The sequence below is a fragment of the Shewanella vaxholmensis genome (assembly GCF_031932135.1).
GTDB lineage: Bacteria > Pseudomonadota > Gammaproteobacteria > Enterobacterales > Shewanellaceae > Shewanella > Shewanella hafniensis.
The window spans coordinates 403,701-461,371 of sequence record NZ_JAUOEV010000001.1 but is presented as its reverse complement, the minus strand read 5'-3'; the positions used below and the strand labels follow the sequence as shown (position 1 = coordinate 461,371).

At 45.7% G+C, this 57,671-nt stretch carries 48 protein-coding genes and 1 tRNA gene (2 of these 49 cut by a window edge); 28 read left to right on the top strand and 21 right to left on the bottom strand.

From position 1 onward, the window contains the following. The 4 genes from Q4Q46_RS01855 to aptA all read right to left on the bottom strand — a co-directional run. Window positions 1–43, bottom strand: the 5' portion of a protein-coding gene (locus tag Q4Q46_RS01855; protein ID WP_012588307.1) for a TorF family putative porin. 680 nt of this gene lie to the left of the window's left edge; only the first 43 of its 723 coding nucleotides appear in the window; it begins with the start codon at window positions 41–43; its stop codon lies off the left edge, out of view. Window positions 44–226: 183 nt separating this feature from the next. Then, a complete protein-coding gene (locus Q4Q46_RS01850) occupies window positions 227–592 on the bottom strand; it encodes a cupin domain-containing protein (RefSeq protein WP_115335277.1) in 366 nt (121 codons plus the stop codon). Window positions 593–622: 30 nt separating this feature from the next. Continuing rightward, window positions 623–2,113, bottom strand: coding sequence for a CoA-acylating methylmalonate-semialdehyde dehydrogenase (locus tag Q4Q46_RS01845; RefSeq protein WP_220592274.1), 1,491 nt, complete (start codon window positions 2,111–2,113; stop codon window positions 623–625). A 69-nt stretch (window positions 2,114–2,182) separates the two neighbouring features. Continuing rightward, on the bottom strand, window positions 2,183–3,547 hold the full coding sequence (gene aptA / locus Q4Q46_RS01840; RefSeq protein WP_311905070.1) for an omega-aminotransferase AptA: 1,365 nt from the start codon (window positions 3,545–3,547) through the stop codon (window positions 2,183–2,185). A 279-nt stretch (window positions 3,548–3,826) separates the two neighbouring features. On the opposite strand from aptA, the gene Q4Q46_RS01835 reads away from it, so the two are divergent. The 3 genes from Q4Q46_RS01835 (at window position 3,827) to Q4Q46_RS01825 (ending at window position 8,283) form a co-directional block, all read left to right on the top strand. Beyond that, window positions 3,827–5,323 (top strand): aldehyde dehydrogenase, encoded by a 1,497-nt coding sequence (locus Q4Q46_RS01835; RefSeq protein WP_006085008.1) that lies wholly within the window; start codon window positions 3,827–3,829, stop codon window positions 5,321–5,323. 746 nt (window positions 5,324–6,069) lie between these two features. Further along, window positions 6,070–6,708, top strand: a complete 639-nt coding sequence (locus Q4Q46_RS01830; RefSeq protein WP_311905069.1) for a hypothetical protein — start codon at window positions 6,070–6,072, stop codon at window positions 6,706–6,708. A 330-nt stretch (window positions 6,709–7,038) separates the two neighbouring features. Continuing rightward, the gene (locus Q4Q46_RS01825) at window positions 7,039–8,283 is read left to right on the top strand and encodes an AAA family ATPase (protein ID WP_311905068.1); all 1,245 of its coding nucleotides are present in this window, start codon (window positions 7,039–7,041) and stop codon (window positions 8,281–8,283) included. A gap of 388 nt (window positions 8,284–8,671) precedes the next feature. Here the strand turns inward: Q4Q46_RS01825 and Q4Q46_RS01820 are convergent, their stop codons facing one another. Together Q4Q46_RS01820 and Q4Q46_RS01815 are read right to left on the bottom strand one after the other, a co-directional pair. Beyond that, window positions 8,672–8,929 (bottom strand): hypothetical protein, encoded by a 258-nt coding sequence (locus Q4Q46_RS01820; RefSeq protein WP_063883636.1) that lies wholly within the window; start codon window positions 8,927–8,929, stop codon window positions 8,672–8,674. Between the two features lie 297 nt (window positions 8,930–9,226). After that, window positions 9,227–9,856, bottom strand: coding sequence for a recombinase family protein (locus Q4Q46_RS01815; RefSeq protein ID WP_063883637.1), 630 nt, complete (start codon window positions 9,854–9,856; stop codon window positions 9,227–9,229). A gap of 972 nt (window positions 9,857–10,828) precedes the next feature. Between Q4Q46_RS01815 and Q4Q46_RS01810 the strand changes: the two genes are divergently transcribed. From Q4Q46_RS01810 to Q4Q46_RS01795, 4 genes are all read left to right on the top strand, one after another. Continuing rightward, window positions 10,829–11,503 (top strand): hypothetical protein, encoded by a 675-nt coding sequence (locus Q4Q46_RS01810; RefSeq protein ID WP_311905067.1) that lies wholly within the window; start codon window positions 10,829–10,831, stop codon window positions 11,501–11,503. An 861-nt stretch (window positions 11,504–12,364) separates the two neighbouring features. Next, window positions 12,365–12,778 carry a septal ring lytic transglycosylase RlpA family protein gene (locus Q4Q46_RS01805; RefSeq protein ID WP_311905066.1) on the top strand — a complete coding sequence of 138 codons (414 nt, stop codon included), beginning with the start codon at window positions 12,365–12,367 and terminating at the stop codon, window positions 12,776–12,778. A gap of 213 nt (window positions 12,779–12,991) precedes the next feature. Beyond that, the gene (locus Q4Q46_RS01800; RefSeq protein ID WP_311905065.1) at window positions 12,992–13,849 is read left to right on the top strand and encodes a sulfurtransferase; all 858 of its coding nucleotides are present in this window, start codon (window positions 12,992–12,994) and stop codon (window positions 13,847–13,849) included. Between the two features lie 99 nt (window positions 13,850–13,948). Beyond that, window positions 13,949–14,461: a DUF2937 family protein gene (locus Q4Q46_RS01795; protein ID WP_311905064.1), complete on the top strand. Its 513-nt coding sequence runs from the start codon at window positions 13,949–13,951 to the stop codon at window positions 14,459–14,461. Between the two features lie 242 nt (window positions 14,462–14,703). Here Q4Q46_RS01795 and Q4Q46_RS01790 read toward each other — a convergent pair whose 3' ends face one another. Continuing rightward, complete coding sequence (locus tag Q4Q46_RS01790; protein ID WP_311905063.1) at window positions 14,704–16,011, bottom strand: NAD(P)/FAD-dependent oxidoreductase; 1,308 nt, start codon at window positions 16,009–16,011, stop codon at window positions 14,704–14,706. Window positions 16,012–16,247: 236 nt separating this feature from the next. Here Q4Q46_RS01790 and Q4Q46_RS01785 point away from each other — a divergent pair, with 236 nt between their 5' ends. From Q4Q46_RS01785 to gabT, 11 genes are all read left to right on the top strand, one after another. Beyond that, a complete protein-coding gene (locus Q4Q46_RS01785; RefSeq protein ID WP_006080693.1) occupies window positions 16,248–16,796 on the top strand; it encodes a cupin domain-containing protein in 549 nt (182 codons plus the stop codon). Window positions 16,797–16,996: 200 nt separating this feature from the next. Further along, window positions 16,997–17,209: a hypothetical protein gene (locus Q4Q46_RS01780; protein ID WP_261273659.1), complete on the top strand. Its 213-nt coding sequence runs from the start codon at window positions 16,997–16,999 to the stop codon at window positions 17,207–17,209. A gap of 286 nt (window positions 17,210–17,495) precedes the next feature. Beyond that, window positions 17,496–18,257, top strand: coding sequence for a gamma-glutamyl-gamma-aminobutyrate hydrolase family protein (locus Q4Q46_RS01775; RefSeq protein WP_006085017.1), 762 nt, complete (start codon window positions 17,496–17,498; stop codon window positions 18,255–18,257). A 2-nt stretch (window positions 18,258–18,259) separates the two neighbouring features. Beyond that, complete coding sequence (locus Q4Q46_RS01770; protein WP_063884501.1) at window positions 18,260–19,615, top strand: glutamine synthetase family protein; 1,356 nt, start codon at window positions 18,260–18,262, stop codon at window positions 19,613–19,615. Window positions 19,616–20,216: 601 nt separating this feature from the next. Next, window positions 20,217–21,317, top strand: coding sequence for a polyamine ABC transporter substrate-binding protein (locus tag Q4Q46_RS01765; RefSeq protein ID WP_311891675.1), 1,101 nt, complete (start codon window positions 20,217–20,219; stop codon window positions 21,315–21,317). 189 nt (window positions 21,318–21,506) lie between these two features. Continuing rightward, entirely contained in the window at window positions 21,507–22,643 is a 1,137-nt protein-coding gene (gene potA, locus Q4Q46_RS01760) for a polyamine ABC transporter ATP-binding protein (protein WP_006080699.1), read from the top strand. Next, window positions 22,640–23,545 carry an ABC transporter permease subunit gene (locus Q4Q46_RS01755; RefSeq protein ID WP_006080701.1) on the top strand — a complete coding sequence of 302 codons (906 nt, stop codon included), beginning with the start codon at window positions 22,640–22,642 and terminating at the stop codon, window positions 23,543–23,545. Before potA ends, Q4Q46_RS01755 begins: the two co-directional genes overlap by 4 nt. Beyond that, window positions 23,542–24,357, top strand: a complete 816-nt coding sequence (locus Q4Q46_RS01750) for an ABC transporter permease subunit (RefSeq protein WP_006080702.1) — start codon at window positions 23,542–23,544, stop codon at window positions 24,355–24,357. Before Q4Q46_RS01755 ends, Q4Q46_RS01750 begins: the two co-directional genes overlap by 4 nt. 286 nt (window positions 24,358–24,643) lie before the next feature. Continuing rightward, window positions 24,644–25,930 carry an NAD(P)/FAD-dependent oxidoreductase gene (locus tag Q4Q46_RS01745; RefSeq protein ID WP_311905062.1) on the top strand — a complete coding sequence of 429 codons (1,287 nt, stop codon included), beginning with the start codon at window positions 24,644–24,646 and terminating at the stop codon, window positions 25,928–25,930. Window positions 25,931–25,990: 60 nt separating this feature from the next. Further along, a complete protein-coding gene (gene gabD, locus Q4Q46_RS01740) occupies window positions 25,991–27,439 on the top strand; it encodes an NADP-dependent succinate-semialdehyde dehydrogenase (RefSeq protein WP_261273645.1) in 1,449 nt (482 codons plus the stop codon). Window positions 27,440–27,471: 32 nt separating this feature from the next. Beyond that, window positions 27,472–28,749, top strand: a complete 1,278-nt coding sequence (gabT, locus tag Q4Q46_RS01735) for a 4-aminobutyrate--2-oxoglutarate transaminase (protein WP_311905061.1) — start codon at window positions 27,472–27,474, stop codon at window positions 28,747–28,749. A 149-nt stretch (window positions 28,750–28,898) separates the two neighbouring features. Here gabT and Q4Q46_RS01730 read toward each other — a convergent pair whose 3' ends face one another. Together Q4Q46_RS01730 and Q4Q46_RS01725 are read right to left on the bottom strand one after the other, a co-directional pair. Continuing rightward, window positions 28,899–29,906, bottom strand: coding sequence for an LLM class flavin-dependent oxidoreductase (locus Q4Q46_RS01730; RefSeq protein WP_311905060.1), 1,008 nt, complete (start codon window positions 29,904–29,906; stop codon window positions 28,899–28,901). 533 nt (window positions 29,907–30,439) lie between these two features. Continuing rightward, complete coding sequence (locus Q4Q46_RS01725; RefSeq protein ID WP_006085023.1) at window positions 30,440–31,993, bottom strand: peptide MFS transporter; 1,554 nt, start codon at window positions 31,991–31,993, stop codon at window positions 30,440–30,442. Window positions 31,994–32,742: 749 nt separating this feature from the next. Here Q4Q46_RS01725 and mak point away from each other — a divergent pair. Together mak and Q4Q46_RS01715 are read left to right on the top strand one after the other, a co-directional pair. Continuing rightward, the gene (mak, locus tag Q4Q46_RS01720) at window positions 32,743–33,639 is read left to right on the top strand and encodes a fructokinase (protein WP_106649788.1); all 897 of its coding nucleotides are present in this window, start codon (window positions 32,743–32,745) and stop codon (window positions 33,637–33,639) included. 229 nt (window positions 33,640–33,868) lie between these two features. Then, window positions 33,869–35,989 carry a methyl-accepting chemotaxis protein gene (locus tag Q4Q46_RS01715; RefSeq protein WP_106649789.1) on the top strand — a complete coding sequence of 707 codons (2,121 nt, stop codon included), beginning with the start codon at window positions 33,869–33,871 and terminating at the stop codon, window positions 35,987–35,989. 241 nt (window positions 35,990–36,230) lie between these two features. Here Q4Q46_RS01715 and Q4Q46_RS01710 read toward each other — a convergent pair. The 5 genes from Q4Q46_RS01710 to rpsU all read right to left on the bottom strand — a co-directional run bounded on the left by Q4Q46_RS01710 (window position 36,231) and on the right by rpsU (window position 41,010). Beyond that, window positions 36,231–36,307: transfer RNA gene (locus tag Q4Q46_RS01710), tRNA-Ile, on the bottom strand. A 255-nt stretch (window positions 36,308–36,562) separates the two neighbouring features. Continuing rightward, window positions 36,563–38,401 carry an RNA polymerase sigma factor RpoD gene (rpoD, locus tag Q4Q46_RS01705; protein ID WP_106649811.1) on the bottom strand — a complete coding sequence of 613 codons (1,839 nt, stop codon included), beginning with the start codon at window positions 38,399–38,401 and terminating at the stop codon, window positions 36,563–36,565. A 135-nt stretch (window positions 38,402–38,536) separates the two neighbouring features. Beyond that, on the bottom strand, window positions 38,537–40,261 hold the full coding sequence (gene dnaG, locus Q4Q46_RS01700) for a DNA primase (RefSeq protein WP_311905059.1): 1,725 nt from the start codon (window positions 40,259–40,261) through the stop codon (window positions 38,537–38,539). 83 nt (window positions 40,262–40,344) lie between these two features. Continuing rightward, on the bottom strand, window positions 40,345–40,788 hold the full coding sequence (locus Q4Q46_RS01695) for a GatB/YqeY domain-containing protein (protein ID WP_006080724.1): 444 nt from the start codon (window positions 40,786–40,788) through the stop codon (window positions 40,345–40,347). 6 nt (window positions 40,789–40,794) lie between these two features. After that, complete coding sequence (gene rpsU, locus Q4Q46_RS01690) at window positions 40,795–41,010, bottom strand: 30S ribosomal protein S21 (protein ID WP_006080725.1); 216 nt, start codon at window positions 41,008–41,010, stop codon at window positions 40,795–40,797. Between the two features lie 216 nt (window positions 41,011–41,226). Here rpsU and tsaD point away from each other — a divergent pair, with 216 nt between their 5' ends. Continuing rightward, entirely contained in the window at window positions 41,227–42,243 is a 1,017-nt protein-coding gene (tsaD, locus tag Q4Q46_RS01685; RefSeq protein ID WP_311905058.1) for a tRNA (adenosine(37)-N6)-threonylcarbamoyltransferase complex transferase subunit TsaD, read from the top strand. A gap of 95 nt (window positions 42,244–42,338) precedes the next feature. On the opposite strand, the gene plsY is transcribed toward tsaD, so the two are convergent. After that, a complete protein-coding gene (plsY, locus tag Q4Q46_RS01680; protein ID WP_006080727.1) occupies window positions 42,339–42,950 on the bottom strand; it encodes a glycerol-3-phosphate 1-O-acyltransferase PlsY in 612 nt (203 codons plus the stop codon). Between the two features lie 264 nt (window positions 42,951–43,214). Between plsY and folB the strand changes: the two genes are divergently transcribed. From folB to Q4Q46_RS01660, 4 genes are all read left to right on the top strand, one after another. Further along, complete coding sequence (gene folB, locus Q4Q46_RS01675) at window positions 43,215–43,565, top strand: dihydroneopterin aldolase (RefSeq protein ID WP_006080728.1); 351 nt, start codon at window positions 43,215–43,217, stop codon at window positions 43,563–43,565. A 69-nt stretch (window positions 43,566–43,634) separates the two neighbouring features. Further along, a complete protein-coding gene (folK, locus tag Q4Q46_RS01670; protein ID WP_006085038.1) occupies window positions 43,635–44,138 on the top strand; it encodes a 2-amino-4-hydroxy-6-hydroxymethyldihydropteridine diphosphokinase in 504 nt (167 codons plus the stop codon). An 18-nt stretch (window positions 44,139–44,156) separates the two neighbouring features. Further along, window positions 44,157–44,957 carry an undecaprenyl-diphosphate phosphatase gene (locus Q4Q46_RS01665; protein ID WP_311905057.1) on the top strand — a complete coding sequence of 267 codons (801 nt, stop codon included), beginning with the start codon at window positions 44,157–44,159 and terminating at the stop codon, window positions 44,955–44,957. Window positions 44,958–45,074: 117 nt separating this feature from the next. Next, window positions 45,075–45,917, top strand: coding sequence for a putative RNA methyltransferase (locus Q4Q46_RS01660; RefSeq protein WP_311905056.1), 843 nt, complete (start codon window positions 45,075–45,077; stop codon window positions 45,915–45,917). Window positions 45,918–46,538: 621 nt separating this feature from the next. On the opposite strand, the gene Q4Q46_RS01655 is transcribed toward Q4Q46_RS01660, so the two are convergent. Continuing rightward, window positions 46,539–46,805 carry an Lpp/OprI family alanine-zipper lipoprotein gene (locus Q4Q46_RS01655; RefSeq protein ID WP_006080732.1) on the bottom strand — a complete coding sequence of 89 codons (267 nt, stop codon included), beginning with the start codon at window positions 46,803–46,805 and terminating at the stop codon, window positions 46,539–46,541. Window positions 46,806–47,038: 233 nt separating this feature from the next. Next, window positions 47,039–48,289, bottom strand: coding sequence for a multifunctional CCA addition/repair protein (locus Q4Q46_RS01650; RefSeq protein WP_311905055.1), 1,251 nt, complete (start codon window positions 48,287–48,289; stop codon window positions 47,039–47,041). A gap of 178 nt (window positions 48,290–48,467) precedes the next feature. Between Q4Q46_RS01650 and Q4Q46_RS01645 the strand changes: the two genes are divergently transcribed. Beyond that, window positions 48,468–50,141, top strand: coding sequence for an ExeA family protein (locus Q4Q46_RS01645; RefSeq protein ID WP_311905054.1), 1,674 nt, complete (start codon window positions 48,468–48,470; stop codon window positions 50,139–50,141). Then, complete coding sequence (locus Q4Q46_RS01640; RefSeq protein WP_311905053.1) at window positions 50,141–51,259, top strand: general secretion pathway protein GspB; 1,119 nt, start codon at window positions 50,141–50,143, stop codon at window positions 51,257–51,259. Before Q4Q46_RS01645 ends, Q4Q46_RS01640 begins: the two co-directional genes overlap by 1 nt. A gap of 147 nt (window positions 51,260–51,406) precedes the next feature. Here Q4Q46_RS01640 and nhaD read toward each other — a convergent pair whose 3' ends face one another. After that, window positions 51,407–52,654 (bottom strand): sodium:proton antiporter NhaD, encoded by a 1,248-nt coding sequence (gene nhaD, locus Q4Q46_RS01635; RefSeq protein WP_311905052.1) that lies wholly within the window; start codon window positions 52,652–52,654, stop codon window positions 51,407–51,409. Window positions 52,655–53,205: 551 nt separating this feature from the next. Here nhaD and Q4Q46_RS01630 point away from each other — a divergent pair. Further along, a complete protein-coding gene (locus Q4Q46_RS01630) occupies window positions 53,206–53,403 on the top strand; it encodes a hypothetical protein (RefSeq protein ID WP_006080737.1) in 198 nt (65 codons plus the stop codon). A gap of 112 nt (window positions 53,404–53,515) precedes the next feature. On the opposite strand, the gene hemL is transcribed toward Q4Q46_RS01630, so the two are convergent. The 3 genes from hemL to Q4Q46_RS01615 form a co-directional block, all read right to left on the bottom strand. Further along, window positions 53,516–54,808: a glutamate-1-semialdehyde 2,1-aminomutase gene (hemL, locus tag Q4Q46_RS01625; protein ID WP_311905051.1), complete on the bottom strand. Its 1,293-nt coding sequence runs from the start codon at window positions 54,806–54,808 to the stop codon at window positions 53,516–53,518. Window positions 54,809–54,834: 26 nt separating this feature from the next. Beyond that, window positions 54,835–55,854, bottom strand: a complete 1,020-nt coding sequence (locus Q4Q46_RS01620) for an aspartate carbamoyltransferase (RefSeq protein ID WP_006080739.1) — start codon at window positions 55,852–55,854, stop codon at window positions 54,835–54,837. 276 nt (window positions 55,855–56,130) lie between these two features. Then, window positions 56,131–57,671 carry the 3' portion of a chloride channel protein gene (locus Q4Q46_RS01615; protein ID WP_006080740.1) on the bottom strand. It continues 184 nt past the right edge of the window, so 1,541 of the gene's 1,725 nt are visible here — the last part of the coding sequence; its start codon lies beyond the right edge, outside the window; its stop codon occupies window positions 56,131–56,133.

The following is a 57,671-nucleotide window of genomic DNA, read 5'->3' as shown; positions in this document are numbered from 1 at the left end:
CGACAAGCTGTACCAGCCGTTTTTTATTCAGATTGTTATACACGGTATTTCTCCCATTTTCTTTGTTGACTCGGACGTGTTACTGGCGGGCATGATTATTCAATTGCGCCAGTGCATCCGTTGGTTTGCCAAACAACAGCCTAGGAAAACCCGTTGCTGTGACCTCATGGCGAGTTATTGCTAAGATAACTTAGCTTTTTTGAGGCTAACATCAGCCTCGTTGATCTCACTTTTGTTCGAAAATGACGTAAACCTTGCGGCAGGGTTCCACGACTTCCCAAGTGCCTTGAAAACCCGCGGGTATAATAAACCTGTCGCCCACAGTGAACGTCTGCGATTGACCTTGAAGATCGGTAATAACACTTATTCCTTCGAGGATTTCGCAGTACTCGTATTCAGTGTAGTTTATTTTCCAAGCGCCTGATTCACTTTGCCAAATTCCACTGTGAAATTGATCACAAGGACTAGAATAATGATTCTCTAGCCCTTGAGTTGGATTGCCTGCTAACAACTTTTCCGTCGGTAACTGATAGGTCTCGACGGGTGTTTGCGCCGTAGCAAAGCGAATAATGGCGTTGATACTCACAGTCATTTGCGATTTCCTTATTGAGCTGACATTCGGCTATTTCATCGTAGGCATTACAAACTCGGCTTGAGTCTGTTTACCCACGGGCCAGCGGGCAGTAATTGCCTTACGTTTGGTATAAAAACGCACGCCATCTGGACCATGCATGTGCAGCGGCCCAAAGAGTGATCGCTTCCAACCGCCAAAACTGTGGAACGCCATCGGCACCGGGATCGGCACGTTCACCCCAACCATACCCACTTGTACGTGGTGGCAAAAATGCCTTGCCGCTTCACCACTTTGGGTGAAAATCGCCGTGCCATTGCCAAATTCGTGTTGGTTAATCAGCTCAAGCGCCGTTGGGTAATCTTTCACGCGCACAATCGCCAGCACTGGCCCAAAGATTTCTTCGCGGTAGATGCTCATTTCAGGCGTGACGTGGTCGAACAAACAGGCGCCGAGGAAATAGCCCTGTGGATTTTCTTCAACACTCAATTTACGGCCATCGACCAGCAGCGCTGCGCCTTCTTGCACACCGGCTTCAACATATTGGGTGACCTTGGCAAGGTGCTGTTTGGAGATCAGCGGACCCATTTCCATCTCTGGCGTTAGGCCGTTGCCGACTTTTAAGCTTTGGATTTGCGGTAGCAGTTTTTCCACTAACGCATCGCCCACATCGCCTACCGCGAGTACGACAGAAATCGCCATACAACGCTCACCAGCACTGCCGTAGGCTGCGCCCATTAAGGCGCTAACGGCTTGATCTAAATCCGCATCTGGCATAAGTAACATATGGTTTTTCGCGCCGCCTAAGGCTTGCACGCGTTTGCCATGTTTAGAGGCTGTGCTATAGATGTATTCGGCAATCGGCGTCGAGCCCACAAAGCTCACCGCTTGCACATCTTTATGGGTGAGTAAGGTATCGACGGCTTCTTTGTCGCCGTTAATCACGTTAAACACGCCATCGGGAAGACCCGCTTCTTTAAGCAGCTCGGCAATACGCATCACCGAGCTTGGGTCTTTTTCCGAGGGTTTCATAATAAAGGTGTTACCGCAGGCAATCGCGATTGGGAACATCCACATGGGAACCATCACGGGGAAGTTAAAGGGCGCTATGCCTGCGACAACACCTAATGCTTGATTCACTGACCAAGAGTCGACCCCGCCACCGACTTGCTGGGTGTGTTCACCTTTAAGCAAGTGCGGAATACCACAGGCAAATTCGACCACTTCGAGACCACGGATCAACTCGCCCTTAGCATCGTCGATCACTTTGCCGTGCTCGCGGGTGATAAGTTGCGCCATTTCATCTAGGTGCTGCTCAACTAAAGCTTTGAATTTAAATAGCACTCGAGCGCGGTTGAGTGGTGTCACCTGCGACCAGGTTTCAAAGGCGGTTTTAGCGATTGCGATGGCTTCACCGACTTCAGTTTCGCTTGCGAGTGAGACTTGGCCACGTAGTTCACCCGTGGCGGGTTCAAAAATATCTTGGGTTCTGGTACTGGCAGGAGTGTGCTGACCATTAACAAAGTGAGTGATCTTGAGCATAGTTAACCTTTGATGTTCCCCGCCGCAGCGGGGTGTTAAATGTGAGAGTGGAACGAACAGCTGGCGCTATTATCCAACGGCGTTAATGGCATCGCTTAGGCTATTAACCATTTGGTCAATTTCGTGTTTATCGACAATCAGTGGCGGTGACATGGCAATGATGTCGCCCGTGGCGCGCACTAAAGTGCCGTGGCGGAAGCAGTGTTCAAACACGCCGTAACCCCGTTTACCCGCGCCTTGAGCGTTAGGGGAGAATTGAATCCCAGCAACTAGCCCTGTGTTGCGAATATCAATCACATTCGGCAACCCTTTGAGGCTGTGCACGGCGTCTTCAAAGTAGCGTTCAAGCTCAAAACTGCGCTCGAATAATTGCTCATTCTCATAAATCGATAGGGTGGCAAGCGCCGCCGCTGCAGCGACTGGATGACCGGAATAGGTGTAGCCGTGGAAGAACTCAATCAGTTCATTAGGGCCTTGCATGCAAGTGTCGTGGATAAAATCTTGCACGAACACTGCGCCCATAGGAATCGCACCGTTATTGATGGCTTTAGCCGTGGTGATAATGTCTGGAATAACACCCCAACGCTGACTCGCGAAGGCGGCGCCAACGCGGCCAAAAGCGGTAATGACTTCATCAAAAATCAGTAGGATGCCATGCTTTTTAGTGATTTCACGCAGACGTTTTAAGTAACCTTGTGGCGGCAATATCACCCCTGCTGAACCCGACATTGGTTCAACGATTACGGCGGCAATGTTTTCGGCGCCATGCAGGGTAACAAGCTGTTCTAATATCTCGGCTTTTTCAGCGCCAAAGTGTGAGAGTCCACGGGTAAATGCCGCATTTTGGATATCTAAGGTATGAGGTAAGTGATCGACGCCCTGCAGTAATTGGCCGCTAAATGCTTTGCGGTTATTGCTTAACCCACCCACAGAGATGCCGCCAAAGCCGACACCGTGGTAACCCATTTCGCGCCCGATAAAGCGAGTGCGTGAGGCTTGACCGTTGGCTCTGTGATAGCAAAGTGCCATCTTAAGTGCTGTATCGACGGACTCAGAACCTGAGTTAGTAAAGAAGACTTTGTTTAATCCTTCAGGACTTAGCTCGACTAAGCGCTCGGCAAGTTCAAAGGCGATAGGGTGACCCATTTGGAAGGAGGGCGCGTAGTCCATCTGTTTAATTTGTTTGCTGACCGCTTCGCTGATTTCTTTGCGACCATGGCCTGCGTTACAACACCATAAACCTGCGGTAGCATCTAATACCTTATTGCCATCAATATCCGTGTAATACATGCCTTCCGCTTTGGTGAGTAACCGCGGGTTGGTTTTGAATTGGCGGTTGGCGGTAAAAGGCATCCAGAAATGTTCAAGTGAGGGATGCTCAGTTGAAGATTGATGTGAAGCATCACTTGAGGAATTGAGCGGCAAATCGGCCATAGTGTCTACCTTGTCCTGTATTTTCAGGTCTTGTTTTAGGGTGGCTAATATTTGCTATGCTATGTTAGAAATAATGAACATGGAAGAGCTGTGTGCAGTTATTTGTGGCAAAAAAGCTATTTTTGTAAAAAATATTGAATTTTATTGCTCAAACAGCGTAATCTGAAGCTCGGATTACGACTGTGATGATGTGTAGCATTTGCGCTAATGTCGTCACTGATCACTATTTCTTGTCGATGAACGATAAACCACACCTATGCGAACTATTAAGAGGTCATCATGAGCACACCGAAGAAACGCAGCGAATGGGAAAGTCTTGCTGCCAGCCTGTCTATTAATGGGAAGGCGTTTATCAATGGCGAATACCAAGATGCCGTTTCGGGTAACACCTTTGATTGTATTAGCCCTATCGATGGCCGCTTGCTAGTAAAAGTGGCGAGTTGCGATCTTGCGGATGCCAATCTTGCGGTTGCCAATGGCCGCAGCGTATTTGAGTCTGGTGTTTGGTCACAGCAGTCTCCGGTAAAGCGCAAACAAGTGATGATACGTTTCGCCGAATTACTCGAAGAAAATGCCAATGAACTCGCATTGTTAGAAACCCTCGACATGGGTAAACCTATTCGTTTCTCTAAAGCGGTGGATGTGGCGGGTGCCGCCCGTGCGATTCGCTGGTCTGGCGAAGCGATTGATAAAATTTACGATGAACTCGCACCAACCGCTCACAATGAAATAGGCATGATCACCCGCGAACCTGTCGGTGTTGTCGCTGCAATTGTGCCTTGGAACTTCCCAATGCTGATGGCATGTTGGAAGCTCGGGCCTGCACTTGCCACTGGTAACAGTGTGGTGTTAAAACCCTCAGAAAAGTCACCCTTAACGGCTATCCGTATGGCGCAACTCGCCATTGAAGCTGGGATCCCACAAGGCGTACTAAACGTGTTGCCAGGATTTGGTCATACCGTAGGTAAAGCCTTAGCCCTACATATGGATGTGGATACGCTGGTGTTCACAGGTTCGACAAAAATTGCTAAGCAATTAATGATTTACGCTGGCGAGTCGAACATGAAACGCGTGTGGTTAGAGGCCGGAGGCAAGAGCCCCAATATCGTCTTTAATGACGCGCCAGATCTGAAAGCCGCTGCTGTTGCTGCCGCCGAAGCCATTGCCTTTAACCAAGGTGAAGTTTGCACCGCAGGTTCACGTTTGCTGGTGGAATCTGGGGTGAAAGATGAGCTTATCGCGCTTATTGCAGAGGAGCTAGCCTCATGGCATCCGGGTCATCCACTCGACCCTGCCACTGTGAGCGGCGCCGTTGTCGATAAACAACAGTTAGACACAGTACTCAGTTACATCAAAGCGGGTAAAGATGAAGGTGCGACCTTAGTCCACGGTGGCAGCCAAGTCATGGCCGATACGGGCGGTGTATATGTGCAGCCAACGGTATTCTCTAACGTAAACAACCAGATGAAGATTGCCAGCGAAGAGATCTTTGGCCCAGTGCTCTCTGTCATTGAATTTAATGGCATGGAAGAAGCGATATCAATCGCCAACGATACCATCTACGGTTTAGCCGCTGGCGTGTGGACATCGAATATTAGTAAGGCCCATAAAACCGCCAAAGCCCTGCGCGCTGGCATGGTATGGATCAACCATTACGATGGTGGCGATATGACAGCGCCGTTCGGTGGCTATAAACAGTCAGGTAATGGCCGAGATAAATCTCTGCATTCCTTCGACAAATACACAGAACTGAAAGCGACTTGGATCGTGTTATAAGCGTTCTGTTTTTATAACCGTTCTTTTTGTCTATATAAGAGAAGGAGCCGCTTTCGCTCAATACTAAAACCTCTTTTCATATTACATGGAAAGAGGTTTTTTATTTTTAGGGCGTCTTTACCCCAAGCAAGCTCATTGAATCGTCAGTTGTGCTGCATGAATTGTCATTGTTTCCCCTGTGACTCGCCATAAACTCGTCCCTTAGGGCTCGACGACGGCGGCCATGTCGCTAACGGTCACTGTTACAACAATGCCAATCCTAACCAACCCTCTCGCTGCCGTTCTGCGAAAAAGCTATTGCCCCAAAGCAAGATAACTTTGTTGTCAGTTTGCAGCATGAATTGTCATTGTTTCCCTTGTGACTCGCCATAAACTCGTCCCTGAGGGCTCGACGACGGCATCCATGCCGCCAACGGTCACAGTTGCAACAATGCCAATCTTAACTAACACTTCTGCTGTTCGTTTAGCTAAAAAAATATTGCCCCAAAACGATTCAGAGCAAATACTCATTCACATATTGTTAATGCGGTTTTTCCTTATCAAAAGTTATCAGAAAGAGCGCGTGTTCTTCCTACTAAATGCAAATAGTAACTTTATTTCCTAGTAAGCGACTTGAAGCGTTGCAAAGCCCTAAATTATAAGCTAAGTTACTGATTTTATAATTTTATTACGAGTTTCTGTCAGAGAGCACGAATTGAAGACGCCCTCATGCGGTCAAATAAGCATTTTATTTATTCGAGGTTAATATGGAATCAATATTAAGTGATTCTTTTTTAAACATGGTTAAAATCTATAAAAGCATGTTGCAGATTTTTTATCCTGCACGAGATGGAACTGGCTTTACGGAGAGTAATCAGGTCCATATCTATGTAAATTCATTAATCGAATCACTGGACGACTCTTCCGCGGTATTTTGGCTCGAATTTCCATGGGAAAATAAAAAGCACCATATAGATGCGTTTGTATACTCTCCAAGGTATAAATCGGTATTTTATATAGAAGCTAAGAGACTTTCGATCAGTAAGAAAAAAGGTCAAATCATTAATGATATTACTCGAATCGTGAAGGCTGATAGAAGCTTCTTAAAAGAATACTCTATTGAAAATTTCGAGAATGAATATGTGATTGCATTAGCTGATGTATGGCTTGAAACTAAGTGGAAGAAGTCTATACCTGAATGGTGGTGCGGCTTTGATAGAGTACCTGAGCAATTGTTTGGATGGGAAGCTAAGCAGAGCGATAACCTTGTTAAACCTTCATCAGTTTTAGATAATGAACTCACAGTCACAAACTGGTCTACTGCATGTAAACATGCCTATTGGCTCGGAGAAGTTTGTGGCAAAGTACCCAATTACTGTGTGTTAATGGCGAGCCAAAAAATTTAACGAATATGGATAAGTATCCAAGGGCGCACTTGCCCCTTTATCAGTCACAGGCAATGAGCACCAAGAATAGGTAAGAAGCCAGTTGTCCTACTTTTGCTAATAGATAAATGACAGTTACTGGCTACTTTAGATATGACCACAATGTCCATGTTCACTTTGCCATGCTCGTTTATTCAGTACCACTCTGGTAGAGTGCTTATAAATCAATAGCTTTAATTTAGTAAGGTTTAAATAATAGGTTTATTAAATGTGCATTCGTGTTTTGTCAAATATACGTGCATGCATACTATAGAAACGTTATATTTCAATTCATATCAAGGTGTAAATAAAATGGACAGAAAAGAAATTACGGATGTATTCACTCCACGACGTGGGGAAGTTAACCCCGATATGTATGTACATCGACCTAAATTAGAAAAACAATTGCTTCGATCTTTCAACAGGTTTTGTCATACGCTTGTTTATGGAGAGAGTGGCAATGGAAAATCTTGGCTTTTCAAAAAGGTTCTAGAAGAAAACAAAATACCTTACGTCATTGCAAATGGTGGGAATTCATCAAGGTTGAAGTCAATTACGGCTGAGTTATATAGTTGCTTAATTGCCCCAGGTACTATAAAGAAACTAGGGTTTACAGAAGAAAAAACGGCTGAATTAAATGCAGTAGTAGCAAAAGGAACGTTAAAACATAATGGGCAATATGAAATATCACAAGAAGAACCATTGCTCACCGCGTTCAGAGTTCTAGGTGAGTCAGCAAAAGGAAAACGCTCAATAATCGTTATTGATAACTTAGAGTTTATTTTTAGCTCTAAAGATTTAATGGAGGAATTAGCGAATATTTTAATTTTACTTGATGACCAACGATACGCGCAGTATGAAGTAAATTTTCTACTTGTTGGTACTCCATTAAACGTTATGAAGTATTTTAGAGAAACAAAGAACATAGAGTCTGTATCAAATAGATTGGATGAAGTATCGAAAATTTCTAGTTTAGATTCGGATCAAACTATGGAATTAATAAGGCGTGGTTTTAAGCAATTATCTGTGGAAATCGAAGGCCGAGAGTTAATGTATTTAGCCAGTCACATTTGGAGTGTAACTCTAGGTATAGCACAGCGAGTACAAGAGTTTTGCGAGTTTTTAGCATATGAGGTTGAAGATAATAGCTGGGTGTATGACAAAGAGCTTATTAAGCAAGCTAGTTATAATTGGCTATTGAATGGACTTCAGCATAGTTATCAGGCTATTGAGTCCCATTTTAATAGTAAAGGCACAACCGTCGCCCGTAAAAATCAGGTGATATATTGCCTTTCTCAATTAAAAATACATCAATTTGATACTAATCAGATTGATGCCGCGATACGCAAGAATTTCCCTGACACTATACCCAAAACAAACATGGGAATTTATCGAATTTTAATAGAATTAACCAAAGGGCCAACTCCTTTGCTTTGTTCTAACAGCGCTATTAACAAATTCTCAGTTGTAGATCCCAAGTATATAATGTGTGCTCGAGTAATTTTACAAATCTGTCCCGTTAAAAAGAATGTACTAAGAAAAAACTTTTTGGTCTAGCATTCTTCTATTTTAAATATAATCGGGTAGCCGGAGGTGTCTTGCCTCCAGCCCCACACTATCCTGCATGCGGCTCCGCATAGGGCGGTTCACTTAGAACGCCTAACCTAAACTCTCTGGTTAGCTATTTATTACACTAATGAACTCCGATCCATCCATCTCTTAGTGAACATATTCCGCTTTCTTAAAATAATCATTACTAATGATAATGTGAAATATAAATTTTAGAGCTTAAGCACTAACGAGTTTTTGTCCCAAAGTGAGCCAGTGAATCACTCTACACCAGTCTGGTTCACAAGATAATATATGCAATTAGACTCTAAAGCCGAAGCTAAGTTCAGCGTACCACTTCACATCCAAGCGGTCGCTTGGATGTGAGCGTTATGCACTATAGACCTAAGTCGTTTTTTAGCTTTTTGTGATGGCCATTCAAAATAGTTTCTAATTCCAAATCACTGCGATTGAAGTGCATGGTATGTTGAAAGCAGTCACCTTGTGGTGAGTATGGTGAGGCTGATTTGTTATGGACTATATGAACATCTGAAATAACCCCGTTTGGATCAATCCACTCAACGTAAGCATCTGCATATGAATTAATAGGATTTCCACAGGTATCACAGGTGATCGGTAAAGCTATACTTTTCATAATTTTTCTTTAATATTACGGATTGTCCGTCGTATGTATGGGCAATATATTTTTTTTCAATAGGTAGCACATATCAGTTTATTGAAAAGCCGTTCAATAAGCTGTTTGTAGTGGCATGCTGAATTTGGTTACTTGATAAGAAATGGTATGATCTCATTTACTGCCAATATCAGCCCAAAAATGAGCCCGTGAATAACTCTAAGACAGACTGATTCACGCGAGCTTTAAAACAGACCCATTTCGCCCCGTATCTTCCTTCCAACGGGGCTTTTTTTTGCCTTAAAGTGAATCAAATCTTTAGAGAATTGATTCATCGGTTTTTAGCTCATTCAACTTAGCTGCTTTTGCAATGGTAGAACGACTGCATTTAAGCAGACTCTGCACTTGTGACCAGCTTTTCCCTTCATCGAGTAGTAACCGAATATTTTGCCTTAATCCATGGTCAGGCTGACGTCCAAGGTATTTGCCTAAGGTTTTGGCCTTTTCGATGCCTTGCGCTTGTCGTTTTCTTCTTGTCTCGTAATCATCTCTGGCCATTGCCGCGGCTAAATCAATCATGAACTCAGTCAGTACCTTTGCGATCATGGCATGTTCTTCTGTGCCACTTAAGATCCCATGTGTCATTGGCTGGTCAACGACCACAATATGAATATTGGCTTTTACCAATTTACTTTTTAGGACCTTCCATTGCTCGAAGGGGAGGCGAGACAATCTATCGACTTTTTCTATGAGTAAAACATCACCAGGGTGAGAGTCCATGATTAAGCGCCCAAGTTCAGGCCGTTCAATTTTCGCCCCTGATTGCGTCTCAGTATAAAAACTGGCTATGCGAACATTTTTACTTTCTGAAAACTGAACCAACTCATTTCTGGCTCGATTGGCATCTTGTTCATCTGTTGATGCGCGTAGGTAGGCCCGAATAAACATTTTGCCTCATTTGGTGTTTTTAGGATGTGGTTTACGATGCTAGTGCGAGTAGGGTTTTAAATCAATATATAGCGAACCAATTGGCAATGTGATGTGGTTAGTTTGCTTGGGGTATACCCAAATTGAATCGATCTTATTATCATATTGGACCAATGCAGACTTAGTTAGGGGTGGCGTATTAAGTTTGCATGATTTGGCTAGGTAAGTGTTAGACCGATCATCCTAAGCAATTTCTGCCCAAAGCTTGTTACTGTGCCTACTAATAAAAGTGTAAACCTCGTTCCTATTGATCAAATTTTATTTATGATTCAAAGTGTCCATAATTACTGGAGCGGTTCACTTTCTACCATGATAGTAGTGGCGAGCGAGAAGCCATTCAAGAGCTGCAAAAATTTGCTAAACTCAATCGTTGAACACTAAGGAATAAATTGCATGGGACGCAGAAATTCTACATTCGAAAGGTTATTCGAACAGCTCTTTGAATTCACTGGATACTTTTGGCAGATTGGCGCCGTCGTCACGATATTATTGGCTTTCTGTTCATACAAGGCTGCTATGTGGGCACATAGTTTAAACTCGCTGCCATCCACACACATTACGGCTGTATTTGAACATTTCTCTTGGCTCTTTTACTTGCCATCTATAATGCTAGGCGTAATTACAATTCTGTTTTTTATTAAAACGCTCGATGCGTACCAACGTAATAATGAAATATAACAATCAGCTAAAGAGGTACTGTCAATGTGTGGTGTGTTCAGTACTTTTGGTCAGCGGTGGTTAAAAGATCTATTGAATCACTCTCGGTAAGTCTAGTTCATGTGCATAAAGCTTCCATTCAGCATAGTGCTCTTTTGCCCCAATACGTGTTTCAATCAAAATCACGTTATTTCAAAGAATTAACATTTTACCTAGTTTTTATTAGCCGTGTAATGTGGCTACTAGTAAAGGAATTTCATCTAATGGTGAGTATAGGTGTTTAACGAAGCCCAAAAAGAAGCAGTTATGCAAGCGTATGACTTTGCTTGTAAAGTTGCCAAAAAGCACCACAACGGATTCGCAAAAAATGCTTCAAATGAAGAAATGGAGATATTAAAAACACTTCGTTCAGAACATTCGCCAGATGCTCTCAAAAAACGTGCCTTCGATTTAGCAGTTGAATATCACTGCTGGAAGTCACCATCATCTAAGGATGGCCTCATCACAAACCTAACAAACATAGAAACTGAACTAAAAGGTTTAATTACTAAGTTTGATACATTGAAAAGAACTGCCCCTGACACATTTGATAATATAGCTTATCAAATGTATTCCCCTTACTTACGAGGTGGTGAGCTTAAAGCGCAAGAATTTACATATTATGATCCTCAGACCGAGTTAAAACATCTAGTTATGAGTATTAGGCTAGCTAAGAGCACTACACATGCTAAAGCAAAGAGCGCAAAAAAAAGAGGTACTTATTGGCACCGTATCGAACAACTATGGTTACAAATTACAAACCAACGCACTCAGCCTGCTCAAAATAGTGATTTTATTGAATTCTCTGAGATGATTTTCAACTCTGGTACAAGTTCCGAAGGCGTTATAGAAAGCGCGGAAGCGTTGAGTAAAGACTACAGGCGGTATCTGAATAAAAAACATTCAACTTAATTGTTACCAAGTCGCTTGGACAAAAACGAATAAATATCTGTTTTTATGTCCAGAACAATAACCACATACTGCATAAAATGACTCTACAAATAACGATGTGGAGAGAATTATTATGCTTATAGAGATTCGAACAAAAACCTTTTATATTAAGTTTTCTTGGCGGGCGCTCAGCATGGTTGTCATTGTAGCCTTATGTGTGTATTTTAATTTGCCATTGCCTTGGCAAAATGGCGAGATCTGAGTTTTCATTACTCTGATGGACACCTTAAGTTGCGATTACTTAGTCTTTGCCATACATCTAATTTAGTAAAACCTGTAACTTGCTTTTGTCCAAAAGCGTGCTGCGTAAGACCTTTAAATCTACAGGTTACGCTAAAGCCAAAACGGTGAGCCATGGTGATTGGCGAGACGACCGTCCGCCCCATGGCCGCTCTTTGGCGTCCATGCCATCGCGGCATTTGTGAATCCTTTCACATCAGATGGGGCGGTCGAGCATCCAGGGAGGGACTTGCTGCGTGTCGGTGAGTGAACATCATGGCTTGCCCATTAGTAGGGGCCAGCATTTAAGTTACCAAACAAGTTATTTAGTCGTACTAGGCCTCTATTTTTAACGCTATTCTGTCTGTTTTTAAGTCAGTATGTCCGCAACCTTTTGACTTCAAACAGAGAGCATTCACCTGTAAATACGTGATTTTAGCGTGCAACTGCTGTAGCCTCGTGGAAATTTATTGTTTCTGGTTCTGATCTTTTAGGATGCAAGCTTCGAGCTTTGCCATCTAAGGTTGTTCGTTATTTTCCCCGTGACTTTTGCTGAGCCTATTGCTCGTCAGCAAAGCGTTCACTCATTAGAGAGGGTGTTATGTGAATGCACTTCAAAACCTAATTAGGCCGTTCAATTTCGTCAAACTATCGGTACTGGCATTGTTAAGTTTTTTGGCTGGCTGTTCTTCAATGCAGACGGGTGAAAATGGTAACTGGGTGGGATTCACTGAAGCTGGTCAGGCTTCCTTTTATGGGGATAAACATCAAAATAAGCAGACGGCTAGTGGTGAACTTTACAAACATAAATTAAAGACGGCGGCGCATAAAAAGTTACCCTTTGGCTCGAACGTTAAGGTCACCAATGTCGATAACGGCAAAAGTGTGATTGTGAAAATCAATGATAGAGGGCCTTTCGTGCGTGGCCGCATTATTGATCTGTCTAAATCGGCGTTCAGCAGCATAGGCAATACTTCTTCTGGCTTGATTGACGTGAAAATAGAAGTGATTAAGTAGCGGCTATATTGAAAAGGATTATTTCGAAAGGGCTTTCTCGAAAAGCTATCTTGAAACACTGTTTCGCTGCAATCTAATGATGGAGTGTATGAAACCGAGTCGACGCTTTTAAATAAAATCCCAAAGCAGACAATTTGTTAAGCCGATATTTGGGCTTTACGGCATTTGGTGAGAGACTAGCGGCAGACTTGGATAACAGTAAAAGGACCCGCTATGGAATACCCACTAGTAAGTACGCAGTGGCTCGAAGCACACCTCACCGATCCCCATTTAGTCTTGCTCGATGCCAGTATGGAAACCGTTATTGGTAAAGAGCCCCTAGTTTACGATGAGCCTATTTGCATTCCGCGCTCACGTCGATTCGACTTGGAAAATGTGTTTTGCGATAAGACTTCAACTCAAATCCATGCCTTGCCGACGTTTGAACAATTCAGCCAAGGGATAGCGCAACTTGGGATTGAGGCCGACAGTGTTATCGTTATCTATGATAACCAAGGCATTTATTCATCTCCACGGGCGTGGTGGACCTTTAAAGTCATGGGTTTTAATCGAGTCTATGTACTCGATGGTGGCTTGCCTCAGTGGATTGAAGAAGACCGCATCACCTCATCGCGTTATCAAGCCGAAGGCGTCGATTACGGCCCGACGGATATCGATACATTAGCTGATGTGCTGCAATACCACCCCGAGCGGGTGATGGATGCCGAGGCCGTGTTATCACGTATCGAAGATGCCGAAACCGCGATTGTCGATGCCCGTGGTGCGCCACGCTTTTTAGGCCAAGTGAGTGAGCCGCGCCCCGGTGTGCGCTCAGGACATATTCCTCGCTCGGTTAACTTACCCTTCGCTCAAGTGCTTGATGGCAATAAAATCAAAAAGACCAGTGAGTTACAGGCTATTTATCAAGGGCTAGCAGCGGACAAGTCCGCACGGATATTTAGCTGTGGCTCTGGGATTACGGCGTGTATTTTGATCTTGGCTTCGGTTGCGGCAGGGCATACACATCCCATCCTCTATGATGGCTCGTGGGCGGATTGGGGCAGTCGTACCGATCTGCCAATTGAGTGCTAATTGTGCCGTGCATTGATTGAGTCAGTACAGTTTTGAGCATTATGTCATTGCGGTGTCATAACCGCTGCGTTGTTTGGCTAGATCACCAAGGAGGATCCCTTGATAGGCAGATTGATTGATAAGTTGGTTTTTGGGTTGATTCTTGTGATTGCCTTGCAGTTGCCGCAACTGGCTGATCATTATCAGCAATTTCTCGCTGGACTCTATGCATCGACCCAATGGCAGGTAGAAGGTTACGAGGCAACGGCTAAGGAATATCATTATGCCGATGCTGAGGCCATGATTGCTCGTCACCAGCAAAATGAAGAGCCTAGCGTGCGTGCCGACGCCGAGCAAAAGGTACAGACAATCGAGCTTTATAAAGAGTTAACACAAGGCTTGGCGATGTTTAACACGGGCAATTTGTTTGAGAAAACTGCCTACATGTTTAATCCCGTTCGCTTTGATTATCTTGAGAAAACCGTCAGTAACTTTAAGCCAGGAATACCTTTAACCACCAGTGGGATTGGCTTTGGGGTTGTGGTGGCGTTAGTCGTGCATTATCTCGGTTCTATCCCTTTTATCCTGTGGGGAAGGCGTAGAAAGCGGCAGAGATTAGCGAGAGCAAATTAGCTTTTAAAAGTCGTTATGGTTCTCAGACCGAGGTTATCTCTTAGGCGAGGCTTAGCGTTGTTGCAGCCCTAATTGTAAAGAATGACTTGCAGTTGAATGACTCGTATCTAAATAGCGAGTGGTTAAATGGCTCGCGCATATGACAATGATGCCCATCTGATTGTTTATCCGATGGGCATCATGCTTTATGGCTTAAAACCAGCCCTTAAAATCTGTTCTTAAAAAGTGCTTAAAATAAGCCTTTAAAACAAGTCTTTAAATCTGTGATACAGCATGCCAGCCGCGAGCATAGGTGAGCGGAATGTCGGGCCGCCGGGGAAGGTCATGTGTTTGATTTTTGCGAACACATCGAAATGTCCCGCTTGTTGGCAAATGGCCTCGGCCAGTAGTTTTGCCGCCATGTGAGTGGCATTCACGCCATGTCCTGCATAGGCTTGGGCGTAGAAAATATTATTGGCATCGGGCAGGCGACCAATTTGTGGCATACGGTTAGCCCCAATGCCTATCATGCCGCCCCATTCATAATCGATGCGCACGCCTTTTAACTGTGGAAACACCTTCTCCAGATTCGGTCTTAGTGCTGCTTCAATATCTCTGGGATCTTTACCCGAATAAGTGCAAAGGCCGCCAAACAGCAGTCGACGATCTGCGGATAAGTGAAAGTAATCTAAGGCAATTCGCATATCGGCGAAGGCCATATTCTGCGGGATAATGCTCGCGCATTGGGCCTCAGTTAAGGGCTCTGTCGCCAATAAATAACTGCCAGCGGGCAACACTTTCCCCCCAACAAAACTGTTAAGTTTGTGGCCAATATAGGCATTGCCAGCCAGTACTAAGTATTGGCAAGTGACTTCGCCCTTGGCGGTCATGACCTTAGGTTTAGCGCCTTGAATGATTTTTTCGGCGGCGCTGTATTCAAACAACTGCGCGCCCAGATTACGGGCGATGCGTGCCTCACCCAGAGCAAGATTCAGCGGGTGTAAATGGCCACTGCCCATATCAACCAGCGCACCTTGATAAAAATCTGAGCCTATGACTTCACCTAATTGTCCCTTAGTTAACAGCTTGATTTCTTGCTGATAACCCATGGCCTTGAGTGCGCTAAATTCTTCTTCAAGCTCATCCATGTGACGAGGTTTAACTGCTAAGTCGCAGTAACCCATTTGCAGATCGCAGTCGATACTGTGTTCTTGTATGCGATTTCGCACAATTTCGACGGCTTCAAAGCCCATCTGTTGAATTGCTTGAACACCTTCAGTGCCGATTTCACTGTGAAATTGCGAGGGGTCATGGCCTATGCCACGAATGAGTTCGCCGCCGTTTCGGCCCGATGCGCCCCAGCCAATGCGCTTGGCTTCTAATAGGACGACACTCATGCCTCGCTGTGCGAGTTCTATGGCGGTATTGATACCGCTAAAGCCGCCGCCCACTATGCAGACATCGGCACTGATATTGCCTTCGAGTTGTGGGTGCGCATAAATTTCTTTAGCAGTATCAACATAATAAGAGTGTGGGTACTGTTCGCTGTGCACTGGAGGTTTGCTTGCCATTATGGCTCCAAAAAATTGTTTTTATTGTAAATTGGACTTGTCTCAGTATACTCATCACACTTTTAACATGACGCAAAAAAGTGTTCGTTTTATTTAACACGCTTTTTATGTAGAATACAATGAAAGCAGTAAAACACGCGCTTTTTGGGCGAAAATGCGTTCAGGATGGTGTTTATCCTGAACAACCTGTTCGTCATCTATCGGGGTTGACCCGAGCCTTCAGGGGGATGTGAAATTTGGATATTGGAGCCAGCCTCAAAACTGTTCGAAAAATGAAAGGCTTATCTCAACGAGAATTGGCCAAACGTGCTGGTGTGACTAACAGTACGATTTCAATGATCGAGAAAAACAGTGTTAGCCCGTCAGTCAGCTCTCTAAAAAAAGTGCTGTCGGGTATCCCTATGTCTTTAGTGGATTTTTTCTCCATTGAAGCCTCTGCGGATAGTGAGCAAAAGGTCGTCTATCGATCCAATGAATTACTGGATATCGGCACTGGCCCACTTGAATTTAAACTGATCGGCCGTGATTATCCGAATCGCGCTATGTCAGTAATGAGTGAGATTTATCCGCCCGGTTCAGATACGGGTGAAGAAATGCTGAAGCACGAAGGTGAAGAGGCTGCCATGGTGATCGAAGGTAAATTCGAACTCACTGTGGGTGATGAAGTGTATATTTTGGAAGCGGGTGACAGTTACTACTTTAACAGTGAAGTGCCCCATAGATTCCGCAATCCCTTTGATGAACCTTGCCGACTGGTGAGTGCGACTACGCCTGCGAACTTCTAGTTAAGTCATCAACTTACCCTATTATTCAACATATTAGGCCACTTCTTCGCTAGAAGTGAGTGGCCTAATACTGTTATTCAATACAACTGCGGATTTATACCAATCACATTAAATATCTAATCAGTTCAGAGCCTCACAGGCATTTCAATCCAAGGCGCATTGACGCAGAAATGGTCATTCCCTTTTAAGTCAATGCAACACTGGAGTGGGATGCCTGTGAGGCTCCCGAAGGGCGGGTTTCAACGCACTTTATACTGCGTTTAAGGCTTTCGACAGAGCACCACTATGCCTTCAAGCCTTCGCCTTGTCTAAAGCGCGTTGAACTCCCGCTGAATGAACAGATATTTAATACGATTGGTATTACCTCCTTTCTAATCCTGTCATATTTGTTATATATCCTCTTCTTTGTGTAAATAATATTGGTTCAAATTTAGCGCGAATACGGTTTAATTTACGCTGCTAAAAGCGAGAATTTTGCCAGCTGAAGCACTGTTTTATTCACATGAAATAACATTGAATAACCACAATATAGGTTTAACTACATGTTATTTATGCTTATTAAACACAAGTGGATTAAATAACCTTTAACAAGTGCTTAACCTCTTGCCTAGTGTGAAATTTCGGTGTACTGTGTGAAAAAATGAACATTTAAAGACAAAGTGTTCGTTATGCTAGTAAAACAAATTCTAAAGGTGAGATATGTCAGCCGATTTGCCCCTCATAGGTGTTATTGCTTGTAATCAACAACTGGGTTCACATCCCTTTAATATTGTTGGTGAAAAATACCTTTTAGGTGTCGTGAATGGCGCGAAAGGCTGGCCGCTAGTGATCCCATCGTTAGGCGGCGATTTACCGATAGACGCGATTTTAGAACGTCTTGACGGTATTTTGTTTACTGGCTCTCCTTCTAATGTAGAACCCCATCTTTATGCAGGCCAACCGAGCGAGCTTGGTACACACCATGATCCTAAACGTGATGCGACGACTTTGCCGCTGATCCACGCTGCTATCGCTGCTGGGGTACCTGTATTAGGTATTTGTCGCGGTTTTCAAGAAATGAATGTGGCCTTTGGTGGCAGTTTGCACCAGAAGTTATATGAGGTGGGTGGCTTTATTGAACATAGAGAAGATAAAACCGCATCCTTAGATGTGCAATATGGGGCTTCTCACAGTATTACTGTTGAGCCCGGGGGGCTTATTTACGAGGCCTGGGGCCGTAACTCTGCAGAGGTCAACTCTGTGCATACTCAAGGCGTGGAGCGTCTGGGTGTTGGGTTGCGGCCAGAAGCTTATGCTCCAGATGGGTTAGTGGAGGCTTTCTCCGTAATAGGTACTAAAGAATTTGCCCTCGGTGTGCAATGGCATCCAGAGTGGAAGGTGAGCGAAAATCCGTTTTACCTCTCCCTTTTCAATGCCTTCGGTGATGCATGCCGACGTAGGGCTACAACTCGAGTGAAATAATAATGAATAAGCTAATCGCTTTTTTAAAAGAACGAAAAATCACAGAAGTCGAATGTGTTATCAGTGACATGACTGGCATCGCCCGCGGCAAGATTGCACCAGTCGATAAGTTTCTCGATGAAAAAGGCATGCGTTTGCCCGAAAGCGTGCTGTTACAAACCGTCACCGGCGATTTTGTGAATGAAGATGTTTACTACAGCTTGCTCGATGCAGCCGACATCGATTTTGTCTGTGTTCCCGATGAAAACGCTGTCTTTATGTTGCCTTGGACCATCGAAGCCACGGCGCAGGTGATCCACGATTGCTACGACAGAATGGGTAATCCGATTGAGCTGTCACCACGTAACGTACTGAAAAAAGTCTTGTCTCTCTATGACGAACAGGGCTGGGAACCGGTTATCGCTCCTGAAATGGAGTTCTATTTGACCCGTCGTAGTGACGACCATGATTTACCCCTAAAGCCACCTATTGGCCGTTCAGGTCGCCCCGAAGCGGGTCGCCAGTCTTTCTCTATCGATGCTGCCAACGAATACGATCCTATGTTTGAAGACATGTATGATTGGTGTGAGCTTCAAGGTTTAGATATCGATACCTTAATCCATGAAGATGGCCCAGCTCAGATGGAGATTAACTTCAGCCACGGCAATCCATTGTCCCTTGCTGATCAAGTGTTTATCTTTAAACGCACCTTGCGCGAAGCGGCACTGAAGCACGATGTTTGCGCTACCTTTATGGCTAAACCTGTGACTGACGAACCTGGTAGTGCAATGCACATTCACCAGAGTGTGATCAATAAAGAGACGGGCAAAAATATTTTCACCAATGAAGATGGCACTAAGAGCCAGTTATTCTTGGGATATATTGCCGGTCTGCAAAAATTCATCCCTGAGTTGCTGCCGCTGATGGCGCCCAATGCAAACTCTTTCCGTCGTTTCCTACCCGGTACTTCGGCGCCAGTGAACTTAGAGTGGGGCGATGAAAACCGCACCTGTGGATTACGTATTCCCGAGTCTTCGCCACAAAACCGTCGTATCGAAAACCGGATTCCCGGTGCCGATGCAAACTGTTATTTGGCCATTGCCGCGAGCTTATTGTGTGGTTATATCGGTATGGTTGAGGAGCTAAAACCTTCTACGCCAGTGCAAGGTAAAGCCAACGAAAGCCGCAGCAACAACACCCATTGTTTACCGCTTACCTTAGAAGAAGCCTTAGCGGCGATGGAAGAAAGTGATGCCTGTAAGGAGTATTTAGGTGAAGCCTTCACCACAGGTTTTGTGGCGGTGAAACAGGCTGAACTTGAAAACTTCCGCCGTGTGGTCAGTTCATGGGAACGTGAATTCCTATTGCTCACTGTGTAATGTTTTTGGATTAAGTGCACTAGCTGTGTTACCGCGTTAACCCAAGGAAAACTGAGGTTAACGTCGGTCATCCCAAGACTGAGCTTTGCACTGTTTTAGTGATATTGCACCCAACCGGTGCAACTCACTTGTTAAATAATCTGATGGTTTTTAATGGCTTGTTGATTAAAGTGATTATTCAATTCAGATGTGTGTCCGCAAGAAAAGTGAAATAGGCCTAACTGTTTTAAGTCGCTCGTTTGCTAGAGTCGCTAACTAATTGTTAGTCATATTTAAAATGTGTTTTATCTTAGTGGTTTTTGCGATTGCTTAGGGACTTGAGGCATTTGCCTTAATGTTGCAATATGTATAAGCAGTGTCATATCTAGTCTAATTTTTTGAGTGTTAATGCAATACTGATGCCTCGAAAATTTGGCACGAAACCTGATACTTAACAAATTGCAGCAAGATATAAAGCTGGCATGGATCCCGTGCCGTAGAGACTGCCGATGCGGTTTGTAAGGTGTAGCATTGGTCGAAAATAACAACAATATCCGGATAGCCCGGTGACACAATGTCAGAATTTGCTTAAGCAATTCTGCTACCCGAGAAAGGAGAAAGCATGAAGCTATTTAATAAGATGACCACTCTAGCTCTGGTCACTGCGAGCGTATTAGCGAGCGCAGCGGCCCAAGCGGAAGAAGTGGTTCGCGTGTATAACTGGTCAGATTATATCGCGGAAGATACCTTAGAAAACTTCAAGAAAGAAACGGGCATTCGGGTAATTTACGATGTGTTCGATAGTAACGAAGTGCTTGAGGCTAAATTACTGTCTGGTCGTAGTGGCTACGATATCGTTGTCCCTTCTAACCATTTTCTCGCTAAGCAAATCAAAGCGGGTGCTTTCAAACCTTTAGACCGCGCTAAGCTACCTAACTTCAAAAATTTAAATCCTGCTCTGATGAAGCTACTTGAGAAAGCCGATCCGGGTAACCAGTATGCCGTGCCTTATTTATGGGGAACCAATGGTATTGGTTACAACATAGATAAAGTGAAAGCGGCTGTGGGTGAAGATGCGCCATTTAACTCAATGGAACTGATCTTCAATCCTAAATATGCTGAAAAAATCTCTAAGTGTGGTTTTGCTATGCTGGACTCTGCCGACGATATGGTGCCTCAAGCACTGATTTATTTAGGTTTAGATCCCAACAGTTCCAACCCAAGCGATTATGAAAAAGCCGGTGAGTTACTGGAAAAAATCCGTCCTTACGTGACCTATTTCCACTCATCCCGCTACATTTCTGACTTAGCAAACGGTGATATTTGTGTGGCCTTTGGTTTCTCTGGTGACGTATTCCAAGCTAAAGCACGTGCTGAAGAGGTGGGTAATGGCAATAAGATTGGTTACTCGATTCCAAAAGAAGGCGCTAACCTGTGGTTTGATATGTTAGCTATCCCTGCGGATTCAACTAACGCAGATAATGCACTGACGCTGATTAACTATTTCCTCCGTCCAGAAGTCATAGCGCCTATCTCTAACTATGTGGCCTATGCTAACCCGAACGATCCTGCACAACCTCTGGTTGATGAGGCTATCCGCACCGATCCCGCGATTTATCCACCACAAGAAGTGTTAGATAAACTTTATATTGGTGAAATCCGTCCTTTGAAAATCCAACGCGTATTAACCCGTGTTTGGACCAAAGTGAAGTCAGGACAATAGTCGATAAGGGGCAAGCCTAGCTTGCCCCTAGCTTGCCCCTAGCTTGGCAGACTTGCTATGTCCAATCCTATGCATAGTTCATCCACGTATAGGATTTGACACAGTTTGGTTAACCTCTTTTCATTCATTAATCGTGTTGAACCCAGAGTTTGAGCGTATTGACGCATCATTTTCGGGTGGAGAAGTACTATGGCAATCACCTCGGGCGTCACCAATAAACCGACAACAAAGACGCAAGAAAAAGTACTGCTCAGAATTGAGCGGGTAAGCAAGTTATTCGATGACGTACGGGCTGTCGACGACGTGTCATTAACCATCAATAAAGGCGAAATCTTTGCTTTACTCGGCGGCTCTGGCTCGGGTAAGTCGACGTTATTGCGTATGTTAGCGGGATTTGAAAAGCCCACCTCTGGCCGTATTTTCCTCGATGGCGAAGACATCACAGATTTACCCCCATACGAACGTCCGATCAATATGATGTTCCAATCCTATGCTCTGTTTCCCCACATGACAGTGGCGCAAAACATTGCCTTTGGTTTGAAGCAAGACAAGTTACCTAAGGCCGAAATTGAGCAGCGCGTACAAGATATGCTCAAGCTAGTACACATGGAGCAATACGGTAAACGTAAGCCGCATCAGTTATCCGGTGGTCAACGTCAGCGTGTAGCCTTGGCTCGTTCACTGGCAAAAAGGCCGAAATTATTACTGCTCGATGAGCCTATGGGCGCATTGGACAAAAAACTGCGTACTCAGATGCAACTCGAAGTGGTTGAAATTCTTGAGCGTGTTGGTGTGACCTGCGTGATGGTGACCCACGATCAAGAAGAAGCCATGACAATGGCGGGACGCATTTCCATTATGAGCGACGGTTGGATTGCCCAAACAGGCTCGCCCATGGACATTTACGAAAGCCCGAACAGCCGCATGATTGCCGAGTTTATCGGCACTGTTAACTTGTTTGGTGGCGCGATTGAAGTGGATGAAGTCGACCATTTGATCATTAAACCTAATGAGTTGGCTCAATCTTTTTATGTCGGTTACGGTGTGTCGACCAACGTAGAAGACAAGAATGTGTGGCTCGCTGTGCGTCCCGAAAAGACCATCATTAGCCGTGAACAGCCTGAAGGTCAGTACAACTGGGCGAAAGGAATCGTACACGATATCGCGTATTTAGGTGGTATTTCAGTGTATTACATTCGTTTAGAGAATGGTCAAATCGTACAGTGCAGTATGACTAACCGTGAACGCCGCGCCGATCATGCCACATGGGATGACGAAGTGTTCATCAGTTGGGAGGACACCAGTGGCGTGGTGTTAAGATCATGAAGATACCGACTAAATTAAAGTGGCTCAAAGGCCGCATTTGGACCATAGGCATACCCTATGCTTGGCTGTTATTGTTCTTCGCCTTGCCATTTGCGATTGTCCTTAAACTGAGTTTTTCGACGGCGGCGATTGCGATCCCACCCTATGAGGCCACGTTCCAATATGCCGATGATGTGTTAAATATCTTCCTGCATTTTGGTAACTATTTGATGTTGCTCGATGATTCGCTGTATTACATGGCGTATCTCAGCTCATTGAAAATGGCGTTAATTTCGACCATCGGCTGTTTGATTATTGGCTATCCAATGGCCTATGCCATTGCCCGTGCCCCAGCGCGTTTGCAAACTGTATTGCTGCTGTTAGTCATGTTGCCTTCTTGGACCTCATTTTTAATCCGGGTTTACGCTTGGATGGGGATCTTAAGTAACACAGGGATCATCAACCATTCGCTGATGTGGCTGGGAATCATCTCTGAGCCGTTACAAATCCTCAATACCAATATTGCCGTGTATATCGGCATCATCTATGCGTATTTACCTTTTATGATTTTGCCCTTGTACGCCACCTTAGTGAAACTCGATATGAGTTTGATTGAAGCCGCGTCTGACTTAGGCTCAAGCCGTTTAAATACCTTCTGGAAAATCACTTTTCCGCTGTCAAAAAGCGGTGTGATTGCCGGTTCTATGTTGGTGTTTATTCCTGCCGTGGGTGAGTTTGTGATCCCTGAGCTACTCGGTGGTCCAGATTCCTTAATGATAGGTCGAGTCTTATGGCAAGAATTCTTCAATAACCGCGACTGGCCTGTGGCTTCGTCACTGGCGATTGTAATGCTGGGCTTATTGATTATTCCTATTACCTTATTCCATCGCTATCAGGCGCGTAGTTTGGAGAAAGACCTATGAAAAAGTTAAGTTTTTCTTCAGCGATGTTGTGGTTTGGCTTGTTCTTCCTGTATGCACCTATGTTAGTGCTGGTGATTTACTCCTTTAACGACTCTAAATTAGTGACGGTATGGGGCGGATTTTCACCTAAATGGTATGGCGAGTTATTTCAAGACCAACAGATTTTAGACGCAGTATGGACCAGTTTGCGGATAGCGTTTTATAGCTCAACCATGGCGGTGATTATCGGCACTATGGCGGCCTTTGTGATGACGCGCTTTAAGCGTTCATGGGCGAAGCTGACATTATCGAACATGATCACAGCACCACTGGTTATGCCAGAGGTGATCACGGGTCTGTCTTTGCTACTGCTATTTGTGCACATGGCCGACTTGTTTGGTTGGCCTAAAGAGCGCGGCATGTTGACCGTGTGGATTGCGCATTCGACCTTCTGCGCTGCCTATGTAGCTGTGGTTGTGTCGTCAAGATTGCGCGAGCTGGACATGTCTATCGAAGAAGCGGCAATGGACTTAGGCGCAACCCCGCTTAAGACCTTCTTCCTCATCACAGTGCCTATGATTTCGCCGGCGCTGGTGGCGGGTTGGTTGTTGTCATTCAGTTTGTCCTTAGACGATTTAGTGATCGCAAGCTTTGCCTCGGGCCCAGGTGCAACGACGCTACCTATGGTGGTGTTCTCCTCAGTACGTTTAGGGGTTTCGCCTAAGATCAACGCCTTAGCGACACTGATCATTCTGTGTGTTTCGTTAATCGCCTTCTTGTCTTGGTATATGGCAAGGCGGGCAGAGAAACGCGACCGCACACCGATGAACTAGTTTGCTTAATCTTGGGGTGGCTTTGGTATCGCCAAAGCCACCCTTGTTAATTGTCACCGCTCCCATCATCCGCTTCGCTTTGCAGGCCAGTTCTGCTACTCGACACCATTAGCATGACATCGCTAAGCTTAAGTAGCATGACATCATTGAGCTTAAGATTATTGCGTGTTTGAAATATCAAACAAAATGTAAATTATTGCGCGTATCTGGCTAGTGTTTCGTTTTCTGAAGGTGTAGGATGTGATGGCTGTTTAAAATAATGAACATTAGAATTCAAGGGAACAACATGTCTGCCATAGCTCACGCTGGATCATATTATGCGGCATCGGCCAACGATAAGGTTGAACGTCCGCGCCTACAGGAATCGATTGAAGCCGATGTTTGTGTGATTGGCGCGGGTTATACGGGCCTTTCTGCTGCGCTACATTTATTAGAATCTGGCTTTAGTGTGGTGGTGTTAGAAGCCGCTCGCATTGGCTGGGGCGCCTCGGGCCGTAATGGCGGACAAATCGTCAATAGCTTTAGCCGTGATATTGATACTATTGAAAAAACAGTCGGCAAAGAACAAGGTAAACTCTTTGGCCAAATGGCCTTTGAGGGCGGAAAAATCATCCGCGATCGGATTGCTAAGTACAACATTCAATGCGATCTCAAAGATGGCGGCGTGTTTGCTGCGATGAACGAAAAACAAATGGGTCATCTGCGCCATCAAAAGCAACTGTGGGAAAGCCACGGTCATGTTAATCAGCTCGAACTCCTCGATGCCAAAGGCATTCGCGGTGTGGTAAATACTGAGCGCTATGTCGGTGGTCTACTCGATAAAAGCGGCGGCCATATTCACCCGCTTAACTTAGCTCTTGGCGAAGCGCGCGCGGTCGAATCCCTCGGTGGCAAGATTTATGAAGACTCAGCAGTGCTGAGTGTCGATGAAGGCGATAGCCCAGTTGTGCATACGGCGCAGGGCAGTGTTAAAGCCAAGTTTGTGGTCGTGGCGGGTAATGCTTATTTAGGCAAGTTATTACCAGAACTGCAGGCGAAATCTATGCCCTGCGGCACGCAAGTGATAACCACAGAGCCCTTGAATGACGATCTAGCGGCGAGTTTATTACCGCAGGATTACTGCGTCGAAGACTGTAACTATCTGCTCGATTATTTCCGTCTGTCTGGCGACAAGCGGATGATTTACGGCGGCGGCGTAGTGTATGGCGCCCGCGATCCGGCGGATATCAAATCGATCATTATTCCGAATATGCTCAAAACCTTCCCGCAATTAAAAGATGTGAAGATTGATTATGCGTGGACAGGTAACTTTCTGCTAACGCTATCGCGCCTGCCACAGGTCGGTCGTATCGGTAAGAATATCTATTATTCACAGGGTTGCAGTGGCCATGGTGTCACTTATACCCATCTGGCGGGCAAGTTACTGGCCGAAATGCTCAACGGCCAAGCCACGCGCTTCGATGCCTTTGCTGCATTGCCACATTATCCATTCCCCGGTGGTCACGCACTTCGCGTCCCTTTTAGTGCTATCGGAGCTTGGTATTACACTTTGAGAGACAAATTAGGTATCTAGTCTGTTTCATTTATTTTCATTCGAGGCAAGTGATTGCCTCACTAATGCGAGGACGTCCTTGTGTTGCTAAAAGATCCGAGTTTGCTGCGTCAACAATGTTATATCAATGGCCAGTGGTGTGATGCCGAGTCGAAAGAGACTGTTGCCATCGCCAATCCTGCTACGGGCGCTGTGATTGCAAGCGTCCCTGTAATGGGGCAAGTCGAAACCCAAGCTGCGATTAAAGCGGCGGAAGCGGCGCTGCCAGCTTGGCGAGCGCTTACAGCCAAAGAGCGCGGCGCTAAGTTAAGGCGTTGGTTTGAATTACTCAATGAAAACAGTGATGACTTAGCATTGCTCATGACGACTGAGCAGGGTAAGCCGCTGGCAGAAGCTAAAGGTGAAGTAACCTATGCCGCTTCGTTTATCGAGTGGTTTGCCGAAGAAGCGAAACGTATCTATGGCGATACCATTCCCGGGCATCAAGGGGATAAACGCTTGATGGTGATTAAGCAGCCCGTTGGCGTAACGGCGGCGATTACGCCGTGGAACTTCCCTGCGGCTATGATCACTCGCAAAGCGGCTCCGGCTCTCGCTGCGGGTTGTACTATGGTGGTTAAGCCTGCGCCGCAAACGCCGTTTACCGCATTAGCCTTGGCCGAACTTGCCGAGCGTGCGGGCATTCCGGCAGGGGTGTTCAGTGTGGTCACAGGCGATGCCGTCGCGATTGGTAATGAAATGTGCAGCAACCCGATAGTGCGTAAGCTGTCGTTCACTGGCTCGACCAATGTCGGCATTAAGCTGATGGAGCAATGTGCGCCAACTCTTAAAAAATTATCTTTAGAATTAGGCGGTAATGCGCCATTTATCGTGTTTAACGATGCCAATATCGATGCCGCTGTCGAAGGCGCCATGATCGCTAAGTACCGTAATGCCGGCCAAACCTGCGTCTGCGCAAACCGCATTTATGTGCAAGACGGTGTATACGACGAGTTCGCCTTAAAACTCAGCACAGCTGTGGGCAAGCTCAAAGTCGGAGAGGGCATCAAGGAGGGCGTCACAACGGGCCCGCTGATCAATGCCGCCGCGGTCGAAAAAGTGCAAAGTCACCTTGTCGATGCCATTGCCAAAGGCGCATCTGTGGTCGCTGGCGGCAAAGTCCATGACCTTGGCGGTAATTTCTTCGAGCCAACCGTGCTCACTAATGTTGATAAAAGCATGCGTGTCGCCCGTGAAGAAACCTTTGGTCCACTCGCGCCGCTGTTTAAATTCAGCGATGTCGACGATGTGATTAAACAAGCTAACGATACGGAATTTGGCCTCGCCGCCTATTTCTATGGTCGCGATATTTCACTGGTGTGGAAAGTCGCCGAAGCCTTGGAATACGGCATGGTTGGGGTCAACACTGGCTTGATTTCGACGGAAGTGGCCCCCTTTGGTGGGATGAAATCCTCTGGACTGGGCCGCGAAGGTTCTAAGTACGGCATCGAAGAATATTTAGAAATGAAGTACATCTGCATGTCCGTTTAATACGGTCCGATTTGGCGTGTGAGGAACACTAAATGACAACAACCAATGATTCATTGATGGCACGTCGCCAAGCCGCAGTTGCGGGTGGTGTCGGGCAAATTCACCCAATCTTTACCGCGCGCGCCGAAAACGCGACCGTGTGGGATGTTGAAGGGCGCGAGTTTATCGATTTTGCGGGCGGCATTGCTGTGCTTAATACCGGTCATCTTCACCCTAAAGTGAAGGCGGCGGTTGCGGCTCAGCTGGATAATTTCTCCCACACTTGTTTTATGGTGCTCGGTTACGAGAGCTATATCCAAGTGTGTGAAAAGCTCAATCAATTGGTGCCAGGGGATTTTGCCAAGAAGACGGCATTATTCACTAGTGGTTCAGAAGCGGTTGAAAACGCAGTTAAAGTGGCGCGTGCCTATACCAAACGTGCTGGCGTGATTGCGTTTACGTCTGGCTACCATGGTCGCACTATCGCAGCCTTAGCACTGACCGGTAAAGTCGCGCCTTACAGTAAAGGTATGGGGCTGATGTCGGCGAATGTGTTCCGCGCCGAATTCCCCTGCGATATGCACGGCGTGTCCGATGATGATGCCATGGCCTCGATTGAACGTATCTTTAAAAATGATGCCGAGCCAAGTGATATTGCCGCCATTATTTTAGAGCCAGTGCAGGGCGAGGGTGGTTTCTACGCTGCATCACCCGCCTTTATGCAGCGGTTGCGCGCATTATGCGATCGTGAAGGCATTATGCTGATCGCCGATGAAGTGCAAACGGGGGCAGGCCGTACCGGCACTTTCTTTGCCATGGAGCAAATGGGCGTGAGTGCAGATATCACTACTTTTGCTAAATCTATCGCGGGTGGTTTCCCTCTTTCGGGCATTACTGGCCGCGCGCAAGTGATGGATGCCATTGGTCCGGGTGGTCTTGGCGGTACTTATGGAGGCAGCCCGTTAGCGTGTGCCGCAGCGCTTGCTGTCATTGAAGTGTTTGAAGAAGAAAAGCTGTTAGATCGTGCTAATACCATAGGTGAGCGCATTAAGTCTGCATTGAATGTGATGCAAGTTGAACATGCACAAATCGCCGATGTGCGTGGTTTAGGCGCGATGATCGCTATCGAATTGATGGATGATGGCAAGCCTGCGCCGCATTATTGCGCGCAAGTGTTGGCTGATGCCCGTGACCGAGGATTGATTTTATTATCCTGCGGCACTTACGGTAATGTGCTGCGTATTTTGGTGCCATTAACCGCGCCGGATGCACAAATTGATGCAGGCCTTGGTATCCTCAAAGCCAGCTTCGATGCCGTACTGAAAAGCTAATATTGCTTTGATATAAAAGCTGTTTTAGATGACAGTTTTACATAATGAAAATCCCGCTTCGGCGGGATTTTTTATGGAAGTGGCGATTGTTTTGGCGTTTGCCATTTTTACTGCCAATGGCTTTCAGCACGAGTCAGTTTACTGAATGGCTACTGTTTAATCTCCATTAGGATCTGCAGCGCTTTTTTGCGTTTATCAAGGTCGTACAAGTCATTGGTAAAGATAAACTCATTCACGCCAAGTTCTTTGACGATCATTTCCAAACGATGCTTAATCGTCGCTGGACCGCCAATGACAGATAAACCTAAGAAATTATCGACATAGGTTTCTTCCTGCGCGCTCCATAAGCCATCCATCGTTTCAACCGGAGGTTTTAACCATAACTCGTGACCACGGATAAGCGCCAGTACGCGCTGTTTCGAGGTCGTGCCCAGAAATTGCGCCTCTTCATCAGTGTCGGCAGCAACGAGCGGCAAACCTAACATCACATAGGGCTTATCAAGCACTTGAGAAGGTTTAAAGTCGCGGCGATAGATTTCAATCGCATCGTAAAGAAAACGTGGGGCAAAGTGGCCCGCAAACACATAGGGCAAACCGCGCTGCGCCGCTAATTGTGCGCTAAAGAGACTCGAACCCAATAACCAAATCGGCACATTAGTGCCTTCTCCAGGAATCGCTCGCACCGCATGGCGACCATTGTAAGGGCCGAGTAAGGTTTGTAATTCACTGATTTCTTCAGGGAATTGTTCGGCGCGACTGGTATCGCGGTTCAGTGCTCTGCTGGTAATTTGATCACTGCCGGGCGCTCGACCAAGACCTAAATCAATGCGGCCGGGATAGAGGCTTTCTAGCGTACCAAACTGCTCCGCAACCACTAACGGTGCGTGGTTGGGTAGCATAATCCCCCCTGAGCCAACACGAATACGCTGGGTATTACCGGCAATGTAACCTATTAATACTGAGGTCGCCGCGCTGGCGATACCGGGCATATTGTGGTGTTCGGCAAACCAAAAACGATTAAAGCCGAGGCGATCGGCTTCCTTGGCATACTGCAAACTGTTGTGCAGCGTTTCACCCACAGTCGAACCTTGGCGCATGGGCGCGAGTTCCAATAGCGAGAAGGGAATATCGGCCAATAATGATGTCGGTTGTGACATAGTGTCTCCAAGTGACTGCCGTCTTTTGCTAGCGAAAACAAGCGTTGCTAACAGTGTTAGTCGCATTGCTAGTGGCATTGTTAGGCGCATAGCGAAGAACAAGCGTTAACGGCTCAGTCTTGATGAATAAAAAGGTATTCAGTGTTATTGATATGGGGCTAAGTACCGCGCTTCTCAAGCTTGAACGGTTAACTCTTTTCCCCTTCGTTATTTCATTAGTCATGTCAATTTGAGTTTGCACTTGAGCAGCGTTATTAAACCGAGTGCGTCTTGGTTCATACTTGCTTTGTAACAAATCGAGACGGTGAAGTCATCCCAGCGTGAGGGACGATAATGTGGAACTGAAGATCTTATTCTCAGCAACTCAGCGCTAGGCCTGTCACTGCGGGATTGGGTGAGGTTCGCTACAGCTCATTTGGTTATGAGTTGCAACACAAGGGTATAACTAAGTGAAGTGATAAAAAAACTGCCGATAGCAGGGCTATCGGCAGTTGATGTTATGCAATAGATAAATCGCTATTGTCAGTCGCGCATTACTGCTCGGCTTTCACATCCCTTAGCGATGCCGCAGCACTTTCATTCTCAGTATTATTATGTGAATGGTGAGTCTCAGTCAGGCGACGCATTAGCGGTAATACCGCAAGGGCGATAAAGGTACAAACCACAGCCGCGATACCCAATTTATTAAATAGGCTGGTGTATACGGGCAAGGTTTGCAGTGGATCGACTAAATCTTTTGGCACACTGGCGAAGTTAGCGACCACACCGCCCAGATACTGTGAAATACCTGAGGCGACGAAATAGGCTCCCATCATAAAGCCGCCCATACGCGCAGGTACGTAGCGGGCAATCATGGCAAGACCAAGACCACTCACCAGCAATTCGCCTAAAGAGTAAGAGGCATAGCCCCAGATCATGATCCATGAAGAAGTTTTACCGTTGACGGCGAATTGTCCGGCAAAGCCATAGATAAAGAAGCCGATAGCGACGACGGCAAAACCGAGGGCAAATTTCGCCGCGATAGAGAAGTCTTTATCATTGCGACCCGCCCACGAATAACTCCACGCCAAGATTGGACTTAACACCATAATCCATAATGGATTCAATGCTTGAAACTGGGCCGGTGACCAAGTCCACAAATGGGTACCAAAAATTTGGAAATCCCAGTCCACGTTACGTAATGCAAAGAGTGCAAGCGAGGTCGACATTTGTTGATAGAAGATAAAGAAGAACACGGTTTGAACTGTGAGGATCAGCGCCGCAATCAGTCCCGCTCGTTCACTGGTTTCGCTGGTGCGGATCAAGTGGAAGAAAATGGCCAATACGGCTACGCCAGCGGCGTAAACAAAGACACGGGCAACCGCTTCATATTCCAAAATAATGGCCGAAGCTACTACTGACAACGCGGCCAGAGCTAATACTATCGCGAGGCTTTTCTTGTTCACTGGGCGAGTATCAGGCTCAGAACCGTAATGGACTAAACTCTTACGCATAAGTGCATAGTTGCCTAAACCCACCAATATGCCGACACAACACACGGCAAAGGCGGCATGCCAGCCAAACTCGTTGCCATACTGGGCGTTGACATAATCTTTAATCCAAGGCGTCAGCAACATAGAGAAGGTCGAGCCAACGTTGACCGCCATATAATAGATGGTAAACGCACTGTCGATTTTAGAATCGTCACCTTCGTAAATTTTACGAACTAAGTTACCGGCATTGGGTTTGAACAGGCCGTTACCGACCACAATCACACCGAGCGCCGAAAACATAAACCACGTATTTTCAGTGGGTACGGCCATCAGCGCATAACCCAGAGACAAAATCCCCGCGCCGAGCAGCATAGTGCGTTTAGTGCCGAGGATCTTATCCCCAACCCAGCCACCTATCGCCGGTGATACATAAATGAGCGCCGCACAGGCACTCCATACTAAGTTTGCCCGTGAGTCATCAAAGCCAAGGCGCTGCACCATAAAGTACACAATCAGCGCTTGCATGCCGTAATAACCAAAGCGTTCCCATAATTCGATAAGAGACACAGTCATAAATGAATGTGTTTTACTTACCGGAGCAGTCCCAATAGTCATATCGCTTGCTTCCAACATTGTTGTTTTAATATTTGAGCTCAAAAGTATAAGGCGATAACCCAAGCAAACCAATGGCAGAGACTGGCAAAACAGACTTTGTTACAAATGAATTGATAAATTTTAATGTGTGTTTAAGGCTTTGGGCGGTGTTAACAACGATTTTTGGCGCGCAGATAAACCCTGCTAAAACTTAGGTCGTCAGCGTCAGCCACACATAAAGCTTTATGTATCGTTCAGTTAGCGGACTGAGGGTTTAATTTTTTCAGACATAGTTATTATCTTATCAACTCAATACGTTCGAGTGATAAACTTAACAAGGCCTTTTAAGAAAGCGACTTAACATTGTCAGTTGAAAGACCTGAATTTAACTCATTCGACAGTCCGCTAATGTGAAACAGAGAATGCAGAATTGGCAACAATTTAAACCGTAATTTTGTGAGAAGATAATGATATATGGCTCATTTTTAGCGGCAGCTCGTCACGTTAGCATGATTATTTTGAGTTTTAACCTTTCCATCAGTTGCTGTGTTAATAGATAAACTGATAATGGTAAGTATTTATCAACTAACCTATTTTGATTATATTGAGGTTGATTGTGTTAGAGCAGAGGGCATAGTGCGTTTGGCTATCCTAATTTAGATAACTTTAAAATTAAGATTTTTACTTCCGTAGAGTCCCTACATTTACAGGAATGTATCAAGCTGTTAATGAGCCGATTTGCGTTAAATATATTGAGATGGAGTAAGTTGATGTTACGAATTGGTATCGATCTTGGCGGCACAAAAATCGAGTTAGTCGCATTGGATGACGCTGGTAAAGAAGTGTTTCGTAAACGCATCCCAACGCCAAGAGAATATGTTGCGACAGTCGATGCGTTAGTCGCACTCGTGACAGAAGTCGAAGAGAGCCTGCAACAAACCGCCACGATAGGCATAGGTATTCCAGGGGTGATTTCTCCTTTTACTGGCCTAGTTAAAAATGCCAATTCAACGTGGATCAATGGTCATCCCCTCGATGTCGATCTGGGCGCTCGATTAAACCGTAAGGTGAAAATCGCTAATGATGCGAACTGTTTTGCCGTATCAGAAGCGGTCGATGGCGCAGCTGCTGGTAAGTCTGTGGTCTTTGGCGCCATTATTGGTACTGGCTGCGGCGCTGGTATCGCCATCAAAGGCCAAGTGCATGATGGTGGTAATGGTATCGGCGGTGAGTGGGGTCATAATCCTTTACCTTGGATGAAAGCCGATGAATTTAATACCACGACGTGTTTTTGTGGTAACAGAGACTGCATCGAGACTTTTATATCTGGCACGGGCTTTGTACGCGATTTTCGCGCCGCAGGTGGTGTCGCTGACAGTGGTATTGAAATCGCCCAAATGATGCAAGCAGGCGATCCGTTGGCGACTCAAGCATTTGATCGCTTTATTGATCGTTTAGCCCGCTCATTGGCCCATGTGATCAATATGATGGATCCTGATGTAATCGTCCTTGGCGGTGGAGTCTCTAATATCGATGCCATTTACACTGAATTGCCAAAAGTTTTACCACTATATGTGGTTGGCCGTGAGTGTCACACTCCGGTTGTTAAAAACTGTTATGGCGCTTCATCGGGCGTGCGTGGTGCTGCTTGGTTGTGGGGACGCTAACTTTAGACTTAATTTGAAATAGTGTTTGAAATTAAAGGCCGAATTCATTTATTTGAATTCGGCCTTTTTTGATTTAGTCATTCAAAAGTTTTACATTTCATTAGCAAATCTTTATCTTAAGTGCTGGTAATTCTTATGCTAAGTGCTATTTTTAATGCTGGCTAGAAAGTATAAAAATGAATGAGATCAAAATAATTACGCCATTGTCGTTTTCTTGGGAGTTTACTCGATGAAGCATTTGTCCATCAGTACTAAGTTGTTGTGGATTACATCAGCATTATTTTTATCGATAGTGGCTATTTTATCTATCAGTTTATGGTGGACACTGTCGGCTCAAAACGCGCAATTATCTGATCAAGTTCAAAATACCCTACAAACTGAAACGCGGGATAAACTCGAAGCTCGCGCCGGTGAATATGGCGAAATGGTCGCTGGATTTATCAACGAAGCTTATCGTATTCCATTTTCTTTTGCGGGTATGCTGGAAAGCACAGCCGATGAATTACCTTTAAAACGCGACCGCTTAGAACTCGCAGTGGCGGCAGTACTAAAGAAGAATGCGCAAGTTTCTTCTATGTATGCCCAGTTCGAACCTAATGGTTATGATGGGCTCGACAGTGAGTTTTTGAATGTGAATGTTAGCCACAGTGTGGCGACATCGGGTGCGCTAGAGGTCTATTACACTCGTAATGACGATGGCACAGTGGAGCATAACCAAGTTGAAGATTCGGCAGAAAAGTACCTCACTAGCTTAAATGAGTTTGGGATCCGCGATGCAGAATGGTATTTATGCGGTAAAGAAACCTTAAAGCCCTGTTTAATGGAGCCGTACTTATACGAGATCACTCCAGGCAACAAAGCGTTAATGACCTCCTTGACAGTGCCTGTGCTTAAACATAAGCAATTTATCGGTGTAGTCGGTGTAGATGTAAACTTGCCCGTGTTTCAAACCCTTATCGATAAGTTATCCAAAAGCCTCTACGATGGACAAGCGAAGGTCACTTTGCTGAGCACCCGCGGTTTAGTGGTTGCAGCCAGTCATTACAGTAAAAAGGCGCGCCCCTTAGCTGAGTCGATAAATTCAACTCTCGCCTCGCAAATTATCTCCTTGCACAAGAATTCCGGCTATATGGTTAACGATGATGAAATTATTGTTGCCTACCCCATTAAGATCCCGCTAGCGAATGCCGAGTGGTCCTTGGTTATCCAAGTGCCGACAGCACAGGCCTATAAAAGCTCAATTGAGCTTAATAATGATATGGATGAGATGGCGACCTCTTTAGGCAGTTTGCTGCTGATAGTGGGGATTGTGGTATCGATTGCCGCTGTAATTACCATTAGCTTAGTGATCCGTAGCATTATCTCACCTTTGAAGCTGATCCAAGGCCGAGTGGAACATCTTGCGAGTGCCGATGGCGATTTAACACAATCGATTGAGGTTGATTCGCACGCTGAATTGATTGCGTTAGCGAAAGGTTTTAACTCCTTTATTTATAAACTTAAGGATTTGATTGCCGAACTTAAAACGCTTGCAAGTCGCTCTCAGGAAGAAAGCCAAGCCTCTGCCAAAATTGCCCAGCTCACCCGTGACAGTGTGAACCGCCAGTACGGCGAAATTGAGAGTGTGGTAACGGCTGTGAACCAAATGAGTGCCACCGCACTTGAGGTTGCTAAGGCATCAGAGCAAACGGCTGCAGAAACTGAAGCCATGTCGCGCAATATTCGTCACAGTGAAGAGAGCCTGACAAAGGCAATGGATTTCGTCGCGACTATGTCTCAGGAGTCAATGGAGGCTAAGCTAGCGGTGAGTAAAGTCGCCGACAGCAGCATGAACATCAGCCGTATTCTTGAGGTGATTAGCTCCATTGCTGCGCAAACTAACCTGTTAGCGCTCAATGCGGCAATTGAAGCGGCAAGGGCGGGCGAGCAGGGACGGGGCTTTGCTGTGGTGGCTGATGAAGTCCGTGCACTGGCATCTAAGACTCAAAGCTCGACGAACGACATTAGTACCCTTATCGATGCACTACAGAAAGAAGTCCAAAGTGCTTCTGGCATCATAGATAAAGGTGCTGAGCGGGCACAAATGGCCGTCTCTCAAACAGAGCAAGCGTTAAACTCATTGAACTCAATGGTGAGTCAGATTGGGGAAATCTCAGGTCAAGTGACCCATATTGCCGCCGCCGCAGAAGAGCAGAGCGCAGTGACTGAAGAGGTTAATCGTAATATCACCGGCATTTCTGATTCGGCTTCCGAACTTGCACGTCTTGCGGGCGAAGCACAGCAAAGCAGTGTGGTTCTCGCAAACTTAGTGAAGCAGCAGCATGAGCAGTTAGGTAAGTTAAAAACCTAGTACGTAGAGATTTACTAAATTAATGCATTGATTTTAATTAGGCTCTTTGATTGTGCTGCTGGTTAAACACTGATCAAAGGGCCTATCTTTATGGTGATGTTAACTAACAATACATAGGCAGAAGCCATAAAATAGTCAGCGAGCCAGCTGTATATGCATGGTGATTATACTGTGATTAGCAGGATAAATTTTTTAGATACAAAAAAGCCCATTTTTCAATGGGCTTTTTCGTTGAATCGGGTGGTGGCCCCTCACGGACTTGAACCGTGGACCTAACGATTATGAGTCGTGTGCTCTAACCAACTGAGCTAAGGGGCCGACTTAAGGTAATCGTCATTACCTGAAGCGGGTGGAAGTATACTAAGCTTACTTACGCTTGTCACCCGTGTTTTGGCTTGAAATACACACAACTGATTCAATTGGTTATCTGTTAATCAACTTAAATGTAATCGTCGCCTAAATTTAGGGCTTCGATACTGTGCTGATGTCGATATTAGCGTATGAGAGGCAATAAAAAGCCCTGCATAGGCAGGGCTTCAAATCTTACTTAGCTGACTTTAGGCTGGTAACGGCCTATTCATCTAGGAATGATTTTAAGATTTCTGAGCGTGAAGGGTGACGCAGTTTGCGCAGTGCCTTAGCTTCAATCTGACGAATACGTTCACGGGTTACGTCGAACTGCTTACCCACTTCTTCAAGAGTGTGGTCAGTGTTCATATCGATACCAAAACGCATACGCAGTACTTTCGCTTCACGGGCGGTTAGACCTGCTAACACTTCGTGTGTGGCGTTTTTCAAGCTTTCGCTGGTCGCTGAGTCCAGTGGTAGTTCGAGGGTCGTATCCTCGATAAAATCACCTAAATGCGAATCTTCATCGTCACCGATTGGAGTTTCCATGGAGATAGGTTCTTTGGCGATTTTCAGTACCTTACGGATCTTATCTTCCGGCATCATCATACGCTCAGCCAGTTCTTCAGGAGAAGGCTCGCGGCCCATTTCCTGTAGCATTTGGCGAGAGATACGGTTCAGCTTGTTGATCGTTTCGATCATGTGTACTGGAATTCGAATGGTACGCGCTTGGTCGGCAATAGAACGAGTAATCGCCTGACGGATCCACCAAGTTGCATAGGTCGAGAACTTGTAACCACGACGGTATTCGAATTTATCCACGGCCTTCATCAAGCCAATGTTACCTTCTTGGATTAAGTCCAAGAATTGCAGACCACGGTTGGTGTATTTCTTCGCGATAGAAATTACCAGACGTAAGTTTGCTTCAACCATTTCTTTCTTCGCACGGCGGGCTTTAGCTTCACCGATTGACATACGACGGTTGATGTCTTTAATGGCTGAAATCGCTAAGCCGGTTTCTTCTTCAACTGCTGCAAGCTTAGTACGACAACGGATCACGTCGTCTTCAACCATTCTTAGGCCTTCGGCATAAGGTTTAGTTGAGGCTTTTTCAGTGTTGAACCAATCGAGGTTGGTTTCGTTGCCAGTGAAGAATTTAACAAAATTTTTCTTCGGCATTTTGGCTTGTTCAACGCATAGTTTTAACACTAAACGTTCTTGAACACGCACGCGATCCATCATAGTGCGCATGCTTTTTACTAAACGGTCAAACTGTTTAGGTACTAAGCGGAATTCTTTGAAGATTTCACCAATTTCGAATAGTGCTTTTACCGATTCTGGGTGTTCACGGCCCTTAGCTTCGATAATTTTCAGTGCACTTTCGTAGGCGGTTCTCAGTTGAGCGAATCTTTCGCGTGCTTCTTCAGGATCTGGCCCTTTGTTGCCTTCTTCTTCATCTTCACTGTCTTCGTCATCATCTTCGTCATCTTCATCGTCCAGCTCTTCTTCAGATAATTCTGAGCCGATGTGAGTTGCTGTCGGTGCGACGTCTTCTTCGTCCGGGTTAACAAATCCAGAGATAATATCAGATAGGCGCAGTTCGTCGGCTTCAAATTGGTCGAATTGCTCAAGGATCATCGCGATCGCTTGCGGGTACTCGGCGACTGAACTTTGAACTGTGTTGATGCCTTCTTCGATGCGTTTGGCGATAACAATTTCGCCTTCGCGGGTCAGAAGCTCAACGGTACCCATTTCACGCATGTACATGCGCACGGGATCGGTTGTGCGGCCAAGTTCGCTTTCTACTGTTGCGAGTGCGGCAGCGGCTTCTTCAGCGGCATCTTCGTCTGTGTTGTCTTCCGACATCATCATGTCATCGGCATCTGGGGCTTCTTCGAATACCCGGATACCCATGTCATTTATCATCTGGATAATATCTTCGATCTGGTCAGAATCGACCATGTCTGCAGGTAAGTGATCGTTCACTTCTGCATAGGTTAAGTAACCTTGCTCTTTACCTTTGGCAAGCAACAGCTTAAGTTGCGACTGCGGAGTATGATCCATAGATATCATCCAAGTTGGGAAACTGTTACAACGACGGACACTTAGCATAAGCTAAGTGCCGCGCAAATCGTCAATTATAGCCGTGTGCACATGTCTGTGCTAGTCACTGGGACAGTGAATGAGGACATTTTTGCCTCAGTTTAACCCTTTCATGACTGAGATCAGCTTCGAGAGCTGCATCTTCTCTTCTTTAGTATGAGTCTGTTTTAGACTCAATTCCTGATATCGTTGTTCAATATATTGATTGTTCAACCAAACCAGGGTTTGTTTAAACTTTTCGAGCAAGTTTTCATCCGCCACTTGATGGTCCCATTGGGCCAATTTATGCAGAGTGCCGCTATAAGGGTGCTCTCTGAATTGTTCAAGTAGTTGTGCGCTGTTTAACGTTTGCTCTCGAGTCATCTCCAATAACAGTGGCAGCAATTCTATGCCTGGCATCTGCAAGTGGGCGAGTGCGGGTTGTGGGGGTAAACCCATACCCAGTTTAGGATGTTGTACTAGCAATGCGATGGCGAGTCGCAAGGGTGTACCGCGTCCTTTTAATCCTTTATTTGCCATTGGTTTAGCTTGTTTCACGCTAAAGCCTAGCTTCTTTTTCATATCTTCTGAGCTGTTCATTCCTAACTTGTGAGCTAAGTTCTCAAGTAGTAAATTTTGCAGCACAGTGTCTTGAATTTTTTCAATTAAGATAAAAGCTTGTTTCGCTAAGTTGCCTTTATCTGTACCGTATTTTGTCGCTAACGTATCAAATAGAAACTCGGGTAGTGCAATGGCTGAAACCATTAAGGTTTCAAATGCATCTTTACCAATCTTACGTACCATAGAATCAGGATCTTCGGCCTGAGGCAGGAACATAAATCGCACTTGATCGCCTGGCTTTAATAATGGCAATGCCGTTTCCAAGGCACGCCAAGCCGCTTCAGTACCCGCTCTGTCACCGTCGTAACAGCAAACCACTTCTTTAGCGCTGCGCAGCAAAAGCTGAAATTGCTCCGCTGTAGTCGAAGTGCCTAATGACGCGACGGCATAATCGACACCAAATTGCGCCAATGCCACCACATCCATATAGCCTTCAACGATCAGCACTTTGTCCGGATCGCGATGGCGTTGCTTTAGTTCATAAAGACCATAAAGCTCATTGCCCTTATGAAATATGGGCGTTTCTGGAGAATTCAAGTATTTGGGTGTGCCATCACCTAAAACTCTGCCGCCAAAACCAATGACTCGTCCGCGCCTGTCGCGGATAGGAAACATCAGGCGGTCACGAAATCTGTCGTAACGTTTACCACTGTCGTTACTAATTAACATACCCGCAGTGAGTAATTTATCCTGCGCATCCTGATTCTGACGATAGCGGCCCAATAAGCCGTCCCAACCGTCTGGCGCAAAGCCAATACCAAAATGTTCGACTACATCATCGGATAAACCGCGATAGGCAAGATAATCGATAACTTTTTGTTTATCTTGGTGTTGTCTAAGTTGGTTTTGAAAGTAAAGGCTCGCTTCTTCCATGAGTTGGTATAAGTCACGACTTAAACCGTCATCATGTCGCTTGCCTGTGCCTTGTTCTCTGGGAACCTCTAATCCAAGCTGGCCCGCCAAATCTTCAATGGCATCAATAAAATCGAGTCGGTCATACTCCATCACAAAATCGATGGCGTTGCCGTGAGCACCGCAGCCAAAGCAATGATAGAACTGTTTATCACGGCTGACGGTAAACGAAGGTGATTTTTCACTATGAAAAGGACAACAGGCCGAGTAGTTCTTACCCGCCTTTTTCAAGGGCACCTTACGATCGATAAGTTCGACTATGTCAGTGCGAGCGATTAGCTCATTGATAAAATCACGAGGTATTGCCATTGAGTGCTTAAAATCCCGCCTTGCGCGAATTTAAACAAACAAGCCGCGCATAGGCACGGCTTGTTCATACAGTGAAACGCTAATTATTGCAATTTTGCACGGATCATAGCGCCGATAGCGCCCATGTCTGCACGTCCTTGCACTTTAGATTTCAATGCTCCCATTACTTTGCCCATATCCGCCATGGCGGATGCACCTACTTCTACAATAGTTGCATCGATGAGCGCCGCGACTTCCGCCTCTGTAAGAGGGGTAGGCAGGAAAGCTTCAATAACTTGAATCTCTGCTGCTTCCACGTCGGCTAACTCGTTACGACCCGCTGCTTCAAATTGAGCAATCGAGTCACGACGTTGTTTCACCATTTTGGTTAAGACCGCTATAACCTGTTCATCAGTCAGAGATTCGCGGGTATCCACTTCAATCTGTTTGATGGCGGCTAATGCCATACGAATAGTGCTCAAGCGCGCCTTCTCTTTGGCGATCATGGCCTGCTTCATGTGGTCTTTTAGCTGATCAATTAGGCTCATATGAGATTAATATAAACGTACGCGACGTGCGTTTTCGCGAGAAAGCTTCTTAGCTAAACGTTTAACTGCAGCTGCTTTTGCGCGCTTACGTGCAGTAGTTGGCTTCTCGTAGAATTCACGAGCACGCACGTCGGCTAAAATACCAGCTTTTTCACAAGAGCGCTTGAAACGACGCAGAGCTACGTCGAATGGTTCGTTTTCACGTACTTTAATAATTGGCATACGCCATCACCCCTTAGGTGTAGGTTGTTCTGGTTCAATTGCTCGAACCAAGTCTATTTAAAATGGTGCGGAATTTTATACCGAGACACCTAGGCTTGTAAAGCCCTAAAACTGAGCTTAGTCCTATAGTGTACTCAATATGGCTTGTGCGGCTGGAGTAATCGAGCACTTGCAGGTAGAATTAGCGCCCTTTTAGTTAGCAATTGATGAGACACCATGCGGGTTCTAGGTATTGAAACATCCTGTGACGAGACAGGTATCGCCGTCTATGACGATGAGCTGGGCTTATTGTCGCACACTTTATACAGTCAGGTTAAGCTGCATGCTGACTATGGTGGTGTGGTGCCTGAACTGGCGTCACGTGACCATGTGCGCAAAATTGTGCCGCTTATTCGTCAAGCGCTGAAAGATGCAAATACTGAAATGGCTGATCTCGACGGGATTGCCTACACCAAGGGCCCAGGTTTAATTGGTGCTTTGCTTGTCGGCGCCTGTGTAGGGCGGTCACTGGCGTTTGCTTGGGACAAGCCTGCTATCGGTGTGCATCATATGGAAGGACATCTACTGGCGCCTATGCTCGAAGATGACGCGCCTGAGTTCCCCTTTGTGGCCTTATTGGTCTCTGGTGGCCATTCTATGTTGGTTAAAGTCGATGGAATTGGCCGCTATGAAGTATTAGGCGAGTCTGTTGATGATGCCGCGGGTGAAGCATTCGATAAAACAGCTAAGTTAATGGGGCTGGATTATCCCGGTGGTCCGCGTTTAGCAAAGCTTGCTGCTAAAGGTTTACCTGCAGGGTATAAATTCCCGCGACCTATGACCGATAGACCAGGACTCGACTTTAGTTTTTCGGGTTTAAAAACCTTTACCGCCAATACCATTGCTGCTGAACCTGACGATGAGCAAACGCGCGCCAATATTGCCCGTGCCTTTGAAGAAGCCGTGGTCGATACGCTAGCGATTAAATGTCGCCGCGCACTGAAGCAAACTGGCTATAACCGCTTAGTGATTGCCGGTGGCGTGAGTGCAAATACGCGCTTAAGGGAAACCTTGGCAGAAATGATGGGCTCTCTAGGTGGAAAAGTATTTTATCCTCGCGGTGAGTTCTGTACTGATAACGGCGCCATGATTGCCTTTGCTGGATTGCAGCGTTTAAAGGCGGGGCAGTACGAAGATTTAGCGGTAAAAGGTCAACCTCGATGGCCATTAGATACCTTGCCACCTGTGGCATAACACGCCTTTGATGCCGATGTATTGATGCTGAAATAAAAAACTGCGCTTTTAGCGCAGTTTTTTATTGGGGTAATTTTATTGGGAGTAATGTCATCTTAAGATTTTTTAGGACGCTTCTTGCGTGACACTTTAGATTCTTCACCCTTGAGTAAGCGCTGAATATTGTCTTTATGGCGAATGATGATAAGTGTCGACAACATGGCAACGGGAATGGTGAATCTGTCGTCTAGCCACCAAGTATAAAGGGGCGCCAGTAAAGCGGTAAGAATGGCGGCAAGGGACGAATATCGGCTAATTAACAATAGGACGACCCAAGATGCCATTAAGCAAATCGCTAAATCATCGCCGATGGGAGCCATAGCGCCAAAGGCGGTAGCAACGCCTTTGCCGCCTTTAAAGCCAAAAAATACCGGATAAATATGCCCAAGGCATGCGGCGATGGCGATAAGCCCGAGTGACACTGCATCTATGCCCATGAGATAAGCTAAATAAGAAGGCACGGCACCTTTGAGCATGTCGAAAAACAACACCATGGCAGCCGAACTCGCGCCGCCAATTCTTAGTACATTGGTGGCGCCTGGATTACCTGAACCTTGCAATCTTGGATCGGGTAGACCTCTCATCCTACAAACCAGCACGGCACTTGAGATTGAACCCGCTAAGTAGGCGGCCAAAATCATCAAAAGTGTCTGTGTTAATGGACTCACATTGGTTTCCTTACGCGTCTTAAGGTATTATCGCGCAACAATTTAAAAAGCTGACCCAGTTGCCAATCCCGCTATAGGTTTGTGCGATAACTCGCCTAGTTAGGGCTGAGATATTCTCTGAATGAGCAAATCCTTTTAGGGCGTTATCCTACTGTGGATTGGTTCGAGTAGAAAGTAAATTAGTTATCTGTCAGAAGATTGCGGATTATACAGCTAGGATCGCTTTTAGCTTATCAGACCTCATAGTCGTTAGTTGGAGAAAGCATGGATAAGGTACTTATACGGCAATTACGCATTGATACTGTGATTGGTGTCTATGAGTGGGAAAAGAAAATCCATCAGAGCCTGTTATTAGACTTAGACATGGCGTGGGATAATAAACCTGCCGCAGCGACGGATGATTATCAATATGCGCTGTGCTATGAGACAGTTTCCAATCGATTAACCCAACTTGTTACTGAGCATCCAATCGAGTTAATCGAAACGGTTGCCGAGCGAGTGGCCGATTGCCTACTTCAAGAATTTAACGTGACTTGGGTGAAAGTTGTCGTGATGAAGCCAGGCGCGGTAGCAACTGCAGCTTCGGTTGGCGTCGAGATTGAACGTTCACGTTAGATGAGTACTTGATCAACTGCGCTGTTGATTGAGAAATAGTGTTTATCTTCAGATAAATCGGACATTAGCATGGCACGTATTTATATCAGTCTGGGTAGCAATATCGAGCCTGAACAGCATCTGCAAGCAGGATTAACATCGCTGCGAGCGTGTTTCGGGCCGCTGCGCCTCTCTTCTATGTATGAAAGTGAAGCGGTAGGTTTCAGTGGCACTAACTTTTTGAATATGGTTGCTAGCGCTGAAACGGATCTTAATATAGCGGCGGTAGTTGCACAGTTTAAGCAAATCGAGCAGAATCACGGCCGGCTTGCCGGGGCGAAGAAATTTAGCCCAAGAACCTTAGATTTAGACCTGCTGCTTTATGACCATGTGGTATGCCAAACGCCTGTTGTGCTGCCCCGTGCTGAGATAGTCAATAATGCCTTTGTGTTATGGCCTTTAGCTGAGTTAGCGCCGGAATTGATTCATCCCGTGGTAGATAAAAGCTATGCAAGTTTGTGGCAAGAGTATGACAAAAATTCACAGCGACTTTGGCCTGTGACGTTTGAATGGCCCCCAGGGCTGACGTTTTAATTTATTGATAGGATTGTCATGGATACGTTTCAGGTCATTATTTTAGCGCTTATTCAAGGGCTAACCGAGTTTTTGCCTATTTCTAGTTCTGCCCACTTAATTTTACCCGCACAGCTTTTAGGCTGGGAAGATCAAGGTTTATCCTTCGATGTGGCGGTGAATACCGGTTCGTTATTTGCTGTGGTGATTTATTTTAGGCATGAGTTATGGACTATGTTTAATGCTTGGATTGCGAGCATTTTCAGAGGTCAACAATCCGAAGACAGCAAGCTGGCGTGGTGGATTATTCTGGCGACCTTGCCAGCGGTGTTTTTTGGTTTTCTGGCAAAGGATTTTATCGCAACTCACCTACGTAATGCTGAGGTCATCGCGGTCACTACCGTCGTATTTGGTTTATTGTTGTGGTGGGCCGATAAGATGTCGCGCCGCGATTTAACGGTTTATCAGACGGGCTGGCGTAAAGCCTTGTTAATTGGTTTCGCGCAGGCATTGGCCTTGATCCCAGGGACTTCGCGCTCTGGTGCCACTATGACAGCGGCGCTAATGTTAGGCTTAAGTCGTGATGCAGCGGCCCGCTTTTCATTCTTAATGTCAGTTCCTGTGAGTTTAGGCGCGGCGATTTTAGTGGGTAAAGATCTGGCGAAAAGTGAGCTTCCGATTGATTATCAAGCGTTAATCCTAGGAACTCTGATTTCGTTTGTTGCAGCTTATGCCTGTATTCATTACTTCTTAAAAATCATCAGCCGCATGGGAATGACCCCGTTTGTGATCTATCGTTTAGCACTGGGTGCCATCTTGTGTGGATTTATCTTCTTCTAGCCACGCGAGTTTAGTCATCATAGTGAGATAATAAATAATAGAATCGGGTCATGTACCCGATTTTTGTTTTTGGAGCTTCCTCATTTTCTGAAGCTTAACTTATTTTTGGAGCTTTATATGGGTCTCGAATATCAGTGTCCAACCTGCGGACTTGCGTTAAAACAACACAAAGCCTCCCAAGGTTTTTATTGTGTCAATAAGCATCACTTCGATCGGAATGAGCAAGGCTATTGGGTTTTTACTAAACCACAACGCCAAAAGCCGACTGGTGATTCGCGCGAGCAAGTTAGAGCTAAGCGTTTTCTGCTCGAATCAGGCATCTTTTCGCCTTTGATCGATAAACTGGCTGAGATAATCACTGGATCTATCAAACCTGATGCTTGTTTATTGGATTACGAGTGCGCTGAGGGTTTCTTCCTGCGAGCTTTAGCTTCCAAGTTGGCTGAGGTCGAAAATTTGCTAAACGTCCAGTACGTGGGCGTAGCGGACGCAGAAAATGCCATTTTTGCTGCCGCGAAGGCGCTGACTCCTGGGATCTTGTGTTTAAGCTCCTCTAAAAAATTACCCTTTGCCGATAATTGTGTGGATTTTATTACTGTTATTGATCGGCCGTTAAAGGGAAAAGAGTCTGTTAGGATATTGAAAGACGATGGGACCATGTTACTGGTTATGCCTGGGCCACGACACCTATGGCAACTCAGGGAATATATTTATTCTGACTTAGTCGAAAAGCCTTTCAAAGTGAATTTACCCTCAGCATTATCGGTAAAGGAGACTCAGACACTGAGCTTTACCTTATCTGTTACTGGTGAACAGGCATTAACGCTATTGGATATGGCACCTTATGCATGGCGAGCAAATGACAAGATGAAGCACGATATTCAAGCTAATCATTTTGAGTCACTGGAAATTGACTATGTATTAGTCTTAGCACATCAACGTGTAAGTGAGTTGCTATAGGTTAAAACCTGCAGTTGATGCGGTTAATTTTAAACCAATTCATAGGCTTGGCTCGATGGTTTTGAGATGTCTAATAAGGCAGTTTTACTCAAGTCTATGATTCTGTTTGACGTTTTTATGTTGTTTTTATGTTGGATGGGCCGAAGGTGTTATTATTTTTAACTTTAGGCCTATTTGTTCTGTGACAAATACAACCTTCTTATTGCCTTTGTTTCCCATGTAGCCTCGATTTTTGTCAATAGTTCTTCTTTAGAGGAGCCGTATTATTCTTTTATAAAAAACATTTTTAAGATAAGCGAGACTGACCTTTAAGAATGCTCAAAAGTTTTAATGAGAAGCTTAGATAAATAACGAAGGTTTTAATTAAAAGATGAATGGGATCCGTTTATAAAGGTGTATACAAAAGTTAACTTTTTTTAAGGGGATTGAGGATAGGCTTTAAAGATACGTTTGGAAATTTAAAGTCAATTTAGCACTTTTGTATTGGTGGACTGACAATCTAGAGTACCAATGTATTGAATGACAGGTATAAAAAAAGGCTTAGATTGATGTGCTTATCGCTTTCATCTTTCTTAAGCCTTTTGTCTTAACTTACTAAATAGTAAGCTAAATTACCTTTCATTACTTCTTGTAACGAGAAGCAACGTTGTCTAAACGGTCGTTTGCGCGTTTAGCTTCTGCTTGTGCGTCCATAGATGCTGCTTTTGCATCTTTAACGTCTGCAGACAGTTTGCTTTGCTCTGATTTCAGAGAACCAACATCAGCTGACAATTGATCAACTTTGTTGCCCAGAGTTGCAACGCTTTCTTCCAGAGCAGTAGTGTTCGCGCAACCACCTAGTAGGGCAGTCATTGCTAAACCAGCAATCATCAGTACTTTTTTGTTCATTGTAAAAAATCCCTTAAAATAGGTTGGATTTGAATGTTCCGTTACTTTGTAAGCGAAACTGCCTAATTATGACATAGCTATTTTAATTTGCTACGAATATTAATGTGTTTAACCACTATAGGCATATAAATTTTTTTTAAAAGCTTTTTTTATAAGTTATATCGACATTTCTAATCGTAAAGGAGGGCATTTTTCACTATAAAGTGATGCACCACTTACAAATCCTTTACAAATTACCGTTCATCCGTCGGCAGTTTAGTTTGCATTTTTTGTTTAAACTGACTGACCGCTTCAATACGACGTAAATTTAACGCCTGCTTTATCTCTGCGCCTTGGAAACCTGCGGCAATAATGGCGGCAATATCGACATTATTGGCGGCAAGGAAGCATTGAGTTAAATACTCACCCTGAGGGTAGGGGTTGTTTTCAAATCCTGTGCGACCACGCATATCGGCGATGCAGGCTAATATAAGCTGCGTTAAGCGCTCGGGCTTACGCCAAAAGTCAGCTTTATCGAATATTTTTACGATCGTGTCGGCTCTAAGCTCGAAGGCCTGATGAACGTTCTGATGTTGGTCACTGACCAGTAACGCCAGATCGCGGGTTTCGTTCGGCACTCGTAAACGGGTGCAGAGCGCTTTTATCTGCGGCAAGCCCTTTTGGCCGTGACCGTGATGTTTAGGTAAATGCTCTTTTGGACTGAGGGCTTTGCCTAAATCATGTACGAGAGCGGCAAAACGAACGCTTTTATCCTCAGTGAGAAGAGCGGCTTGGGCGAGCACCATTAAAGTATGCACACCGGTGTCAATTTCAGGATGCCATTTTTCTGGTTGAGGGACGCCAAATAAGGCAAATATCTCGGGAAAGAGCACTTCAAGGGCGCCACATTGGTGCAGGACCTCAAAAAAGATCTCTGGGTGAGGTCCGCCTAAACTTTTATCGACTTCTTGCCAGACTCGCTCCGCTGTTAACGCATTAAGTTCATCGCTTGCGCTAATTTGGCGCATCAGTGCCAGAGTTTCTGCGGCAATGTGAAATCCTAAGGCATGAAACCTTGCGGCAAAGCGGGCGACACGCAATACGCGAAGTGGATCTTCAACGAAAGCATCCGATACATGGCGCAATAGGCGCGCGTTAATATCCTCAATGCCATTAAAAGGATCGTATAAGTTGCCCTTTTCATCTTGGGCGATAGCATTGATGGTCAGATCTCGGCGCAACAAGTCTTGTTCTAGAGTCACATCGGGACTGGCATGGCAGCTAAAACCACCATAACCCAGTGCAATTTTTCGCTCTGTTCGGGCTAACGCATATTCTTGTTGGTTTTTAGGATGCAGAAATACTGGGAAATCTTTACCGACTTGGCGGTATCCCAGTTGCAACATTTGTTCTGGAGTCGCACCAACGACGAGGTAATCTTTGTCCTTGATAGGGAGATTGAGCAGGCTGTCACGCACAGCACCGCCGACGAGATATATTTTCACAGGCAAGATTCGGCTAATGTGTCATAAACATAGCTTATCATGCCCATTAAGGTGATAGATAAAGTCGTCGCGAGATATTTGCGCACTTATGTGTCACATTGATGTTGCGGATATTTTGACAATAACATTGGGACGCTTTAACGTGGGGCGTTATTTTTAAATTAGGATGATTGGTGGTATGTACAAGGCCTTTTACGGACTCAGCGATAACCCTTTTTCGATTGCACCCAATCCCCATTATTTATTTTTGAGTGATAGGCATAGAGAGGCGTTGGCCCATTTAACCTACGGGTTAGGGGAAACGGGCGGCTTTGTGTTGCTAACAGGGGAAGTTGGCACGGGTAAAACGACGGTATCTCGCTGTTTACTTGGGCAATTGCCCGATAATACCGACACCGCATTTATCCTTAATCCATCGCTAACAGAGCTCGAGTTGCTCGCCACGCTTTGCGATGAACTTAAGATTTCCTACGGCGACAATCCCACACTCAAGCAGTTGACCGACCACTTGAGTCGTTTTTTATTGGACAATCACAGCAAAGGTCGTAATACCGTGCTCATTATCGATGAAGCGCAGCATTTACGCCCTGAAGTGCTGGAGCAACTGCGCCTTCTGACCAATCTTGAGACGGACACTAAGAAGTTACTGCAGGTCATTTTAATCGGTCAGCCAGAATTACAGCTGTTATTGAAGCGCCAAGAGCTGCGTCAGTTAGCCCAGCGGATCACCGCTCGCTACCATTTATTACCGCTAAATGAAGATGAAATCGCTCTTTATGTGTTGCATCGCTTGCAAGTCGCGGGACGATTTGAACCTTTGTTTACCCGCAAAGCCGTTAAGGTGTTGCAAAAGTACAGTGGCGGCATCCCTCGATTAATTAACCTCTTATGTGAACGCTCGCTGATGGCGGGCTATGCGCAATCGCGGGTGCCCATCGATCATCATATGGTGCGGCAAGCAGCGGCTGAAGTATTAGGTGAAGAGGAGCCGACTCAGAATAGGTATCTTTGGCCGACAGCGACCGCTGCGGCGTTATTTGTCGCTTTTGGTATTTCCTATTGGCTATTTACCGACAAGCCTGTCAATGCCGCGTCAGCGTCTAGTATGGCCCTTGAGTCAACGTCAGCAAATGTTGCTGCATCAAACACTCAAGCTTTGAGTGCGACCGAAGGAATGAGCAAGTTAGTACAACCCGTAGATCAGCAAAGCAGTCAGGTGTCTATTCCAGATCCCAATCAGCGCTTACTTAATGATGCGATTAATCAGAGTCGCGATATCGATACCGCCTTTGCGGGGTTGTTCAGCGTGTGGGGCAAAGTACCCTATAAAGGCTTAACCGCCTGCCAATCTGCGGTTGAGCAAGGATTGTCTTGTTATCAGCAGCAGGGTAACTGGATGTCACTGACTCGGCTTAATTATCCAGCTGTAGTGTATTTGGTTGATGACAACCAACAGGATTTTTATGGCGCTGTGATTGCGGTGGATGGCGAGCAGTTGCTGATGCAGTTAGGTGAACAACAACTGTGGGTTGATAGAGCTTGGTTCAATCAACATTTCAGTGGCACCTTCGAAATCCTATGGCAAGCACCTAATTTGCCTATGATGGATATCAGTCAAAAATCGAGTCCAGGTCAACTGCAATGGTTAGAGAATGCCTTAGCCCATGTGAATAATCGCAATACTCGCAGGGTCAATCAATTCGATGTGCAACTGGAAAATGATCTTAAAAGCTTCCAAAGTCAGCATGGCTTAAAAGCCGATGGTATTGCCGGAAATCAGACATTAGTGAGATTAAATTTGTATTTAAGTCAGCAAGGTCCACGTTTAACAGATAATGGGGCGCGCAGCTGATGTCCATTTTACTCGATGCCGTGACCCGTAATAAACAACAGCAACAATCGCCTTTACCCGATGCGGTGATGACGCCAAGGGCTAATTACCCGCAGCCACGTAAATCAGGCGTGCCGATAGGTAAACTGTCTTTACTTGTCGTCGCAGTCGCCGCCGGAATTGGCGTCGCTTGGGGATTAAGTGTTTGGGATCAAACTCGACACATTTCAACCGAACATGCTTCAACTAACAATGTGGCAGTGGCAAAGGTATTGCCACCAACTGCATCTTCCTTACCAGCTTCGATAGTGGCTAAAAGTGCGCTTCAGACTGCCTCGACAGAATCGGTTGCTCAGTTGCAATCTGAGGGCAGTGCTAATACAGGTGTTCGACTCGCCGGAAAAGTGGCGCTGCCTCGGGCACAGACTTTGCCCGAGTTGACTGCATCATCGCAATATCAGGGCGGGGGTGTAGCAAACTCGGCTCAGGCTTCTAGCGCGAATATGAACAGCAATGCAGCTCAAAGTTACAAGGTTACTAACAGCAATGCTGCTCAAAACAGTGACCCTAGCTATAGTGATTCCAGCTACGGGGACTATATGGCAACGTCTGCCCAAGTGGATGCCGCAAGTCGTGAAGTTGCCTCTATGCCTGCGGACACGCAAACACAGCAAACTATGATGTTAGGTGCTAATGCCAATGAGTCGGGTCTTGCGAGCTTGGAGGCGCTGCGTCAGCAAGTGAGTGCGGCGGCGGAAGATGTCGGTTTAGAGACCAACAAAAGTCGCGATGAAGATAAGTTAGTGGCTTCCTTTCAAAATGCGTTAAAGGATGTGGAATACACCAATGCGGCGGAGACAAATGTCACTGAAGCAAAATTAGATCCTATCCCTAAGACAGCTGTGGATGATATCCCTAAATACGGCCAACTACCTGCTGGGCTGCAATTGCAAGTGCCTGAATTTAATATTGTCGCCCATGTTTATTCCAGCGATCCGACCCAAAGGTGGCTGAATGTGGACGGTGCAGAGTTACAGGAAGGGGATATGATTGCGGGTAAGCTGAAAATTATCTCCATTCGTCCACGTGACATAGTGTTAGATATTCAAGGCACTCAGTTTAAAGTACCTGCAATCTAACCAGGTTATACGAAATTGACTCTGGCACTATGAGCAATGCTTGCGGTTATTTGTGCTAGCCATAGCTAAAAATGTGCTAGCCATAGCTAAAGAGTAAAAATGAAAAAGGCGCCCTAGGCGCCTTTTTTGATCTTAATGAATTTCTACTTAATTATACAGTCTGTAGGCTAAGAATAGGGTCAATGCGTAACCGACGCTGTAGCAAAGGAAAAGTGCTGGAACGTATTTCAAATAACTCACAAACGTTAACTCTTTTACTTTACTCATGGCCACAATACCCGATGCTGAACCGATAATCAGCAGTGAACCACCCACGCCGACACTATAGGTCAAGCCAAGCCATTCAGGGGTATTAAGCACAGGGCTTGCTTTTAACAATGCAGCTGTTAATGGCACGTTATCAATCAAGGCTGAACCCATACCTGTGACGAAGTTAGAGATGTTTGGATTAAACATAGTATAAGCTTCGGTCAGCATGTCTAAGGTGCCGATTTCTTTAAGCATACCCACGAGCAGTAAAATACCTAAGAAGAACAACAGGGTGTCGTATTCAACTTGGCGAATATACTCAAGGATTTTGATTTCTTCTTTATCGCTACGTGTGGTGTGGCCAATCAGGAACATGATTGACAGACCCGTTAGGAAGGTCAGCACTGGCGGGATACCAAATAATATGTTCAGTAACATGGTCATTAAAATCGTGCAGAAGAACACGAGGGCAATCATGACATCAACGGTTTGATAGGTGTGTTTGATGGGGGTCGTGCTCACCACGCCTTCGGCTTTGAGTGAGAACAGGGTCGCCAACAAAATCACGCTCACGGCCGATGGGATAAACAACACCAGCAGTTCAGACATATGCACATGGCCGCCTAAGAAGATCATCAATGTTGTTACATCGCCGGTGATCAAAGCGACACCGCCTGAGTTCACTGCGAAGATAATCAACACTGCCATTCTGCGGCGCATTTGCTTGTCGAGTTTAAAGGTGGTTAATAAGCCTAATGACACTAACGTCGCGGTGACGTTATCACAAAATGCCGAGAGCACGAGTGCGAACAGGGCAACTTGGATCATCAACATGCGCACCGACACTTTCTGCGGGAACAGCTTTTGCACCATGATTTGGATCATGCCTTTAGCGTTCAAGTACGCGACGAAGGTCATGGTCGACATCAGAAAGAGCCAGAGTGTGGCAATTTCGAGCAAATTTTCATTGAGTTGATGAGCAACGAGTTTCTCATGGGCCGGTTCACCAGCAGCCATAAACAGCGCTATCCAAGAGATACAACCAAAGAATAAGGTGGTTTTTGCTTTATTAAGGTGGGTCACTTCTTCGAAAATAATACTGAGCAATGCGAGCACGGCCAGTATGATGAGAAAGGTATTTAACATAACTGCAATTCCAACTGCTGTTTTAATGTCGTAGGGCGACTTGAGTCAACCTAAAGATTGGGCATATCAAGGCTGAGTTAAGCTAGCCGTGTTAGCGCGTGCGGATCAGAACATAATGGGCTAAAGAACGCAACTGTTAGCTGTGACTCAATTTACCGCTGCTTTGTGATGTTGATCCCATGCGTTTTAGCGATAAACTGGTTTTATATATCGGTACTTTAATTTTTGTTAGTGTGATTGACTATATTGTTTGATTTGATTACCGCGTTAAAAGTGAGATCTACGATTAAAGTCTAAGCAGTCAGTTTGTCGATCCTTCAATTAATTTTTGTTCAGGAAGAGATCCATGAATGCAGAGGCCAAAGTGGAGTCGTTTTTCCACACTTTCCCCTGTTATTGGCCACAATGGCTTAATTGATTCGCGTGTCACAAAAATGTCTTTGCCAAAATCTTGACTGGATACAAAGTGAGCGCTATCTTGTGGCTGTTTTCTTATCTGGGCACAGGATGTTGTGTTAACACGGGATGTTGTGTTTTTGGAGTAGATGTAAATGACATTTGTTATCCGGAGCCTTTTGCTTTTGGGCTCACTGGTTTGGTTAACGTATTCTGGCAAGCAGCTTATTGCGCTGGGTGTGATGAGTCAGCCTGAGCTCGCTATTGAGCATATCAATTTGACCATACAGCTGGTTGTGGCGGCGATAATATTTAAATCGGCTTTAGGTTCTAAAAAGTCCGATAGCTACTAACGCTAAATAAAGCTAACTGAATCTAAGTAAAGCTAATTAAATTTAATAAAAACAAAGGGACGCTATTGCGTCCCTTTGTTTTTTTAAGGTGTAGCAGCCCTAAGATCTAGGTTTAGCTTGCCGCTTTCATGCTCGCTAATACGCGGTCAGCCGCTTCTAAGGTCAAGCGCATTTCTTCTTCGCCATGGGCCATAGACAGGAAACCGGCTTCATAAGCGCTCGGTGCCAAGTACACGCCTTCATCTAACATACCGTGGTAGAAAATACGGAACTGCTCAATATTACATTGGGTCACTTGGTCGAAACGGGTGATTTCCGGTTGTTCTGTGAAGAAGAAACCGAACATGCCGCCAACATAGTTGATCGCCATTGGAATACCGTGCTTGTCAGCTGCCGCTTTAAAACCTTCGGCGATACGTTTGGTTTTCGCGCTCAACTCTTCGTATAGACCTGCTTCACATAGGGCGTCCATTTGCGCCAAACCTGCTGACATCGCAATTGGGTTACCAGATAACGTTCCCGCTTGGTAAACCGGACCCGTAGGCGCGATAAACTGCATCACATCTTTACGGCCACCGAAGGCCCCCACTGGCATACCGCCACCAATCACTTTACCAAGCGTGGTCAAGTCTGGTGTAACGCCGTAGTAACCTTGAGCGCCGCTTTGTGATACGCGGAACCCTGTCATCACTTCGTCGATTATCATTAAGGCACCGAACTCGTCACAAATATCACGCAGACCTTGAAGGAAATCTGGGATAGGTGGAATACAGTTCATGTTGCCAGCAACGGGCTCGATGATGATGCAAGAAATGTCAGTTGGATACTGCTCGAACAGGGTTCTTACAGAATCTAAGTCGTTATACACAGCCGTTAAGGTGTGCTTGGCGAAATCTTCTGGAATACCGGGTGAGCTAGGTTGGCCTAAAGTTAGTGCGCCAGAACCTGCCTTAACTAACAGGCAATCCGCATGGCCGTGGTAACAACCTTCGAATTTTAAGATCTTGTCACGATTAGTAAAACCGCGTGCTAAACGAATGGCGCTCATCGTAGCTTCTGTACCAGAGCTCACCATACGAACTTGCTCGATAGAAGGCACCATAGAGATGACTTTCTCGGCCATTTGCACTTCAAGTTCTGTTGGTGCGCCAAAAGACAAGCCATTTTCCACCGCCGCTAATACTGCAGCACGGATTTTAGGGTGATTGTGGCCGAGGATCATCGGGCCCCAAGAACCGACATAGTCGATATAAGCTTTGCCATCGGCATCGTAAATATAAGCGCCGTTTGCTTTTTCAATAAACAGGGGCGAACCGCCTACACCATTAAATGCACGAACCGGAGAGTTAACGCCGCCGGGGATGGTTTTTTTAGCCTGTTCAAATAGCGCTTCGGAACGGGTCATGTTGAGTCCTTAAAGTCTGTAGCCAACTAGCGATCGGCTTTACGTGAATACCAATTAACCGGACACTCATATTTTTCGAGTTGATGATCAACGCCGAGTGTCAATGCAAACAAAGCCATGCGAATTAACAGCCCATTATCCGCCTGTCTGAAGATAGCGAGATTAGGGTGGCTGTTCAAATCATTATCTAACTCATTGGCTTGCGCGCGTGAATCCCTTGGAAGCGGATGCATAATGACAGTGTTAGATTTGCAATGCTGAGTGTAAATACTGCGATTTAAGCGGAACTTGCCGCGATACTTATTCGCTTCTTCCTGTGAAGGGAAGCGCTCTTCCTGAATGCGAGTGAGATACAGAATATCTGCTTTATCTAAATGGCCTTCAAGCTGGTCGGTTATTTTGATGCTATGGCCAGCATTTTCAATGTCGGAGATCACATAATCAGGCATCGCTAATTCAGCAGGTGAAATCAGTGTGAAACTGATGTTCTTATACATGCAGAGTAAGCGTGATAGTGAATGCACGGTACGGCCAAATTTTAAGTCGCCGACCATTGCTATGTGCATGCCATCGATACCGCGGCCGGCACATTTGAGTTCTTTTTGGATAGTGTATAAATCGAGTAGAGCTTGAGTCGGATGTTCGTTCGAACCATCGCCACCGTTGATCACTGGGACGCGGCTGCCCTCGGCAAACTCTTTCACTGAATAAGAGTCTGGATGGCGCATGGCAATCACATCGGAATAAGTGGATAACACGCGCGCCGTATCGTACAGGGATTCACCCTTAGATAAAGACGATGAAGCCATACCTGTGGTTTCACGCACATGGCCGCCAAGTAAGTTAAAGGCACAGCCAAAACTTACGCGGGTACGGGTACTGGGTTCGAAAAACAGGTTACCTAAAATGGCGCCATCGAGCACATTATTGCGCTTCTCTCGAAGTGCATAGGGCATCATGCGGCTAGCGACATTAAAAATAGTTTGGATTGAGTCAAGATCTAACTGGTTTACGGAGAGGATATGGGATCCTTCGAACTGATTCATCAGCCTGTTTTCCAATTTGCTAGGGGGCATTTTAAGCTGCGGTATCGCGCTTATCTGCCCTGATGTTATGTAGGGTGGCTGAGGCGCGATTGTAGCAGAAGCACAGGGGCAACGAAATAGCCACATTGCCACTGTGTTAGATTTTTGCGATGAAGCCCAAAGCTTTTAATCTGCCACCTTAGGTTTGGTATCAAGGTTTGGCATCGATATTAGGTTTTGCATCACTGTCAGATTTTAAATTGATATCAGGTTTTAAATCGATGTTATTAATTGGCACTAGGCTTGGCCTAAGCGAATTTCCTGTTGCAGGTTCGACCAACTGATCACTCCGACCACGTTATCGGGCGTATCTTGATAGATAAACACCTCACCGCTGCGCTTGGGTGACAAGAGTAAATAGGCTTCATTGAGCGTAGTGCTGTCGCTTAAGCCTTGCATGGGATGGCGCGATAGTGTGGTACTGTCATCGTAGGATTGCATTTCAAGGCTGAGCATTTCGATAACGCCATCGGCATTGCGAACTAGCACAGGTCGACCTTCTGCCCGTTTAAGCACTTCGAGTAACAATTCATCGTTGTTATTGACGATAACAAAGCGTTTATCCATCAAGGCTCGCACGCCTTTTTTCTGCAGCGCTAAATTTACTGGCGCAACTTTATAGCCTAGCCCCATGATTTCTAATTGTTTAAAGAAAATAGAGTTAGTCTTAAAACCTTGATAGGCAATCAAAAATGCCGGAATAGTCACAAACATCGCTGGCAGAATAATACTGGCATCATTGGTCATTTCTAGCAGGGCGACTAACGCCGCCAGCGGCGCGCTTAAACATACGCCCATCATGGCCGTCATGCCGATCACAGTGTAAAGCCCTACATATGGAGCGATCGACGGGAATAAGATGGCACTGATCAGCGCCAAAATCGCCCCGAGCAGCGCGCCGATGCCATAGAGTGGACCAATCAAACCGCCGGGGATACCTAAGCCAATCGCCGCAATAGTGGCAATGATTTTGGCAAATAATAGGGCAATTAACAGCAACAGACTTGGATGTTGACTAATGGCTTCGCTAATGGCGAGATCGCCCGTGCCAAGGGCTTGCGGTAATACTAGACCGATTAGCGTGGTGACGCTGCCCGCCAATAATAGTCGGTAAATCAGTGGCCAATTTTGCCCCGTCGCGGTGACTTTTAAGAGTGAGTAATTAAACAGCGCCGCAGCGCAGCCTAATACCACGCCGCCGATAGCGAGAATAGGGTAGTGATCTAAGGGAATGTGGATCACTTGAATACGGTCAAATTCGTGCACATTACCAAACACTAATTGGCTTGAAACCGCGCCACAAATCGCGGAGAGCATAATCGGGAAGAAGTAATGGACTTTATATTCGCGGACAATCACTTCGAGAACAAAAATCACTGCCGCCAAGGGCGCGTTAAAGGTCGCGGCAATCCCTGCGGCAATGCCACTGGCGCACATAATACGCACACTGTTATCGGGAAGATTGAATTTTTCGGCGAGAAAACTGGCACTGACAGCACCCAGATGAATAGCAGGGCCTTCGCGGCCGACGGAGAAATTGGTGCCGAGGGCGAATAATGCTTGAAAAAATTGCCCTACGGCAGATTGCAGCGGAATTTTACCGTAGTGCAGTTTAACTCTATGTAACACATAGGCTATTCCCATACGCTTATAACGTTTGGAGCCTAGCTTAGCCACAATCCAAATTAATATTGCGCCTAAAAGTGGTAACAGGGCTCGCCAGTCGGCAACGTTCCCCGTAAAATCCAGCGCCTGTATTTGGGTGTAATGATTGGCCC

Coding starts and splice junctions, on each gene's coding strand:
- Q4Q46_RS01715 (WP_106649789.1), top strand. CDS start 33,869: ATGAAGCATTTGTCCATCAGTACTAAGTTGTTGTGGATTACATCAGCA.
- rpoD (WP_106649811.1), bottom strand. CDS start 38,401: ATGGATCATACTCCGCAGTCGCAACTTAAGCTGTTGCTTGCCAAAGGT.
- Q4Q46_RS01645 (WP_311905054.1), top strand. CDS start 48,468: ATGTACAAGGCCTTTTACGGACTCAGCGATAACCCTTTTTCGATTGCA.
- Q4Q46_RS01725 (WP_006085023.1), bottom strand. CDS start 31,993: ATGACTATTGGGACTGCTCCGGTAAGTAAAACACATTCATTTATGACT.
- Q4Q46_RS01750 (WP_006080702.1), top strand. CDS start 23,542: ATGAAAAAGTTAAGTTTTTCTTCAGCGATGTTGTGGTTTGGCTTGTTC.
- folK (WP_006085038.1), top strand. CDS start 43,635: ATGGCACGTATTTATATCAGTCTGGGTAGCAATATCGAGCCTGAACAG.
- dnaG (WP_311905059.1), bottom strand. CDS start 40,261: ATGGCAATACCTCGTGATTTTATCAATGAGCTAATCGCTCGCACTGAC.
- Q4Q46_RS01815 (WP_063883637.1), bottom strand. CDS start 9,856: ATGTTTATTCGGGCCTACCTACGCGCATCAACAGATGAACAAGATGCC.
- gabT (WP_311905061.1), top strand. CDS start 27,472: ATGACAACAACCAATGATTCATTGATGGCACGTCGCCAAGCCGCAGTT.
- Q4Q46_RS01630 (WP_006080737.1), top strand. CDS start 53,206: ATGACATTTGTTATCCGGAGCCTTTTGCTTTTGGGCTCACTGGTTTGG.
- Q4Q46_RS01640 (WP_311905053.1), top strand. CDS start 50,141: ATGTCCATTTTACTCGATGCCGTGACCCGTAATAAACAACAGCAACAA.
- Q4Q46_RS01820 (WP_063883636.1), bottom strand. CDS start 8,929: ATGAAAAGTATAGCTTTACCGATCACCTGTGATACCTGTGGAAATCCT.
- Q4Q46_RS01730 (WP_311905060.1), bottom strand. CDS start 29,906: ATGTCACAACCGACATCATTATTGGCCGATATTCCCTTCTCGCTATTG.
- Q4Q46_RS01660 (WP_311905056.1), top strand. CDS start 45,075: ATGGGTCTCGAATATCAGTGTCCAACCTGCGGACTTGCGTTAAAACAA.
- Q4Q46_RS01800 (WP_311905065.1), top strand. CDS start 12,992: ATGGAATACCCACTAGTAAGTACGCAGTGGCTCGAAGCACACCTCACC.
- Q4Q46_RS01835 (WP_006085008.1), top strand. CDS start 3,827: ATGAGCACACCGAAGAAACGCAGCGAATGGGAAAGTCTTGCTGCCAGC.
- folB (WP_006080728.1), top strand. CDS start 43,215: ATGGATAAGGTACTTATACGGCAATTACGCATTGATACTGTGATTGGT.
- Q4Q46_RS01850 (WP_115335277.1), bottom strand. CDS start 592: ATGACTGTGAGTATCAACGCCATTATTCGCTTTGCTACGGCGCAAACA.
- Q4Q46_RS01770 (WP_063884501.1), top strand. CDS start 18,260: ATGAATAAGCTAATCGCTTTTTTAAAAGAACGAAAAATCACAGAAGTC.
- Q4Q46_RS01655 (WP_006080732.1), bottom strand. CDS start 46,805: ATGAACAAAAAAGTACTGATGATTGCTGGTTTAGCAATGACTGCCCTA.
- Q4Q46_RS01825 (WP_311905068.1), top strand. CDS start 7,039: ATGGACAGAAAAGAAATTACGGATGTATTCACTCCACGACGTGGGGAA.
- Q4Q46_RS01665 (WP_311905057.1), top strand. CDS start 44,157: ATGGATACGTTTCAGGTCATTATTTTAGCGCTTATTCAAGGGCTAACC.
- mak (WP_106649788.1), top strand. CDS start 32,743: ATGTTACGAATTGGTATCGATCTTGGCGGCACAAAAATCGAGTTAGTC.
- Q4Q46_RS01775 (WP_006085017.1), top strand. CDS start 17,496: ATGTCAGCCGATTTGCCCCTCATAGGTGTTATTGCTTGTAATCAACAA.
- tsaD (WP_311905058.1), top strand. CDS start 41,227: ATGCGGGTTCTAGGTATTGAAACATCCTGTGACGAGACAGGTATCGCC.
- Q4Q46_RS01765 (WP_311891675.1), top strand. CDS start 20,217: ATGAAGCTATTTAATAAGATGACCACTCTAGCTCTGGTCACTGCGAGC.
- potA (WP_006080699.1), top strand. CDS start 21,507: ATGGCAATCACCTCGGGCGTCACCAATAAACCGACAACAAAGACGCAA.
- Q4Q46_RS01745 (WP_311905062.1), top strand. CDS start 24,644: ATGTCTGCCATAGCTCACGCTGGATCATATTATGCGGCATCGGCCAAC.
- Q4Q46_RS01830 (WP_311905069.1), top strand. CDS start 6,070: ATGGAATCAATATTAAGTGATTCTTTTTTAAACATGGTTAAAATCTAT.
- nhaD (WP_311905052.1), bottom strand. CDS start 52,654: ATGTTAAATACCTTTCTCATCATACTGGCCGTGCTCGCATTGCTCAGT.
- Q4Q46_RS01620 (WP_006080739.1), bottom strand. CDS start 55,854: ATGAATCAGTTCGAAGGATCCCATATCCTCTCCGTAAACCAGTTAGAT.
- Q4Q46_RS01755 (WP_006080701.1), top strand. CDS start 22,640: ATGAAGATACCGACTAAATTAAAGTGGCTCAAAGGCCGCATTTGGACC.
- rpsU (WP_006080725.1), bottom strand. CDS start 41,010: ATGCCAATTATTAAAGTACGTGAAAACGAACCATTCGACGTAGCTCTG.
- Q4Q46_RS01695 (WP_006080724.1), bottom strand. CDS start 40,788: ATGAGCCTAATTGATCAGCTAAAAGACCACATGAAGCAGGCCATGATC.
- aptA (WP_311905070.1), bottom strand. CDS start 3,547: ATGGCCGATTTGCCGCTCAATTCCTCAAGTGATGCTTCACATCAATCT.
- Q4Q46_RS01845 (WP_220592274.1), bottom strand. CDS start 2,113: ATGCTCAAGATCACTCACTTTGTTAATGGTCAGCACACTCCTGCCAGT.
- hemL (WP_311905051.1), bottom strand. CDS start 54,808: ATGACCCGTTCCGAAGCGCTATTTGAACAGGCTAAAAAAACCATCCCC.
- Q4Q46_RS01790 (WP_311905063.1), bottom strand. CDS start 16,011: ATGGCAAGCAAACCTCCAGTGCACAGCGAACAGTACCCACACTCTTAT.